The organism is Meiothermus rufus DSM 22234, assembly GCF_000423425.1.
In the GTDB taxonomy this organism is placed as follows: Bacteria; Deinococcota; Deinococci; order Deinococcales; family Thermaceae; genus Meiothermus; species Meiothermus rufus.
Genome location: NZ_AUHY01000020.1, coordinates 1 through 45,166 on the forward strand (window position 1 = coordinate 1; position 45,166 = coordinate 45,166).

General features: G+C 64.3%; 47 protein-coding genes and 1 pseudogene. 27 read left to right on the top strand and 21 right to left on the bottom strand.

Features of this window, described 5'->3' with window-relative positions; translation table 11 throughout:
• The first annotated feature begins 119 nt into the window (after positions 1–119).
• On the top strand, positions 120–896 hold the full coding sequence (locus G552_RS14775) for an HsdR family type I site-specific deoxyribonuclease (RefSeq protein WP_036270296.1): 777 nt from the start codon (positions 120–122) through the stop codon (positions 894–896).
• Entirely contained in the window at positions 893–1,204 is a 312-nt protein-coding gene (locus G552_RS14780; protein WP_036270297.1) for a M48 metallopeptidase family protein, read from the top strand. Before G552_RS14775 ends, G552_RS14780 begins: the two co-directional genes overlap by 4 nt.
• Before the next feature lie 118 nt (positions 1,205–1,322).
• Here the strand turns inward: G552_RS14780 and purF are convergent, their stop codons facing one another.
• The 7 genes from purF to purB are packed head-to-tail and all read right to left on the bottom strand — an operon-like array spanning position 1,323 to position 8,681.
• Positions 1,323–2,720, bottom strand: a complete 1,398-nt coding sequence (gene purF, locus G552_RS0104940) for an amidophosphoribosyltransferase (RefSeq protein ID WP_027882023.1) — start codon at positions 2,718–2,720, stop codon at positions 1,323–1,325.
• Positions 2,720–4,921 carry a phosphoribosylformylglycinamidine synthase subunit PurL gene (purL, locus tag G552_RS0104945; protein WP_027882024.1) on the bottom strand — a complete coding sequence of 734 codons (2,202 nt, stop codon included), beginning with the start codon at positions 4,919–4,921 and terminating at the stop codon, positions 2,720–2,722. The genes purF and purL overlap by 1 nt, the downstream gene beginning before the upstream one ends.
• Positions 4,921–5,670, bottom strand: coding sequence for an HAD family hydrolase (locus tag G552_RS0104950; protein ID WP_027882025.1), 750 nt, complete (start codon positions 5,668–5,670; stop codon positions 4,921–4,923). The genes purL and G552_RS0104950 overlap by 1 nt, the downstream gene beginning before the upstream one ends.
• A 10-nt stretch (positions 5,671–5,680) precedes the next feature.
• Positions 5,681–6,379, bottom strand: a complete 699-nt coding sequence (gene purQ / locus G552_RS0104955) for a phosphoribosylformylglycinamidine synthase subunit PurQ (protein WP_027882026.1) — start codon at positions 6,377–6,379, stop codon at positions 5,681–5,683.
• The gene (purS, locus tag G552_RS0104960) at positions 6,376–6,627 is read right to left on the bottom strand and encodes a phosphoribosylformylglycinamidine synthase subunit PurS (RefSeq protein ID WP_027882027.1); all 252 of its coding nucleotides are present in this window, start codon (positions 6,625–6,627) and stop codon (positions 6,376–6,378) included. The genes purQ and purS overlap by 4 nt, the downstream gene beginning before the upstream one ends.
• Positions 6,624–7,340, bottom strand: coding sequence for a phosphoribosylaminoimidazolesuccinocarboxamide synthase (purC, locus tag G552_RS0104965; RefSeq protein ID WP_027882028.1), 717 nt, complete (start codon positions 7,338–7,340; stop codon positions 6,624–6,626). The genes purS and purC overlap by 4 nt, the downstream gene beginning before the upstream one ends.
• Positions 7,341–7,370: 30 nt before the next feature.
• Positions 7,371–8,681 (bottom strand): adenylosuccinate lyase, encoded by a 1,311-nt coding sequence (gene purB / locus G552_RS0104970; protein WP_027882029.1) that lies wholly within the window; start codon positions 8,679–8,681, stop codon positions 7,371–7,373.
• 531 nt (positions 8,682–9,212) lie between these two features.
• On the opposite strand from purB, the gene G552_RS0104980 reads away from it, so the two are divergent.
• Genes G552_RS0104980 through G552_RS0104990 form a run of 3 tightly spaced genes read left to right on the top strand, consistent with a single transcriptional unit; the run spans position 9,213 to position 11,539 of the window.
• Positions 9,213–10,445: an RNA-guided endonuclease InsQ/TnpB family protein gene (locus G552_RS0104980; protein WP_245575116.1), complete on the top strand. Its 1,233-nt coding sequence runs from the start codon at positions 9,213–9,215 to the stop codon at positions 10,443–10,445.
• A 25-nt stretch (positions 10,446–10,470) separates the two neighbouring features.
• Entirely contained in the window at positions 10,471–11,151 is a 681-nt protein-coding gene (locus G552_RS0104985; protein WP_027882031.1) for an HAD family hydrolase, read from the top strand.
• Positions 11,152–11,182: 31 nt separating this feature from the next.
• Entirely contained in the window at positions 11,183–11,539 is a 357-nt protein-coding gene (locus G552_RS0104990) for a carboxymuconolactone decarboxylase family protein (RefSeq protein ID WP_027882032.1), read from the top strand.
• A gap of 1 nt (position 11,540) precedes the next feature.
• On the opposite strand, the gene hemG is transcribed toward G552_RS0104990, so the two are convergent.
• The 10 genes from hemG to G552_RS0105040 all read right to left on the bottom strand — a co-directional run bounded on the left by hemG (position 11,541) and on the right by G552_RS0105040 (position 21,361).
• Entirely contained in the window at positions 11,541–12,908 is a 1,368-nt protein-coding gene (hemG, locus tag G552_RS0104995) for a protoporphyrinogen oxidase (RefSeq protein WP_027882033.1), read from the bottom strand.
• Positions 12,909–13,004: 96 nt separating this feature from the next.
• Entirely contained in the window at positions 13,005–13,973 is a 969-nt protein-coding gene (hemH, locus tag G552_RS0105000) for a ferrochelatase (RefSeq protein ID WP_027882034.1), read from the bottom strand.
• Entirely contained in the window at positions 13,970–14,743 is a 774-nt protein-coding gene (locus tag G552_RS0105005) for a chlorite dismutase family protein (RefSeq protein ID WP_027882035.1), read from the bottom strand. Before G552_RS0105005 ends, hemH begins: the two co-directional genes overlap by 4 nt.
• The gene (gene hemE, locus G552_RS0105010) at positions 14,730–15,776 is read right to left on the bottom strand and encodes a uroporphyrinogen decarboxylase (protein WP_027882036.1); all 1,047 of its coding nucleotides are present in this window, start codon (positions 15,774–15,776) and stop codon (positions 14,730–14,732) included. Before hemE ends, G552_RS0105005 begins: the two co-directional genes overlap by 14 nt.
• Positions 15,773–16,483, bottom strand: a complete 711-nt coding sequence (locus tag G552_RS0105015; RefSeq protein WP_027882037.1) for a response regulator transcription factor — start codon at positions 16,481–16,483, stop codon at positions 15,773–15,775. Before G552_RS0105015 ends, hemE begins: the two co-directional genes overlap by 4 nt.
• Positions 16,480–17,604, bottom strand: a complete 1,125-nt coding sequence (locus tag G552_RS0105020) for a sensor histidine kinase (RefSeq protein WP_245575117.1) — start codon at positions 17,602–17,604, stop codon at positions 16,480–16,482. The genes G552_RS0105015 and G552_RS0105020 overlap by 4 nt, the downstream gene beginning before the upstream one ends.
• An 11-nt stretch (positions 17,605–17,615) precedes the next feature.
• Positions 17,616–18,650, bottom strand: a complete 1,035-nt coding sequence (gene hemB, locus G552_RS0105025; protein ID WP_051195684.1) for a porphobilinogen synthase — start codon at positions 18,648–18,650, stop codon at positions 17,616–17,618.
• On the bottom strand, positions 18,638–19,321 hold the full coding sequence (locus tag G552_RS0105030) for a uroporphyrinogen-III synthase (RefSeq protein WP_027882040.1): 684 nt from the start codon (positions 19,319–19,321) through the stop codon (positions 18,638–18,640). Before G552_RS0105030 ends, hemB begins: the two co-directional genes overlap by 13 nt.
• Positions 19,306–20,208, bottom strand: a complete 903-nt coding sequence (gene hemC / locus G552_RS0105035; protein WP_027882041.1) for a hydroxymethylbilane synthase — start codon at positions 20,206–20,208, stop codon at positions 19,306–19,308. Before hemC ends, G552_RS0105030 begins: the two co-directional genes overlap by 16 nt.
• Positions 20,201–21,361: a Rossmann-fold NAD(P)-binding domain-containing protein gene (locus G552_RS0105040; RefSeq protein WP_027882042.1), complete on the bottom strand. Its 1,161-nt coding sequence runs from the start codon at positions 21,359–21,361 to the stop codon at positions 20,201–20,203. Before G552_RS0105040 ends, hemC begins: the two co-directional genes overlap by 8 nt.
• Positions 21,362–21,560: 199 nt before the next feature.
• Here G552_RS0105040 and hemL point away from each other — a divergent pair, with 199 nt between their 5' ends.
• The 11 genes from hemL to G552_RS0105095 all read left to right on the top strand — a co-directional run bounded on the left by hemL (position 21,561) and on the right by G552_RS0105095 (position 32,109).
• Positions 21,561–22,859 carry a glutamate-1-semialdehyde 2,1-aminomutase gene (hemL, locus tag G552_RS0105045; protein ID WP_027882043.1) on the top strand — a complete coding sequence of 433 codons (1,299 nt, stop codon included), beginning with the start codon at positions 21,561–21,563 and terminating at the stop codon, positions 22,857–22,859.
• Between the two features lie 198 nt (positions 22,860–23,057).
• Complete coding sequence (locus tag G552_RS0105050; protein ID WP_027882044.1) at positions 23,058–24,077, top strand: ABC transporter substrate-binding protein; 1,020 nt, start codon at positions 23,058–23,060, stop codon at positions 24,075–24,077.
• A 39-nt stretch (positions 24,078–24,116) separates the two neighbouring features.
• Complete coding sequence (locus tag G552_RS0105055) at positions 24,117–24,920, top strand: ABC transporter ATP-binding protein (RefSeq protein ID WP_027882045.1); 804 nt, start codon at positions 24,117–24,119, stop codon at positions 24,918–24,920.
• Complete coding sequence (locus G552_RS0105060; protein ID WP_027882046.1) at positions 24,917–25,669, top strand: ABC transporter permease; 753 nt, start codon at positions 24,917–24,919, stop codon at positions 25,667–25,669. The genes G552_RS0105055 and G552_RS0105060 overlap by 4 nt, the downstream gene beginning before the upstream one ends.
• A 5-nt stretch (positions 25,670–25,674) precedes the next feature.
• Positions 25,675–26,178 (top strand): 2-oxo-4-hydroxy-4-carboxy-5-ureidoimidazoline decarboxylase, encoded by a 504-nt coding sequence (gene uraD / locus G552_RS0105065; RefSeq protein ID WP_036270299.1) that lies wholly within the window; start codon positions 25,675–25,677, stop codon positions 26,176–26,178.
• The gene (locus G552_RS0105070) at positions 26,175–27,482 is read left to right on the top strand and encodes a urate hydroxylase PuuD (protein WP_027882048.1); all 1,308 of its coding nucleotides are present in this window, start codon (positions 26,175–26,177) and stop codon (positions 27,480–27,482) included. The genes uraD and G552_RS0105070 overlap by 4 nt, the downstream gene beginning before the upstream one ends.
• A gap of 11 nt (positions 27,483–27,493) precedes the next feature.
• Entirely contained in the window at positions 27,494–27,850 is a 357-nt protein-coding gene (uraH, locus tag G552_RS0105075) for a hydroxyisourate hydrolase (RefSeq protein WP_027882049.1), read from the top strand.
• A gap of 4 nt (positions 27,851–27,854) precedes the next feature.
• Positions 27,855–29,099: an allantoate amidohydrolase gene (locus G552_RS0105080; RefSeq protein ID WP_156890675.1), complete on the top strand. Its 1,245-nt coding sequence runs from the start codon at positions 27,855–27,857 to the stop codon at positions 29,097–29,099.
• Complete coding sequence (locus tag G552_RS0105085) at positions 29,087–30,430, top strand: allantoinase (protein WP_027882051.1); 1,344 nt, start codon at positions 29,087–29,089, stop codon at positions 30,428–30,430. The genes G552_RS0105080 and G552_RS0105085 overlap by 13 nt, the downstream gene beginning before the upstream one ends.
• Positions 30,427–31,173 carry a (S)-ureidoglycine aminohydrolase gene (allE, locus tag G552_RS0105090; protein WP_027882052.1) on the top strand — a complete coding sequence of 249 codons (747 nt, stop codon included), beginning with the start codon at positions 30,427–30,429 and terminating at the stop codon, positions 31,171–31,173. The genes G552_RS0105085 and allE overlap by 4 nt, the downstream gene beginning before the upstream one ends.
• A gap of 33 nt (positions 31,174–31,206) precedes the next feature.
• Positions 31,207–32,109 carry a cation diffusion facilitator family transporter gene (locus tag G552_RS0105095; RefSeq protein ID WP_027882053.1) on the top strand — a complete coding sequence of 301 codons (903 nt, stop codon included), beginning with the start codon at positions 31,207–31,209 and terminating at the stop codon, positions 32,107–32,109.
• Between the two features lie 12 nt (positions 32,110–32,121).
• On the opposite strand, the gene greA is transcribed toward G552_RS0105095, so the two are convergent.
• Complete coding sequence (greA, locus tag G552_RS0105100) at positions 32,122–32,601, bottom strand: transcription elongation factor GreA (RefSeq protein WP_027882054.1); 480 nt, start codon at positions 32,599–32,601, stop codon at positions 32,122–32,124.
• 89 nt (positions 32,602–32,690) lie between these two features.
• Between greA and G552_RS0105105 the strand changes: the two genes are divergently transcribed.
• The 3 genes and pseudogenes from G552_RS0105105 to G552_RS0105115 all read left to right on the top strand — a co-directional run bounded on the left by G552_RS0105105 (position 32,691) and on the right by G552_RS0105115 (position 36,420).
• A complete protein-coding gene (locus G552_RS0105105) occupies positions 32,691–34,694 on the top strand; it encodes a hypothetical protein (protein WP_027882055.1) in 2,004 nt (667 codons plus the stop codon).
• A 34-nt stretch (positions 34,695–34,728) separates the two neighbouring features.
• Positions 34,729–35,599: pseudogene (locus tag G552_RS14785) on the top strand (dihydrodipicolinate synthase family protein).
• 38 nt (positions 35,600–35,637) lie between these two features.
• A complete protein-coding gene (locus G552_RS0105115; protein ID WP_027882056.1) occupies positions 35,638–36,420 on the top strand; it encodes an LEA/WHy family protein in 783 nt (260 codons plus the stop codon).
• On the opposite strand, the gene G552_RS0105120 is transcribed toward G552_RS0105115, so the two are convergent.
• Positions 36,417–37,367, bottom strand: coding sequence for a tRNA dihydrouridine synthase (locus G552_RS0105120; protein WP_027882057.1), 951 nt, complete (start codon positions 37,365–37,367; stop codon positions 36,417–36,419). The genes G552_RS0105115 and G552_RS0105120 overlap by 4 nt on opposite strands.
• Positions 37,368–37,422: 55 nt before the next feature.
• Here G552_RS0105120 and G552_RS0105125 point away from each other — a divergent pair, with 55 nt between their 5' ends.
• From G552_RS0105125 to G552_RS0105155, 7 genes are all read left to right on the top strand, one after another.
• A complete protein-coding gene (locus tag G552_RS0105125) occupies positions 37,423–38,328 on the top strand; it encodes an ABC transporter ATP-binding protein (RefSeq protein WP_036270300.1) in 906 nt (301 codons plus the stop codon).
• On the top strand, positions 38,321–39,091 hold the full coding sequence (locus G552_RS0105130; protein ID WP_027882059.1) for an ABC transporter permease: 771 nt from the start codon (positions 38,321–38,323) through the stop codon (positions 39,089–39,091). The genes G552_RS0105125 and G552_RS0105130 overlap by 8 nt, the downstream gene beginning before the upstream one ends.
• Before the next feature lie 80 nt (positions 39,092–39,171).
• A complete protein-coding gene (locus G552_RS0105135) occupies positions 39,172–40,293 on the top strand; it encodes an acyl-CoA dehydrogenase family protein (RefSeq protein WP_027882060.1) in 1,122 nt (373 codons plus the stop codon).
• Between the two features lie 127 nt (positions 40,294–40,420).
• A complete protein-coding gene (locus G552_RS0105140) occupies positions 40,421–41,179 on the top strand; it encodes a c-type cytochrome (RefSeq protein WP_027882061.1) in 759 nt (252 codons plus the stop codon).
• Between the two features lie 9 nt (positions 41,180–41,188).
• Positions 41,189–41,671, top strand: coding sequence for a hypothetical protein (locus G552_RS0105145; protein WP_027882062.1), 483 nt, complete (start codon positions 41,189–41,191; stop codon positions 41,669–41,671).
• Between the two features lie 4 nt (positions 41,672–41,675).
• On the top strand, positions 41,676–42,281 hold the full coding sequence (locus G552_RS0105150; RefSeq protein WP_027882063.1) for a QcrA and Rieske domain-containing protein: 606 nt from the start codon (positions 41,676–41,678) through the stop codon (positions 42,279–42,281).
• A gap of 8 nt (positions 42,282–42,289) precedes the next feature.
• Complete coding sequence (locus G552_RS0105155; RefSeq protein ID WP_027882064.1) at positions 42,290–43,573, top strand: cytochrome b; 1,284 nt, start codon at positions 42,290–42,292, stop codon at positions 43,571–43,573.
• 141 nt (positions 43,574–43,714) lie between these two features.
• Here G552_RS0105155 and G552_RS16710 read toward each other — a convergent pair whose 3' ends face one another.
• Together G552_RS16710 and G552_RS16715 are read right to left on the bottom strand one after the other, a co-directional pair.
• Positions 43,715–44,215, bottom strand: a complete 501-nt coding sequence (locus tag G552_RS16710; RefSeq protein WP_281167335.1) for an HD-GYP domain-containing protein — start codon at positions 44,213–44,215, stop codon at positions 43,715–43,717.
• 12 nt (positions 44,216–44,227) lie between these two features.
• Positions 44,228–44,782 (bottom strand): GAF domain-containing protein, encoded by a 555-nt coding sequence (locus G552_RS16715; RefSeq protein ID WP_245575118.1) that lies wholly within the window; start codon positions 44,780–44,782, stop codon positions 44,228–44,230.
• A gap of 106 nt (positions 44,783–44,888) precedes the next feature.
• Here G552_RS16715 and G552_RS0105165 point away from each other — a divergent pair.
• The coding region (locus G552_RS0105165) for an IS5/IS1182 family transposase (protein WP_027882065.1) at positions 44,889–45,166 on the top strand (278 nt) is incomplete at its 3' end.

Genomic DNA, 45,166 nt, shown 5'->3' on the forward strand with positions numbered 1-45,166 from the left:
GAGCTGGTACGAGGCCAAGGCGTCCATTGTTCGCGAGGCAATACGAAGTTATCTCGCCCATCCCCTCCACATCCTTCAGCCAACTGCGTAAGTCCTACCCAGATAAACGGGCTGAAGCGGTGCTGCTCCACTTTCGCCCGCGAGACCTGCGGGAAGAGTTCTACAAATTTTTCCGCGAGGTGGAAGAGGCCTACGAGATTCTTTCCCCCGACCCTTTCCTGCGCCCTTACCTGGAAGACTATCAGCGCTTGGTACAAATCTACCGGCTTCTGCGTGAGGCCTACGAGCCGCATGTGGCGGTGGACAAATCGTTCCTGCGCAAGACGGCGGAGATCGTCCAGCGTCACACACAGACGACGAGGGTCGCCAAGGCGGGCGCGGTCCATGAGATCAGCGGCGGCGCCCTGGCGGCGTTGCTGGCGCAGGAGAAGCCCGATACGGTCAAGGTCTTCAACCTGCTCAAGGCGTTCTACCGTATGGTGAATGGAAAGGGCAAGCAAGCCCCGCACCTCATCCCCATTGGCGAACGGGCCGAGGAGATCCGCCGTCGCTTCGAGGAGCGGCAAATAGAGACCAAGGAAGCCTTAGAGAAGCTGAGCCAATTGGTAGATAGCCTACGCCAGGCCGAGGCGGAGCGGGAGGAAAGCCAACTCTCGGCTGAGGCCTTTGCCGTGGAGTGGTGGCTGCGCACGCGGCAGGTCGAACCCGAGCGCGCCCGGCGCATGGCCGAGCAGATGGAAGCCGCGTTCCGCAAGCATCCGCACTGGTCGAGCAGCATGAGAGACGAACGCGAACTGCGCAAGGGGCTATATAAAGTCCTAGGGGAGCATCAGGTGGAAAACCTGGTTGAATGGGTCGAACATATTCTTAGTCTCCTTCGGAGGGCTGCCGAATGAGCGACTCCCCCTGGCAACCGTTGGAAGAAGTTATCCCTGTTGATCTCTTCCGCGCCGAGGTGCGCTTTTGGGCCGAGCGTATCGGGATTCAACCGAAGCAAGTCGTCTTGCGTCCGATGAGACGCAAATGGGGTAGTTGCTCTTCAAAGGGATGTCTCACCTTTAACCTGGAGCTTCTTTCGCAGCCAGCCAGCTTCCGGCGTGAGGTCATCATCGAGGAATTGCTCCACTTAAAGATACCGAACCACGGAAAACTGTTCCGAGCTTTGAAGATGGCTTACTTGCGAGGTCATACCACCCCATCCTGACGCAGTCAGGGTGGGGGCCCCGGTAATGCCCTTGATGGGGCCATCGAGGCCTGTGTACATCCGGTGAAGTGGCCGAGGGTACGGCAGTGTTTGCAGTTCAACGCTTCTGAGATGCCCGCTAGGCCTGCTCGAGGGCTTCCTTGCGGGTCTCCTGCGGGGGCTTTCCGGCGGGGTACTGCCCGTTGAAGCAGGCTAGGCAGACTGGCCCCCCGATGGCCTGGTAGACCCCGGCCTCGCTCAGGAAGGCCAGGGAGTCGGCCCCGATCAGGCGGCGAATCTCTTCTACCGAGTGGGTGGCCGCCACCAGCTCCTTGCGGGCTGCGGTATCGATGCCGTAGTAACAGGGGTGGCGGATGGGGGGGGCCGAGATGCGCACGTGCACCTCGAGGGCGCCCGCCGCGCGCAAGAGCTGAACGATGCGCCCCGAGGTGGTGCCCCGTACGATGGAGTCGTCCACCAGTACCACCCGCTTGCCCCGTACCACCGGGGTAGCGGTCAGCTTGAGCCGCACCTTCAGGTCGCGCATGGCCTGGGTGGGCTGAATAAAGGTGCGCCCGGCGTAGGGGTTTTTGTGCAGACCGTAGTCGAAGGGAATCCCTGAGGCCCGGCTGTAGCCAATGGCGGCCCCAATGCCCGAGTCGGGTACCGGCACCACCAGGTCGGCCTGGGCCGGGGCCTCCTGGGCCAGCACCGCACCCATGCGGATGCGGGCTGGGTGGGTTTCGATGCCATCGAGCTGGCTGTCGGCCCGGGCGAAGTAGATCCACTCGAACGCGCAGGGGGTGGGCTCGGGGGGAAGCACCTGCCAGGAGCGGAGTTCGCCCTTTTCCACCCAGACCAACTCTCCCGGGCGCACATCCCGCAGGAAACGGGCTTCCATTAGAGCCAAAGCAGGCGGTTCGGAAGCAAAGACAAAACCCCCATTGGCTAGCTGCCCAATGACCAAGGGGCGTACCCCGTGGCCGTCGCGTAGGGCCAGCACGGTCTGGCGGTCCATCAGCACCACGCTAAAGCCCCCCTGTAGCTCGCGCATGGCCCTTGCGGTAGCCTCGACCAGGTTGAGCCGGGCGTAGCGGGCGATGAGGTTGATCATGACCTCGGTGTCGTTGGTGGTTTGGAAGACCGCGCCGTCCTCCAGGAGGGCCTGGCGAATCTCTAGGGCATTGACGAAGTTGCCGTTGTGGGCGATGGCCAGAATACCCTTGGAGCTGCGCACGTTCAGGGGTTGGGCATTGAAGCGCAGGTTGGCCCCGGTGGTGGAGTAGCGAGTGTGACCGATGCCCAGGTTGGCCCCAGGGATGCGTAAGCGCTGCATACGGGCCTCGTCGAAGACCTGGGTGACCAGCCCGAGGTCTTTCTCGATGACCAGGTCTTTGCCGTTGGAAACGCAGATGCCCGCGGCCTCCTGGCCCCGGTGCTGCAGAGCAAAAAGCCCTAGCTGAAGCAGATCAGCCACCGGTAGCGGCTCGGGTGACCACAGGCCTAGCACCCCGCACTCTTCTCGCGGCTTGTCCATCATGGCAATACCTCGCGCAAGGGCTTTTCCCAGGCTGCCCGTAGGGCTTCTAGCGGCCACTCCAGCCGTTCCCTGGGCAAAAGCAGGGTGAGCCGGTCGCCCCCTACCTGGCCCAGCACCCAGTAGGAGAGGCCCCGCTCCTCTAAAGCTTCCGCCACCGCTTGTAGGTGCTCTGGGGCAATGGTAAAGAGGATACGGCTGGGGGCCTCGCCAAAGAGGAGGACTTCCCAGGGGGCCTGGCTGCGCAGTTCTACGGTGGCCCCCAGGCCGTAGGGGAAGGTCATTTCAGCCAAGGCCACCGCCAGCCCGCCTTCGGCTACGTCGTGGGCAGTACGCACCCAGCCCCGCTCGATGAACGCGCGGATGGCTGTCTGGGCCCGGGCCTCTTTGGCCAGGTCAAGCGGTGGGGGGGCGCCGGCCTCGAGGCCATGCACCACCCAAAGGTATTCCGAGCCGCCCAGGTGGCCCTCGAGCCCACCGATGAGCACGATGAGTTCACCGGGTTGGCGGAAGCCCATCTCGGCCCGACGGGCTAGGTCTGGCAGCAGTCCCACCACCCCCACCATGGGGGTAGGGGGGATGCGGTAGTGGGGGCCCTCGTTGTACAGCGAAACGTTGCCTGAGACCACCGGTAGCCCCAAGGCGTGGGAGGCCTGGGCCAGGCCCTGGATGGTCTCGGAGAGTTCAAAGTAGCCCTGGGGGGTCTCGGGGTTTCCACAGTTGAGGCCATCGGTGTAGGCCAAGGGGCGGGCCCCCACCACGCTCACGTTGCGGGTGGCCTCGGCTAGGGCGTGCATGGCTCCTAGGCGGGGGGCCAGCTTGCTGTAGCGGGGGTTGGCGTCCACCTTGACCGCGATGCCCCGCTGGGTGCCTTTGATGCGCAGAATAGCGGCATCGCCCCGGCCTGGCACCAGCACGGTGTTGGTGCCTACCTGATGGTCGTAGCGCTCGTAGATGGGGGCTCGGCTGCACAGGTTGGGGGAGGCCAGCAGGCTAAGGAGCGCCTCCTGGGGGGAGAGGGGCCGGGGTAGCCCTTCCAGAGATTGGTTGCGCCGGGCCTGGGCCTCGGGGCTTTCCGCGGCTTGGCGCAGGTAGGTGGGGGCCTCGGCCAAGGCCTGGGTGGGGACTTCGGCCACCACCTGGCCTTGGAAGCGCACCCGCAGCACCGGTTCGCTCAGGGTGTGGGCTACCGCCACCGCATCCAAGCCCCAGCGGGCAGCCAGCGCCTCGAGGTCCTTTTCCTTGCCAGGGCGGGGTACCAGTACCATCCGCTCCTGTGACTCGGAGAGCATCAGCTCCAAAGGGTTCATGCCGCTCTCGCGCCGGGGTACCCGGTCGAGGTCGAGCTCGAGGCCTAGCCCCGACTTATGGGCCAGCTCGGCCAGCGAGGAGGTGAGCCCCGCGGCCCCCATGTCCTGTACGCCTTCGACCAGGTCCTGCCGGATGGCCTCGAGGGTTAGCTCCAAGGTCAGCTTGCCCAGAAAGGGGTCGCCTACCTGCACACTAGGGCGCTTGGACTGGTTTTCCTCTTCCAGCTCCTCCGAGGCAAAGGCGGCCCCCCCAATGCCGTCGCGTCCGGTTTTGGAGCCCACATAGTACACCGGGCGGGAGAGGGAGGCCCGGCTCCGTTTGAGCTCCTCTACCCGCAGTAGCCCCACGCACATGGCGTTGACCAGGGGATTGTCCTGGTAGTCGGGGTGGAAGTAGACCTCCCCCCCTACCGTGGGCACCCCGATGGCGTTGCCGTAGTGGGCGATGCCCGAGACCACCCCTTGCACCAGGTAGCGGGTGCGGGCCTCTTCCAGTCGGCCAAAGCGCAGCGAGTTGAGCAAGGCAATGGGCCGGGCCCCCATGGCCACGATGTCGCGGATGATACCGCCTACACCGGTGGCTGCGCCCTGGAAGGGTTCCACCGCCGAAGGGTGGTTGTGGCTTTCGATTTTGAAGGCCACGGCCCAACCTTCGCCGACCTCCACCACGCCGGCATTCTCCCCTGGCCCCTGCAACACCGCTGGGCCTTCCTTGGGCAGCAGCTTGAGCAGGGGGCGGGAGTTTTTGTAGCCGCAGTGCTCGCTCCACATGACCTTGAACAGGTAAAGCTCCAGCCGGTTGGGTTCCCGTCCCAGCCGGCGCACAATTTCCCGGTATTCCTCCAGCGGGATGCCGGTCTCTTTGAGGAGGGGATTGAGGGTTTCTTCCATCACAGCGCCTTGGGGGGTTGGCCCACAACCCCCTCGAGGAGAGCCAAGAGTTCTTTGTGGTTGCCAATGCGGGCGGTAGGCTCGGGCTGGCCGTTGCGGTGGGTGTGCCCGGTGTAGAGAACGGCCCAAGGATAGCCAGTGCTAAAGGCCCCGGCGATGTCGGTGCGGGGGATGTCGCCGATATGCAGGGCTTCCTGAGGGCTGGCCCCCATCTCCTCCAGGGCAGCCAGGAAGGCCTCGGCCTTGGGTTTGACCACCCCGGTTTCGTCGGAGAAGGAAAAACCGCTGAAAAGGTCGTGCAGCTTATGACGCTTGAGGTGTTCGCGCAGGACGCGCCCGGTGGAGATGCTGGTGTCGGAGACGATGCCCAGGGTATAGCGCTGGGCCAGCTTGGGTAGGGTCTCCAGCACCCCTGGCAAGGGGATGAGCTGGCCTTCCAGGCTGGCCTCCACGATGCGTTGGGTGGTCAGGGCGATGTGGCCCTCGTCGTAAGGGAGGCCCAGATAGGCGAAGATGCGGGTTACCCGGTCGAAAGGGGTCATGACCTGCTCGGCGTACCAGGCGGTATCGAAATCCAAAGCGGCCTGGCGCCAAGCCTCCATCACCGCGTCGATCTCTACCGCCACCCCCGCCTCAGAGGCCGCGTCCAGCAGAATCTCGGTGCGGCGTTCTTTGATAGGCCCGGCAAACTCCGGGCCTTCGGTGAAGAGGGTGCCCCAGAAATCGAAGGTAATGGCTTTTACTTTCATACGACCTCCTTCACAAACCAACCACGGCCAAGGCCTGTTTCAGGCTTTCAAACAGGCTTCGACCATCGCTGCTGCCCAGGGTTTCCTCTAGGGCGCGCTCGGGGTGGGGCATCATGCCCAGCACGTTGCCCTGCTGGTTGACGATGCCGGCGATGTCGTTTAGAGCGCCGTTAGGATTGTAGCCCTCTTTGGGGCCTTCTGGGGGAGGAGCGTAGCGGAAGACCACCTGGCGGTTTTCCTCTAGCTGCTGCAAGGTTTGGTTGTCGGCGTAGTAGCGTCCCTCGGCGTGGGCGATGGGCAGGCGCAGAAGCTGGCCGGGGGCGTAGCCTTGGGTAAAAGGCAGGTCAGTGCGCTCGAGGCGAACATAGACCTCCTTGCAGGTGAAGTGGAGGTTGGTATTGGCCAGCAAGGCCCCCGGCAGCAAGCCCGCCTCGGTGAGCACTTGGAAGCCATTGCAGATGCCCAGTACCGGGTAGCCTTGCCGGGCCAGTTGGCGCACTGCCCGCATCACTGGGGAGAACTTGGCCAGGGCCCCGGCCCGCAGGTAGTCGCCATAGGAGAACCCCCCCGGCAGCACCACTGCGGCGAAACCCTCCAGGCTATCTTGGCTGTGCCAGACCAGCTCCGCCTTTAGCCCCACCTGCTCCAGGGCCCAAAGGGTGTCCAGGTCGCAATTGGAGCCTGGAAACTGCACCACCGCCACCTTCATGGCTGCTCCTTGAGGCTTTCCACCACGAAGACTTCCATGACCGGGTTGGCCAGGGCATTCCCAATGGCCTGGGCCTGGGCCTGGGCGCTTTGCGCGTCGGGGGCCTCGAGGGTCATCTCCAGCACCCGTCCTACCCGCACGTCCTGCACAGCAAAGCCCTGCCCTTGCAACACCCCCTCTACCGCCCGGCCCTGAGGGTCCAGGATGCCTTCCTTGAGTTCGATCAGAATGGTGGCGTGGTACCTCATGCGGCCTCCACCCGGCGCAGCACCTCGCGATAGGCTTCCTCCACCCCGCCTAGGTCGCGGCGGAAGCGGTCTTTGTCCATTTTTTCCCCGCTTTGCATCTCCCACAGGCGCATGGTATCGGGCGAGAGTTCGTCGGCCAGCACAATCGCGCCGCGTTCGTCGGTGGGATGCAGGAGCTTGCCAAACTCGAGCTTGAAGTCAACAAGCTCGAGGTTGCGCTGGGCAAAATAGTCCTTGAGCAAACGGTTGACCTGCAAAGCCAGCTCCTTAATTCGGGCCAGCTCACTGCCGCTTACCAGCCCCAGCGCCAGCGCAGCATCATCGTAGATGAGCGGATCCCCCAGGGCATCGTTTTTGAGGGAAAACTCTACCAACGGATAGGGCAAGGCCTGCCCCTCTTCCACCCCGTAGCGCCGGGCAAAGCTGCCCGCAGCGCGGTTGCGCACGATGACCTCCAGGGGCACGATTTTTACCTCCCGCACCAGCATCTCCCGCTCGGAAAGCAAACGCAGAAAGTGAGTGGGGATACCCTGGGCCTCGAGGTAGCGGAATAGGGTGGCGGAGATGCGGTTGTTGATGGCGCCTTTGCCCTCGATAACCCCCCGCTTCTGCCCGTTGAAGGCGGTGGCCTCGTCTTTGAAGTAGACCCGCAGGGTGCCGGCCTCAGGGCCGGGGTAGATGACCTTGGCTTTGCCCTCGTAGCGCTTCTCCATGCTTACTCCATAGTACCGCAGCCGAAGGGTTCATAGGCCGAAGCGGGCGTAGATGGCCTCCACGTGCCGTAGGAAGTAGCCGGGGTCGAAGGCTTGGGCCAGGGCCTCTCCCTTGAGGGGACAGGCGGGGTCGGCCTCGAGCAAGTCCTGTAGGCTCGAGCCCTCTTCCCAGGCCCGTAGCGCGTTGCGCTGCACCACCTCATAGGCCGCCTGGCGCTCCAGGCCCGCCTCGATGAGCAGGCCCAGGACCCGCTGGGAGAAGACCAGCCCTCGGGTGAGGTACAGGTTTTGTTGAACGCGGGCCTCGTAGACCACCAACCCCCCTAGCACCCGCTCCAGCCGGCGCAGCATGTAGTGGGCCAGGGTGGTGCTGTCGGGCAGGATGACCCGCTCCACCGAGCTGTGGGAGATGTCGCGCTCGTGCCACAAGGCGATGTTTTCCAAAGCGGCCTGTAGGTTGGCCCGCAGCAGCCGGGCCAGGCCAGAGAGGTTTTCCAGCGCTACCGGGTTTTTCTTGTGCGGCATGGAAGAGGAGCCGGTCTGCTTATAGGCAAAGGGTTCCTGGGTCTCCAGCACCTCGGTGCGCTGGAGGTGGCGCAGCTCCACCGCGATGCGCTCGAGGTTGGCCCCCAGGATGGCCAGGGCCGCCAGAAGCTCGGCGTGGCGGTCGCGCGGCACCACCTGGGTGGAGACCGGCTCCACGCCCAGGCCCAGCCGCTCAGCCACGTAGGCCTCGAGGGCTGGCTCGAGGTGGGCGTAGTTGCCCACCGAGCCGGAGAGCATGGCTACCCCGATGCTCGAGCGGGCCTGGGCCAGCCGCTTTTTGTCCCGCAGCAAGGCAGCGTAAAAGGCCAGAAAGCGCAGACCAAAGCTGGTGGGCTCGGCATGAACGCCGTGGGTGCGCCCCACCGCAGGCAGGTTTCGGTATCGCTGGGCCAGCGCTTTCAAGCGCTCGAGTACCGGCTCTAAGGCAGCCTCGATCAGGCCCATTGCCTCGAAGAGTAGGAGGTTTTGCGCTGTATCCACCACATCGCTGCTGGTCAGGCCCAGATGCAGCCAGCGGGCTAGCTCGGCCTGGCCGGTCCACTCCACCAAAGCCCGGGTAAAGGCCACGATGTCGTGCCGGGTTTCTTCCTCTATCTCTTCCACCCGCCGGGCAAAGCTGGCGTCAATCGGTTTTTGCGCCAGGGCTGCACGCAGCCGCTGGGTGGTTCCGGAGGGCACCTGGCCCAGCTTTTCCCAGCCTTCCAGGGCTAGGGCTTCCACCTCGGCCCAGGCCTGGTACTTGCGGTGCTCGCTCCACAAAGCCTGCATCTCGGGGGTTTGATAGCGGGCAATCATGGGGGTTCTCCTGGGAAGACACAAAAGCGCTCATTTGGGCGATGCTCCAACCGCTACGCAGGAAACGGTGGGCTGCCCCACCTCTATAGGGGCAAGCCTATCATGCCCCCCAAGGGGGGGCAACCCAGCGAACTCGCTTTGTTTTCCCGCGGATCGTTTAGAGAAGAGGGGGTGTGGGGGGCTATACGCCCCCGGTGTTCAAACTGGGCCTTGCGCCGGGCCCGGCGCAATAGACCCCCCTCGTCCACCGCAGGGGGACATAACATGTCGGGCAGCAGATATGCTATCGTATGCATGTGCCCCAGGAGTGCACCACACGCCATTCGCATTACAACCTGAACTACCATCAAGTACCGCAGACACCTTTTTCATGGCGCAGTGCGGGAAAGCATGCCCGACCACGCTCACATCTTCGTGTCTGGGTCCCCTCGGACGTGGCGGAGATTCAGAAGGGCGTATCGGCCCGGCGCATTGTGCAAGAGTTTCCGAAGCTACGGCGGGGCAAGGGTTTTAACAGGCAACAGTCATCTGTTGACGCCCTCCTTCTACGTGGGCAGCGCTGGGAACATCTCGGCTGGGGTGATAGAGCGCTACATCGAGTCCCAGCGCAGCCAGTGGATGACGATGCGTAAAGCCTTCAAGTATCGTCTGTACCCCACCAAACCCCAGGCCCGCGACCTGGAGCGCACCCTCTTTCTGTGCCGCCAGCTGTACAACGCGGCCTTGCAGGAGCGTAGAGATGCCTACCGCAAGGCAGGGGTGAGTCTCACCTACTACCAGCAGAAGCGAAGCTTGCCGGAGATACGCACCGAGTTACTCGAGTACAAAGGGGTGCACTCTCAGGTGTTGCAAAACGTTATCGAGCGGGTAGACCTGGCCTTCCAGGGCTTCTTCCGCCGGGTCAAGCATGGGGAGAACCCAGGCTATCCCCGCTTCAAGGGGCAGGGGCGCTACGACAGCTTCACCTTCCCCCAGGCCGGGACGACCGGGGTCAAGCTCCAGAAAGACGGGAAGCGGGTGCTCCTCTACGGGATTGGCTCGGTGAAGGTCAAACTCCACCGGCCTTTAGAGGGGAGGTTGAAGACTGCCACGGTCAAACGGGAAGCTGAACACTGGTACATCGTCTTCGTTTGCGAGGTCGAGCCCAAACCGCTCCCTCCAAACGAGGAGACCATCGGGATAGACCTGGGCACCAATCCCCACTTCCTGGTTACCTCCGAGGGGGAGATGGTCGAAGCCCCCCGCTATTTTCAGAAGGCGCAGGCCAAGCTCGCCCCCGCCCAACGTTCCCTTTCCAGGAAGAAGCGGAGCAGTAACCGCCGTAAGGAGGCCAGAAAACGGGTGGCTGCCCTCCACCGAAAAATCGCCAACCAACGTAGGGACTTCCACCACAAGCTGGCCCGGAGGCTGGTCAAGCAATATGGCACCATCGTCCACGAGAACCTGAACATCGAGGGCCTGGCTCGCTCTTGCGCTGCCAAAGGTGTACAGGATGCAGGCTGGGCGCAATTTCTTTCAATCCTCGCCTACAAAGCGGCGGAGGCTGGTAGGCGGGTCATCGCCGTAGACCCAAAATATACGAGCCAGGCCTGCCCCACTTGCGGCCACCGGGAGAGACGCCCGCTGTGGGTACGGGTGTATACCTGCCCGGGGTGCGGGGCGCACCTGCACCGGGATGTGGCGGCTGCACAAAACGTCCTGGCTAGGGCCTGGACGGGGCCTTCGGGGGTAGCCATACCATGCCCGAGGAGCCCTGGACTCTAGTCCGGGGAGTCGTCACGATTTTCTTGTGATTCGTGCGGTCTTGTTCGATGTGGGCGACACCCTGATTCTGGGCCACCCGAGGTTCTGGCTTCTACCCCTTTTAGAGGCCCGGGGGCTGATTCACAAAGCCGATTTGAGCCGGCTACCCCAGGCCATGCGCGAGGCCTATGCCCACTATGCCGAGCACCATATGCAAGCTACCGACGAGGCCCGTGCCCTTGCGTTCTGGCGGGGCTTTCACTGGGAGGTTATGAACGGGATTGGCCTGGGGCGTTATGCCGAGGAGGTGGCGGACTACCTAAGCCAGAACTGGCAAAGCCCTGAGGTTTGGCCCCTGGTGCCGGGGGCCAAGGAGGTGCTGGCCGAGCTGCGGGCGCGGGGGTTCAGGCTGGGGGTGGTTTCCAACTGGGACTGGACACTGCCTGGGGTGTTGCGGGCGGTGGGACTGGCTGGGTTTTTCGACTACATCGGGGTTTCTGCCCTGGAAGGGGTAGCCAAACCCGACCCGCGCTTTTTTCATATAGTCCTCGAGGCTTTGGCGGTAGCCCCTTGGGAGGCCATTCACATCGGCGACTCAGAGGACGACCTGGAGGGGGCCAAGGCGGCGGGGGTGAAGCCTATTCTCTTCGATCCCTATCGGCAAAACCCCCAGGCCGTGGGCGAACTGGCCTGGGTGGTGGCCTACCTGGACGGCCACCACTCTTGACGCGCAGTCCCGGAGCCTGCAGACTGCCCATATGAGCCTTCGCAAAGCCATCTGGGGCGACAAGTTTGCGGCCATCGAGCAGAGCCTGCTCGAGGTAGACCCCGACCTATACGCCTATATCCGCGACTTCGCCTACGAGGAGGTGTTGGCCCGCCCCGGCCTCGACCTAAAGACCCGGGAGCTTTTGGCCATCACCAGCCTGATTGCCCTGGGGGCGCCTAAGGAAATCGCCACCCATCTGGAAGGGGCTTTGCGCAACGGGGCTACCGAGCAGGAAATCCGCGAGACCATCCTCCAGTCGGCCCTGTTTGTGGGTTTTCCCAGGGCCCTGGGGGCCATGAAAACCTTCCACAGCCTGCTGCGTAAGCGCCGGGCTTCTGGTGTGTGATTCAGCCTGGGGCGGGGGCCAGCTCGAGGTAGGCCAGGGCCTTTTGAGCCGCACTCCGCCCCGTGCGAATCACCTCCGGCAGCCCCACCCCCTGGTAGGCTGCGCCGGCTAGGTAGAGCCCAGGGAGGTCTTCGGCCTGTAGGGCTGCAGCGACCCGCTCCTGGTGCCCTACGGTGTAGCGCGGCAGCCCCTCTTTCCAGCGGAAGACCCAGGTGCGAACCGGTGAGGGTACCCGGCCCCACAGCCGGCGGAGGTCGGCCAGGGCCATCTCCACTAGCTGGCGTTCGTCGGCCTCTAGGCCGGAGAAGTAGGCCCGTACCAGGGCGTAGCCTTCTGGGGTACGAAGAGGCCACTTCTGGTCGCTCCAGGTGAAGCCGCGCACCCGGAAGCCAGCCCCAGCGGCCATCAGCATGCCGTGGCCTTTGCGGGGGGGGATCTGCTCGCGGGGAAAAGCTAGGTTAACGGTGGCCGAGTCGGCGTAGGGAATCTGCTCCAGGGCAGCGGCAGCGCTGGGGTGAAGGGGCTTTAGCAGCCGGGCGCTGACCTGAGCGGGGGTGGCCAGCACCACGGCATCGGCCTGAAGGGTACCTAGAGGGGTGTGCACCCGCCAGCTTTGGGCTTGCTCGAGGGCTTCTACCGGGCTGGATAGCTGAATGTCTACCCCTTCTAGATGGGCCTCTAGGGCCTCGACCAGCCGGCCCAACCCGCCCAGAAGGGAGGCGAAGAGGCCGCCGGTCTCGCGGCTGTCTCGCTGGCGGCGCTGCTGGATGGCCCCCCGGATCAGGCTGCCGTGGGTTTGCTCCAGGGCCTTGAGCTGGGGAAAAGCAGCCAGGGTGGAAAGCTCATAGGGGTCGCCGCCGTAGATGCCCCCAGTGAGGGGGGCCACCAGCCGTTCCCAGGCCTGTCGGCCCAGCCGCCGCACCATGAAGGCCCCGAAGGCCTCGTCGCCTGGGGGGCCTTTGGGTAGCCAGCACTCAAGGGCCGCCCGGGCCTTACCCAAAGGGCTTAGCAAAGGGCTTTTGGCTAGGGCCCAAAGGTCGCCCGGCACCACCATCTGCAAGCCGGGGGGGATGGGCTGGGCTTGCTGGCCGTCGTGGATGAGGGCTGAGGGGTGGGCGGGCAGGGTGCTGACCACCTCTTTTTCCAGCCCCAGCTCGCGCATGAGTTCCAGGGCCCAGGGTTTGTAGCGCACCACCGCGTCGGGTCCCCCCTCCAGCACGAAGCCCTCCTCCCGCACGGTAGCCACCTTACCTCCCAGCCGCGGGCTGGCCTCGAGCAGAGTAATCCGCAGGGGGGGGGCTAGACGGCGGGCCTGGTAGGCCGCGGCCAGCCCCGCTACCCCTCCGCCCACAATCACCAGATGGGCCACTGGGCCACCTCCCGAGAAAGCCAGGTTTTAGCTGTGGGCCAACCCTTCATAATTTCGCCTCGCCAGATATGGGCCAAGGGTGTTGCTGGGGTGGTATCAAGCAACGGGCTTTTGCGTCCAGGCCGCCCACTCTCTGAGCACCAGATCGCGCAGTACCTCGATGTAGTCCGGCTCGGCGTTGAGGCTGCGGGTACGCAGCAGGCGCAGGCCCAGCCGGGCGGCGGTATTCTGGGCCTCGTAGTCCAGGTCGTAGAAAACCTCGAGGTGATCGGAAGGAAAGCCCACCGCGGTCACCACCACCTCGCCAAACCCCTGGGCCGCGGCGGCCTCCAGTCGCTCGTTCACATCCGGCCCAATCCAGGGCTCCGGAGTGCGGCCAGCCGACTGCCAGGCGGTGTCCCAGTGGGCCAGACCCAAAGTGGCCGCTACCCGGGCCGCGGTCTCCCGCACCTGGGCCTGGTAGCGCCCATCCTGGGCCGAGCGCTCGGGGATGGAGTGGGCGGTGAAAAGGAAAAGGGCCTGGCTGGGTTGGCGCAGCCGCCAGAGCTGCTCGGCCACCCGCTGGGCCAGGGCCTGGATGTAGCTGGGGTGGTCGTGGTAGGCCTCCACCAAGCGGAAGGCAAAGGGATGGCCTAGCTCGGCCAGAGCCGCCTCCACCTTTTCCCTGTACTCGGCGATGCTACGGGCCGAGTAGTGGGGGGCGGCCACGATACCCACGGCCTGTTTGACCCCATCCTCGGCCATGGCCCGCACCGCCTCGGCGATGAAGGGGTGCCAGTGCTTGGTGCCCAGGTAGACCCGGGCCGGGCCCCGTACCCGGGGGCCGGGGGAGGCCTGGAAGGGTTTGGGGTAAAGGGGCAGCGTGGCGTTGAGGGCGGCCTCGAGGCGCACCGCCTGGGCGTAGGTAATCTCGCTCAGGGGGCTCCGCCCGATCAGGTGGTAGCGCTCTTCCAACTCCTGCAGAAGCTCGGGGCTGGGGGGACGGCCCCGGCGGATGTCGGTGTAGTAGGGGGCGATCTCTTCCCGCCGGTAAGGGGTGCCATAAGCCATCAGCAGTACGTTCACGCCAGGTCCTCCAGAATCTCGCGGATGCCCTTTTGGGCACAGGTGAACATGGGGGTATCGCGCAGGGTGTACTGGCTGGCCTCGGTGAAGCGCAGGCGGTGTACCAGGTCCACAAACTCCTGGGGGTAGTTGGAGTCGAAGGCCACCACGAACTCCTGGTCGTCGATGCCATAGGAGTAGGAGGTGTTGAGGGTTACCCCGGTGAACGGGGCCGAGACGTAGATGTGCTCGTCCATCATGCCCTGGCGGGCCTGGGGCGAGAGGTCGTACCAGCTTCGGGTTTTGACAAAGGGGTAGACGAAGAGATACTTCCCCTGCCCCGGCAGAAGCTGAACCCCTTCACCTTCGGGGTTGAAGCGGTCGACGTAGATGGAGCGCTTTTGCATGGAGAGGAAGCTGTAGGGCTGGCGCAGGTAGCCGGCCAGGCGGGTGTGGTTGAGTTCCCGCTGCATGGCCTGGAAGTCCTGCACGTCGAAGCTGATGCGCCACAGCATGAAGTCGGCGTCGGCCCGCAGGCCCACCAGGCTGTAGGTGCGCAGGATAAAGCCCTGACCCCGGCTGGCCCAGGCCTGGCAGACCTGGGCAAACTCCTCTTTGGCTGCTTCTATCTCCTCCCGGGGCAATCGGCGGAATTCCGGCTCGAGCTTGAAGAAAGCGTAGTTCATGAACTGGCGCTTGGCCTGGTCGGGGGCCTTGCGCGAGATCAGGCCAGCGGGGTCGAGGTCCACCATGCGACGGGTTTCCTTTTCCTTATATTCACGGGGTTCCATCTACCAGCTCCTTTCGGGGAAATTGCTGAACGGTCTCTACTAGAAAGGCCACGTGCTCGGGAGGGGTGGTGCGTAGGAGGCCATGGCCCAGGTTGAAGATATGGGCCCCACCCAGGCCGGCCTCCAGCACCCGCCGGGCTTCTCGGGCGATAGTGGCCGGGGGGGCTAGGAGCACGCTGGGGTCGAGGTTCCCCTGCAGGGTGCGGCCAGGGAACAAGGGCCGCAGCCTATTCAGGGGGGTTCGCCAGTCCACGCTCAGCACCTCGCAGGGCAGTTCGGCCATGGCCGGGTAGAGGTGGGCTGCCCCTACTGCCAGGTAGATGCGGGGCAGGCCTAGCCCGGCCAGGCCCTTGAGGATGCGCCGGTTGTAGGGTAGGCCGAAGCGGCGATAGAGGGCTTCATCTAAAAGGCCCGCCCAGGTATCGAACACCTGCAAGGCTTGGGCCCCAGCCTGGGCCTGAAGCCGCAGGTAGCGCAGGGTGAGTTCGCTCAGTTTCTCCAGGAGGTGCTCGGCCAGCCCTGGCTCGCTATGCAAAAAGGCCCGGAAGACCTCGTAGTCCTTTGAACCGGCCCCTTGCACCAGGTAAGCCGCCAAGGTCAAGGGGGCCCCGGCGAAGCCAATCAGGGCTACCTGCGGGGGTAGCTCCCGCCTGACCAGGCGGATGGCCTGGGCCACGAAGGGGGCGATGGCCTCGGCCTCGGGGAGGTGCAAAGCCTCAATCTGGGCCTGGGTGCGCACTGGCTCAGCCACCACCGGGCCGGGGTTGAAGGCCACCTCTAGCCCCATGGCGGGCAGCGGGGTCATGATGTCGCTGAAGAGGATGGCCGCATCCAAAGGGAAGCGGCGCAGCGGCTGGAGGGTGATCTCGGCGGCCAGCTCAGGGGTGCGCACCATCTCCCAGAAGCTGGCCCGGGCTTTAATGGCCCGGTACTCCGGCAGGTAGCGGCCCGCCTGGCGCATCAGCCAGAGGGGGGCCCGAGGGGTGTTCTCGCCCCAGGCCGCACGCAGGAAGAGGGAAGGGTGGGGGTTCATGGCTCCTTGTCCTTGGGTTCAGGGGTGGGGGTGAAGCGGTAGCCTACCCCCCAGACGGTGTGAAAGTGCACTGGGTGTTGCGGGTCGGGCTCGAACAGCCGACGCAGGCGCACCACGAAGTTGTCGATGGTGCGGCTGCTGGGGTAGACCTCCTGGCCCCAGACCCGGTCGAGAATCTCGTCGCGGCTGACCACCTCTCCCGCCCGCTCGATGAACAGCCGCAGGATGGCCAGCTCGCGCTCGCTCAGGGGCTCCTTGCGGCCGTCTTTGAGGTGGGCAGTCCAGCTTGCGAAGTCGATGCGGTGGCCGGCGAAGTGGTAGCTGGGGGCAGTGCGGGTCTGGGCCCGGCGGCGCAGCAGGTTTTGCACCCGCAGCAAGAACTCCGGCAGGTGGAAGGGTTTGCCCAGGTAGTCGTCGCCACCCACCCGCAAGCCCTCCACCCGCTCCTCGGGCTGGCCCCGGGCGGAAAGGAAGAGCACCGGGGTGGTGTAGCCCAAAGCGCGCATCCGGCGGCAGACCTCGAGCCCATCGAGCCGGGGTAGCATCACGTCCAGCACCACCAGGTCGGGCTCCAGGGCCTGCCAGCGCTCCAGGGCTTGGGCCCCATCGCGGGCGATGCTCACCGCCAGCCCCTCGGCCTCGAGGTTGTCGGCCAAGGCCTGGGCCAGCGCGGGCTCGTCTTCCACCACCAGTACCTGGGGCTTCAAGCGGGGCTCCTTTCCGGCTGGGCCTCGGGGAGGGGCTGGGCTAAGGGCAGGCGCAGCACGAAGCGGGCCCCTTGGGGTAGGGCCTGGGCCTCCACGCTTCCCCCCATTAGCTCGCTGATGGCCCGCACCAGGTAGAGGCCCAGGCCCAGGCCGCGGGTGTGGCGGGTTTGCTCCTCGCCTGCCCGGTAGAAGGGCTCAAAAATCTGCTGAATCTGGCCGCGGGGCAGGCCCACCCCCCGGTCTTCTACCTCCAGCCGGGCCCGATGCCCTTCGCTTTTGACCCGTATCCAGATGGGTTTTTCCGCCTGGGGGCTATACTTCACCGCATTGTCCAACAGGTTGGAAAGCACCAAGCCAAAGGCCTCGGGGTCGAGGTCAACCGGTACCGGCTGGGGGCTGGGCTCGAAGTGAAGCCGCGCGCCGCGGGCCTCGAGCACCCCCTTTTGCCGATTCAGACAGTGCTCAACCACCTGGTTCAAATCCTGCCGCTCGGGCCGAACCTGGCCCAAGCCCTGGCTGAGCCTCGAGGTGGCCAGCAACCGCTCCGAGAGCTCCTCCAATCGGTCAATCTCCTGGCTCATGTGCTCCAGGTAGCGGCGCTGTTTTTCCACGGGCAGTTCGCGCAAGAGCAGGGTCTGCACCAGCAGGCGCAGGGTGCTGAGGGGGGTGCGGAACTCATGGCTGGCGGCCAGCAGGAAGTTCTGCTGCCGGCGCTTGTACTCCTGCTCGCGCCGTAGGCTTTGGGCGATGATTAAGAGGCCCAGTAGCATGACCAGCAAAAAGACCGGCACCTCAAAAGCCAGCATGCGCAGGTGCCGCATCTGCTCTGCCCGGTAGGCGGCCAGCCGCTCGGGGCGCACATAGACCCGCTCCCCCTCGACCTCGAGGTGGGGGAAGGCCTGACGCAGCTCCTGGCGCAGCGCCCCTCGCTGCTCGGGCTGGGTGGCCGCCCAAAGCCGCTGCACCAGGGCGGCTTCCTGCAGCCAGGCGGTACCCGCGTACTCCAGGTTCTGCTGGATATACTGCCGCTGGAAGAGCATCCACCAGACCACCTGGGCCACCAGGAAGAGCACCACCAGCCCGAAGGCCAGCCAGACCCAGTTTCGCCGCAACCAGCCCACCTCCACCTCCTTCAAATCCAGCCCTGGGCCAAGGCTTCCTGAGCGTGGTAGCTGATGATTAGGTCGGCCCCTGCCCGCTTGATAGCCAGCAAGGTTTCACGCACCGCCCGGCCCTCGTCCAGAACCCCGGCCCGGGCCGCCGCCTTGAGCATGGCATACTCCCCGCTGACGTTGTAGGCTACCAAGGGAAGCTGGGTGCGGGGGCGCAGCCGGGCCAGGATGTCCAGGTAGGCCAGGGCTGGCTTAACCATCAGCAGGTCGGCCCCCTCGGCCTCATCCAGCTCGGCCTCCCGCAGGGCCTCCCGGGCGTTGCGCACGTCCATCTGGTAGGTGGCACGGTCCCCGAAGCTGGGGGCGCTGTGGGCGGCTTCGCGGAAGGGGCCATAGAAGGCGCTGGCGTACTTGACCGCGTAGGAGAGGATGCCCACCTGGCTGTGGCCGTGCCGGTCTAGGGCCTGGCGCAGATAGCCTACCCGCCCGTCCATCATGTCTGAAGGGGCCACGAAGTCGGCCCCGGCCTCGGCGTGGGCCAAAGCCATGGCCGCCAGGTGGCGCAGCGAGGCGTCGTTGTCGATCTGCACCCCGCGGGGGGTTTCCCTGAGCACCCCGCAGTGGCCATGGGTGGTGTGGCCGCAGAGGCAGACGTCGGTATAGAGCACCACCGCTTCGCCAAAGGCTTCCCGTGCGGCCCGCAGGGCGCTGGGCACCGGCCCTTGGGGGTCGGCGGCGCTCTGGCCTAGGGGGTCTTTGGCGCTTTCCGGTAGCACGCCGAACAGAAGGGCCGAGCGCAGGCCCTGCTCGAGCGCAGCCTCGAGAGCCGGCAGAAAGCGATCCACACTCAAGCGGGCTACACCGGGCAGGGCGGGGATGGGTTCTTCAATCTGGCGCCCAGGCACCACGAAGAAAGGTACGATGAAATCGCTAGGCAAAAGCCGGGTTTCGGCTAGGCTATCGCGCAGGGCCGGGCTGGCCCGCAGACGGCGGGGGCGCTTGGGCAAAACGGGGTCGTCCAGAGGCGGGCTTTGGGAGTTTTTTAGCTCGAGCACGCTTCACCTCGCAGCTGAAGAACTGTCTGCAAAATGCCTTCCGGGCTGGGATGAGCCACCTGGGTGTGGGGCCAGCCTCGTTCCAGGAGGGCTTGGGCGGTGGTGGGACCCAGGGCCAGGGCGTGGCTTTGTCTTCCAATGGATTCAGGCACGGCCTCCACCGCCGAAGGGCTGGCCAGAAGCAGTAGGTCGGGGGCGGGAAGGGTGGCAGGCCAGGGCTGGGGTAGGGTCTCGTAGACCACCACGCTGCGCACCTGGTAGCCGGCCTGGGTCAGGCGCTGGGCCAGGGTGGGCCGGGCCTGGGCCCCCAGGGGCAGCCCCACCCAGCCAAAGGGGCGCCGGGCCAGGAAAGCCTCGGCCAGGCTAAGGGCATGGCCCTCGGGGGCTACCAGCACCACCCGTCCTCCGGCGGCCTCGAGGGCGGCCTGGGTGGCCGGCCCCACGGCCCCTAGCCAGCGCTCGGCCAAGGAGGCCCCCAGCGCCTGTACGGCTTGTACCGCGGCCACGCTGGTGAATAGCCACCAGCGGCAAGGTTCCAAAGGAGAGAGGTCGGCCTGGGGTAGGGGCTGGGTGCGCACCAGGGGGACCCGCCAGACCTCCAAGCCCAAAGCCTCGAGCTGGGCCTCTAGGCCTTCCAGACGGCCTTCGGACTGGGTCAGGGCGATTCGCATGGAGCCACCTCCGGATGGTGTTGGCGTATTTGTTGAAAAACCGCCTCCGCCACGGCCTGGGGGCTGGGGGCCTGGGCCTGGTACTGCTGGCCACCGTACCAGGCCAAAAGCTCCAGGCCCCCGGCCACCCTTCGGGCATAGGCCCCCAGGGCGAGCTGGCACCCTCCAGCCAGCCGGGCCATCAGGCCCCGCTCGGCGGCCACGCAGGCCTGGGTCGGGGGGTCGTTTAGGGGTTGCAGCAGGGTTTGCAGCTGGCGGTCTTCGGCGCGGCACTCCAGGGCTAGGGCCCCTTGGGCCGGAGCCGGCACCAGCTCCTCAGGTTCCAAGAGCCGGGTGTGAAAGGCCGATAGGGCCAGCCCCAGCCGCCGCACCCCCGCATGGGCCAACAGGATGGCCTGGTACTCCCCCCGGGCCAGCTTGTCCACCCGGGTCGGCACGTTGCCCCGCAGCTCGGCTAGCTGCAAATCCGGGCGCATCTGCCGTAGCTGGGCCTGTCGGCGTATGGCGCTGCTACCTAGGCGGGCCCCGGGACATAGCGGCAGGGGTTCCTGGGGGTTCCAGGCCTCGGGGCGGATCAGCAGCAGCTCACGGGGGTCTTCGCGGGGGGGGATGGCCGCCACCACCAGGCCAGGGGGGCTGGCACTGGGCAGGTCTTTGTGGGAGTGCACCGCCAGATCGGCGGCACCCGTCAGCACCGCTTCTTGAATGGCTTTGGTGAAGAAACCCTGGCCCTGCATCTGGGCAAAAGGGCGATGCTCCCGGTCACCCTGGGTTTCCACCACCACCAGCTCCACCCGTGCGCCTTGGGCCTCGAGCTGGCCCTTGACCCACTCTGCCTGCCATAAGGCCAGCCGGCTCCCCCGGGTGGCCAGGCGCACCTTAGGCATGGGGCCCCTCCAGCCCGGCGGCCTGCAGGAAGTCCAGGGCCGCCCCGGCCCCGTGTTTGCGGGCCAGGCCCCGCAGGCCCTTGACCGGGAAATGGGCAAAGCGGTGAGCCAACCGCTCCAACAGCTCGGGCTCGAGCAGCTCGCCCACAGCTTCCTCCAGGGTGCGCCGGTAGGCTGCCCGCAGGCTCTGGATGGCCGGGGCGATGGCCCGTTCGGCCCAGGCAGCTAGGGCCTCTTCCAGCTCTTCAGCGATGATGCGCTCGGCCTGGGCCAGGTGGGCTTGTAGCCGGGCCCGCCGGGCCTCGCCCAGCCGGCGCAGGGCCTCGAGGTTCAGCAGGTGGGCCGGGTGGCCTTCCAAAGGGGCCACATTCTGCGGTAGCCCAAGGTCCACCACTACCCGCAGCCCCGGCTGGCCTTGCAGGAAGGCTGGGCCGATCAGGTGCTCCACCGGGGTAGCCGCCACCAGTCCGTCCAGGGGGGGTGGGGCTTTTAGGAAGGCTTCTAGCCCCATGGCTTCCGCCCCCAGCTCGGCGGCCAGGGCTTGGGCCTTGTCCAGGCTGCGGTTCACCAGAAGCAGGTGAATCTGGGGGTTTTCCGCCAGGCTGATGGCGGCCAGGCGGCCCATCTGACCCACCCCCAGCACCGCCACCCGGGCCGGGGTAGGCAGGTGGGCCTCGAGCGCGGGCCGGGCCAGGCTAAAGAGCGAGGTGTGGGCCGGGGCCAGCGGTACCTCTCGCCGCACCCGCTTGGCTGTGCGCAAAGCTTGCTGGAAGGCGAAGCTGGTCAGCGGCCCCACCGTGCCCTGTTGGCGGGCCTCCTCGAAGGCCTGGCGTACCTGTTGCATGATCTGATCCTCGCCGGGGTTGAGCGAGTCCAGCGAGGCCGCTACCCGGCAGAGGTGTTCCAGGGCCGCCTCGCCGACGAAAGCGTAGCCCCGGGGAAGCCCAGGGGGCAGGAGCTCCTGCCGCAGGGTCTCCAGGCTCAGGCCAGGGGGCAAGGCCAGCACCAGTTCGGCCCGGTTGCAGGTCAGCAGGGGTACCCCCTCGGGTACCCGCGGGGAGGGCCAGGCCTGCTGCAGCCAGGCTGTCCAGGCCTCGAGGGCCTGGGTGCCCTGGCGTCGTTGTGAGGTTCCGATTAGCGCCAACCGCTCCATTCGCTAACCATAATCAATAACGAAAAACCGCTGATGAGTGTCACAAATCTGTCAGAGTCAGGGCGGGCTTCCCTGCGAGATCAAGTCTGTCCCAAGCCTGGAGTACGTTTATCCTTGGCTCCGGGGTGGCCTGCTGGTAGGCTTTCGTTTTTTGCAAGATCCCTTGCGGCTCCCGGGACACAGTGCTAAGGTGGCCCCCATGAAAACCCAACGCTCAGAGGAGCTTTTCGCCCGGGCCCAGCAGCTCATCCCTGGGGGGGTCAACTCGCCGGTACGGGCTTTTCGCGCTGTGGGAGGTACTCCCCGCTTTATGGCCCGGGCCCAGGGGGCCTACCTGTGGGATGCCGATGGCAGCCGGCTGCTGGACTACGTGGGTTCCTGGGGGCCGATGATTCTGGGGCACAACCATCCCCAGGTGCTGGCCGCCATCCAGGAGGCTGTGCAGGAAGGCCTGAGCTACGGGGCCCCTACCGAACGCGAGGTACGGCTGGCCGAGCGAATTCTGGCCGCCTACCCCAGTTGCCAGAGGGTGCGCCTGGTCTCCAGCGGCACTGAAGCCACCATGAGTGCCTTGCGTCTGGCCCGTGGCTATACCGGGCGCGAGCTTATCGTCAAGTTTCGTGGCAACTACCACGGCCACGCTGACAGCCTGCTGGTGCAGGCCGGTTCGGGCCTGCTTACCGCAGGTGGAGGAACGGCCCAGAGCGCTCCTTCCAGTGCGGGGGTACCTCCGGCTTTTGCTGAGCGTACCCTGGTGGCCGACTACAACGACCCTGAGGGCCTCGAGGCCCTCTTTGCTGCTCGGGGGGAGGAGATTGCTGCGGTCATCTTCGAGCCAGTGGTGGGCAACGCCGGGGTGTTGGTGCCCACACCGGCTTTCCTGGAGGCGCTCCACCGCCTGACCCGGCAGTACGGGGCCCTGCTGATTGCCGACGAGGTAATGACCGGTTTCCGCTTAGCCCCGGGTGGGGCGGTGGAATTGCTGGACCTGAAGCCCGACCTGGTTTGCTGGGGTAAGGTAATTGGCGGAGGTCTGCCGGTGGGCGCTTATGGCGGACGGGCCGAGATCATGGAGATGGTGGCCCCCAGCGGCCCGGTCTACCAGGCCGGCACCCTGAGCGGCAACCCGGTGGCTATGGCCGCGGGGCTGGCTACCCTGGAGGCTCTGGCCCAGGACCCGCCCTACGCCCGGCTCGAGGCCTACGGTGCGGCTTTGGAGCAGGGTCTTAGGGAAATCTTTACCCAGGCTGGGGTGCCAGTGGCCATCAACCGGGTAGGCTCGATGATTACGGTCTTTTTCCGCCCAGGGCCGGTGCACACCTATGCCGAGGCGGTGGCCTCCGATACCGAGGCCTTCAAGCGCTTCTTCCACGGCCTGCTAGAGCGCGGGGTCTACTGGCCCCCCAGCCAGTTCGAAGCGGCCTTCATCTCGGCTGCCCACGGGCCAAGGGAACTCGAGCGTACCCTAGAAGCCGTGCGCGATGTATATTTGGGCTAAAAAGAAACCAACTGGGCTGAAGCCACGCTGCCTGTGCAGGTTGTGCAGTAAAAATGGTGCATACGTCATCAGTATGGCCGTTATATGCCCGGTTAGTCCTTGCTTTGTGTAAGGTGAGCAGGGAAAGCCGTACATTTGTCGAAAAAATGTATGACGCTTATACTATGCCCCAGGCGCACAGCGCCTTTGGAGGTTCGCATGAGAGCAAAAGCCCTTTTTTTCATCGGTCTGCTGCTGGCCGGATTAGCCCTGGCCCAGCCGCGCACCAACCTGCGCTTTACCCTGGACTTTGCCTTCCAGGGGCCTCAGGCTCCCTTCCTCTTGGCCTTGGATAAGGGCTACTACGCCGCCGAGGGGCTCAACGTGACCATTGACCGGGGCTTTGGCTCAGCCGACGCGATTAGCCGTATTGCTGCTGGTAACTATGAGATGGGCTTTGCCGACATCAACTCCCTCATCGAGTTCAATGTGCGTAACCCCAGCAACCAACTGCTAGCGGTGTTCATGGTTTACAACACCACCCCAGCGGCGGTCTTCGCCCTCAAGGGTAGGGGCATCAGCCGGCCTGCTGATCTAGTGGGCAAGACCCTAGCCGCACCAGCGGGCGACGCGGGGCGGCGGCTTTTCCCGGTTTTTGCCGAGGCCACCGGGATAGATGCCAGCCGGGTCAACTTTATCAACGTGGACGTTCCCCTGCGGGAGCCTACCCTAGTACGGGGCCAGGCCGATGCCATCACCGGTTTTTACTTTACCTCGCTGCTCAATCTTAAGAATCTGGGGGTCAAACCGGAGGACCTGGTGGTTCTGAAGTACGCTGATTTTACCCAGGACCTCTACGGTAACGCCGTGGTGGTGCGGCGCGACTTTGCCCAGGCCAACCCGCAGGCGGTTGCAGCTTTCCTGCGGGCGCTGGTGCGGGGTTTCAAGGACGTCATTGCCAACCCAGACGAGGGTATCGCTGCGGTCAAGCGCCGCGATGGCCTGATTAACGAAGCCCTCGAGCGCGAACGCCTGGTGTTGGCCTTCAACTCCCACGTGCTGACCGCCGATAGCCGGGCTTTTGGGCTGGGCTCGGTACGGCGCGAGCGGATGGAGCGCAATATCCAGGCGGTAAGCAAGGCTTTTGGCCTGCCCGCTACCCTGCGGCTTGAGCAGCTTTGGACCGACCGCTTTTTGCCACCCATTGCCGAACGCCGGGTGACCGGCTCACTGCGCTAGGTAGGTGTGCTAAGCTAGGGGACACCGGCTAGGGGAGGCATGGCGTTCATTCAGCTCAGCAACGTTAGCCTGCGCTACGAAAACGGCTACCTGGCGGTGGAGGGGGTCAGCCTCTCCATCGCCCAGGGGGAGTTTGTGGGCCTGGTGGGCCCTTCGGGCTGCGGCAAGTCCACCCTGCTACGGGTGATCTCGGGGCTGCGTCCGCCCAGCAGCGGGGAGGCCACCGTACACGGCCAGCCGGTGCGTGGCCCCATCGCCAGCATCGGGATGGCTTTCCAAAACCCCACCCTGATGCCCTGGCGCACGGTTTTGCAGAACATTTTGTTGCCCCTCGAGGTCTCTCCCCAGCACAAGTGGGCCTTCCGCCGGAACCCCCAGCCTTACCTCGAGGCAGCCCGCGAGCTGATGGCCTCAGTGGGGCTTTCCGGCTTTGAAAACGCCCGGGTGTGGGAGCTTTCCGGGGGGATGCAGCAGCGGGCTAGCTTGTGTCGGGCTTTGATTCACCAACCGGAAATCCTTTTACTCGACGAGCCTTTTTCCGCTCTGGACGCTTTTACCCGCGAGGAGCTGTGGCAGGCCATGCAGGTGCTCTATCTACAGCGCCGCCCCACCGTGGTGCTGGTTACCCACGACCTGCGCGAGGCGGTTTACCTGTGCGATACCATCCACACCATGAGCAGCCGCCCGGGCCGCATCGCCTATACCCGCCGGGTAGAGTTTCCCCGTCCTAGGCCGCTCGAGCTTACCTACCAGGACGACTTCGCCCACATCGTGCGGGAGTTGCGCGAGCAAATTGGTGGAATGCGCACCCAGATTAGCACCCTGCGGGGGGTGGGCCCATGAGGCGGACCCAGGACACCTTGGCGGCGGTGGGGGCCACGCTGGGGTTGTTTGTGCTTTGGGAACTGGCGGTGCGGCTTTTCAAAATTCCCCCCTTCGTGCTACCGGCCCCCTCCCAAGCCCTAGAGGCCCTGCGCCCGGTCTGGGGGGCGGTGCTGGGCCACGCCTGGCAGACCCTCTGGACCACTCTGGTGGGGTTCGCCCTGGCGGTGGGGGCTGGGGTGCTGCTGGGCGCGGCGGTGGGCACCTCGAGGCCCCTCAATCTGGCCCTTTACCCGCTCTTGGTGGGTTTCAACAGCGTGCCCAAGGCAGCTTTGGTGCCGGTGCTGGTGCTGTGGTTTGGGATTGGTACGGTGCCGGCCATCCTGACCGCTTTCCTCATCTCCTTCTTTCCTATTGTGGTCAACGTGGCTACCGGCTTAGCCTCGGTGCCTCCCGAGCTGCGGGAGGTGCTAAAGGTGTTGGGCTCGAGCCGCTTCGAGGCCTTTACCCGGGTTTCGGTACCCTTCTCCTTGCCCTATTTCTTTGCTTCGCTCAAGGTAGCCATCACCCTGGCCTTCGTGGGCACGGTGATCTCCGAGATCGCCGCCTCGCAGAAGGGGATCGGCTACATGATGACTTCAGCCAGCTCCCAGTTCAACGTGCCCTTGGTATTCGGTGGCCTTTTGGTGATTGCCGCCATGGGCATCGCCTTGTATGGGGTGTTCGCCCTGCTCGAGCGCCGACTGGTGGGCTGGGCCTACCGTAGCTGAGCGCGATGATCAACCTAGCCACCCTCAACCAGCTTTCCCGCGAAGCCTTTGTGAACGCCATCGGCTGGGTTTTCGAGCACTCTCCCTGGGTGGCCGAGCAAGCCTGGGCCCAGCGCCCCTGGTCTAGCCCCCTGGCCCTCTACCAAAGCCTGGTGGCGGTGGTGCAGGCCGCCCCCCGGGAGGCCCAGCTTGCCCTGATCCGGGCCCACCCCGACCTAGGTAGCAAAGCCCGCATGGCCCCGGCCTCGGCCCAGGAGCAGCAGGGGGCTGGCCTGGATGCCTTGAGCCCGGAGGAGTACGCCGATCTTCTTGCCCTCAACCAGCGCTACCGTGAGCGCTTCGGCTTCCCCTTCATCCTGGCGGTGCGGGGTAAGGGCAAGGCCGAGGTCTTTCAGGCCCTGCGCGACCGGCTGCACAACGACCTCGAGGCCGAGTTCCACACGGCATTGGAACAGATCTACCAGATTGCCCGCTTTCGTCTAGCCGACATTCTACAAGAGGCTATATGAACCCCCTACACCAAGACCGACTGCGCCTGGTGAAATGGCCCTGGATTCTGGCCATTTTAGCCGTTTTCGCTCTGGGCCTCTACCTGACGCTGGCCAATGGCTGGCAGGCCCACGCCCGGGAGTGGCTGGGCCTGGTGGTGCGCTGGCTGCACATCATCTACGGCATCGCCTGGATTGGGGCTAGTTTCTACTTCATCTTTTTAGAGAACAGCCTCGAGCGCCAAGGGGTGCGGCCCGAGCTTTCGGGCAACCTATGGGCCATTCACGGCGGGGGCATCTACTACCTGGAAAAGTACAAGACCGCTCCGGCCCAGCTACCCCGCACCCTGCACTGGTTCAAGTGGGATGCCTACCTGACCTGGGTCACCGGGTTTTTGCTTTTGGTGATTGTCTACTACGCCGATCCCCGGGCCATTCTGCTCCCGCCCGGCAGCCCTTTGCCTGCCGGGGTGGCCATCGCCATCGCGGTAGGAAGCCTGGTGCTGGCCTGGTTGGTCTACGCGGGCCTTTCCCGCACCGAGCTGCTCTACCGTCCGGGGCTATTCTTGTTGGTGGGGGGGCTACTGGTGGCCCTGGCGGCCTGGGGGCTGGGCCAGGTGTTCAGCGGGCGGGGTACCTTTATGCACATCGGGGCCATGCTGGGCACCATCATGGCGGCCAATGTCTTTTTTGTCATCATTCCTTCGCAGAAGAAGCTGGTGCAGGCGGCGCAAAAAGGGGAGGCTCTCGACCCCGGCTTTGTGAACTGGGTGCAGCTTCGTTCCCGCCACAACAACTACCTAACCCTGCCGGTGCTCTTCACCATGATCGCCCACCACTTCCCCACCACCTATAGCCACGGGGCCCAGTGGCTGATTCTGATACTGCTTTTTGCCGCGGGGGTGGCGGTGCGGCACTTTATCAACGTGACCGAGAAGGCCCACCAAAAAACCTTGGTGGAGGGTGGGGCCATGCCTTACCTGCTGGTGCTGGCGGCGGCATTACTCCTGGTGGCCTTCTACCTGACCGCCCCTAAAAAGGCTCCCGTGGCCACCGAGCCGGTGCCCTTCGCCGAGGTCGAAGCCATCATCCAGGCCCACTGCCAGATGTGTCACGCAACCCGGCCCACCCAGCCCGGCTTCGCCTCGGCCCCAGGGGGGGTGGTGCTGGAGACCCCGGAGCAGATTGTGGCCTTGGCCCAGAAAATCAAACAGGTGTCGGTGGACAGCCAGTACATGCCCCTGTTGCTGCCAGGGGTTCCGCCCCTGAGTGAGGCCCAGCGGGCCCGGCTGGGGGCCTGGGTGGCCCAGGGGGCTCCGCGGTAGGATACTGGCGTATGGCCCGGCTTACGACCCACGTCCTCGATACGGCCCACGGGCATCCGGCCACGGGCCTCGAGCTCGAGCTGTACCGCATCGGCCCTGCGGGCCAGCGCACCCTCGTGGCCCAGGCCCGCACCAACGCCGATGGCCGCACCGAGGCCCCTTTGCTTTCCGGCGAGACCCTGCCTACTGGGGTCTACGAACTGGTTTTTTATGTGGCGGCCTACTTCCGTGCCCAGGGGGTTCACCTCCCCGACCCCCCTTTTCTGGATGAGGTGGTGGTGCGCTTTGGTCTGGCCGAGGCCAAGGGCCACTACCATGTGCCCCTCTTAGTCTCCCCCTACGGCTACAGCACCTACCGTGGGAGTTAGCCCTATGGACCTCGAGGTGCTGGCTCAGGAAGTTCTCGAGCGCTGCCAGAGGCTTGGGCGCTACTCCGAGGAGCCAGGCCGGCTAACCCGCACCTTTCTTTCGCCCCCCATGCGCCAGGTGCACGCCGAGCTGGCCGGCTGGATGGAGGAGCTGGGTATGACGGTGCGCCTGGACGCGGTGGGCAACCTGATTGGCCACTACCCCGGCCAGGCCCCCGGGGCCCCCTTGTTTTTGCTGGGTTCACACGTGGACACCGTGCGCGACGCGGGCTGCTACGACGGGGTGTTGGGGGTGGTGTTGGGGCTGGCCCTGGTGAAAGCCTTGGAGGGGAAGCGCCTGCCAGTGGCCTTAGAGGTTATCGCCTTTTCCGAGGAGGAAGGGGTGCGCTATGGGGTGCCTTTTTTGGGCAGCAAGGCGGTAGCAGGCCGGTTTGAAGCCGAGTACCTGGATTTGCAGGACGCCCAAGGCCAGCGGGTGCTCGAGGCCCTCCGGGAATTTGGCCTCGAGCCGGCCCGTCTGCCCCAGGCTGCCTATGACCCGGCCCACGTGCGGGGCTACCTGGAGTTCCACATCGAGCAGGGGCCAGTGCTGGAGGCTTTGGGGGCCCCGCTGGGTCTGGTAGAGGCTATCGTGGGGCAGAGCCGGCTGGAAGTGGTTTTCCGCGGCCAGGCTGGCCATGCCGGCACCACCCCCATGGCCCTGCGGCGGGACGCTCTGGCCGGGGCGGCCGAGTGGATGACCCTGGTGGAGCGCGAGGCCCGGGCCGAGCCAGGACTGGTGGCCACGGTGGGGATGATTACCGCCCGACCCGGGGCGGCCAATGTGATTCCGGGAGAGGTGCAGCTTAGCCTGGATGTGCGCCATGCCGACGACGAGGTGCGCAGCCGTTCTGTGGCCCACCTGGTGGCTCGAGCCCAGCAGGTGGCCCAGCGCCGGGGCCTCGAGCTGGCCTTCCAGACCCTCTACGAGCAGGCCGCGGTGCCCTGCGATGCCGGGCTAAACAGCCTGCTGGAGCGGGCCTTGCAGGCCGAGGGTCTGCCGCTGCACCGGCTGGTCTCGGGAGCCGGCCACGATGCTATGATTATGGCTTCCATTTGCCCGGCTACCCTGCTTTTCATCCGCAGCCCAGGTGGGCTTTCCCACCACCCCCAGGAGTCGGTCTGGCTGCAGGATGTAGCCGCTGCACTGCGGGTGGGACGGACTTTTTTGCGGATGCTGGCTCAGGAGGAACACCCATGCTCGACCTGATCGTCCGCGGAGGGCACCTGGTTACCCAAAGCAAGGTGGTGCAGGCCGACTTAGGGGTGCTGGAGGGGCGGATTGTCCAGATAGCCCCGGCCATTGACCAGCCCGCACGCCGGGAGGTTATGGCCCAGGGGCTTTACGTTTTTCCCGGCTTGATCGACGTGCATGTGCATTTCAACGAACCTGGCCGGGTCCACTGGGAGGGGATAGAAACCGGCAGCGCCGCTTTGGCTGCGGGGGGCGGTACGGCTTTTTTTGATATGCCCCTCAACTCGCTGCCCTGTACCCTCGAGGCCAGAGCCTTCGCGGCCAAGCTGGCGGCCATGCGAGCTTCGTCCTACACCGATTTTGCCCTGTGGGGTGGCCTGACCCCGGGTAACCTGGAGCACCTGCCCGAGCTGGCTGAGTGCGGGGCGATTGGCTTCAAGGCCTTTATGTGCCACTCTGGCCTTCCAGAGTTTCCCCCCTGCGACGACGGCACGCTCTACGAAGGCATGCGTATCGCGGCTCAGCTGGGGCTGCCGGTGGCGGTGCACGCCGAGTCGGAGGCCCTGACCGCCCATCTTGCCCGTCTGCGGGCGACCGGGGCCACCACCTGGCGCGACTACTTGGCCTCGAGGCCACTCTTCACCGAGCTCGAGGCTATTCAGCGGGCTCTTTTGCTGGCCCAGGAGACCGGTTGCAAACTGCACATCGTGCACATCAGCGCAGGGGCCGGGGTAGTGCTGGCTGCCGAGGCCAAAGCCCGGGGGGTGGATGTAAGCCTCGAGACCTGCCCTCACTACCTGGCCTTTACCGAGGAAGACCTGGAGCGGCTGGGGGCCTTGGCCAAGTGTGCGCCCCCGCTGCGCTCCCAGAGGGAGCAGGAAGGGCTTTGGGCGGCGGTGCTGGAGGGTACGGTAGACCTGGTGGCCTCCGACCACTCCCCCAGCCCACCCGAAAGTAAGCAGGGCCCCGATTTTTTGGCCCTGTGGGGGGGGATCGCTGGGGTGCAATCCACCCTGGGGGTGATGCTTACCGAAGGCTGGCAACGACGGGGGCTGGCCCTAGAGCACCTGGCTGCCCTCGTGGCCCTGAACCCTGCCAAGCGCTTTGGCCTGCGGCAAAAAGGGCAGCTTGCGCTGGGCTACGAGGCCGATTTCACCTTGGTGGATCTCTCGCAAAGCTATACCCTCACTCCCCAGCACCTGCGCTACCGCCACCCCCAGTCGCCCTACCTGGGCCGGAGGTTTCAAGGAGTGGTGCAAAGCACCTGGCTTAGAGGTGAGCCCATCTACTGGGAGGGTAAAATAACCCGGCCTAGCGAGGTTCGCCTGCTGACGAGGAACCCATGAGCCTGAGCGGATTCACCCGTACCCACGTGGCCCCCGACCACGCCCTTCTGACCCCAGACACCTTTGTGCGGGCTTTTCTGCCCGGTTGGCACCAGACCGCTTGCATCGTGCATATCTCCCCCGAGCTAGGGGCTCGTTTTCAGATGTATACCGTGGAGATGCAGCCCGGGGGCAGCGGTGAGTTGAGCCTTTTGGATATCCAGCGCTTCGCCTACGTGCTCGAGGGGGAGGTGAGCCTCGAGGTGGGGGAGGTGCGGCACACCCTCAGGCCGCATGGCTTTGCCTACCTACCGGCCAACACCCCGCACCGCTTCAGCAGCCAGGGCCCAAGCCGCATGGTGGTCTTCGACAAGCCCTACCAGTCCTTGGCCGGCGCCGAGGCCCCTTCACCGGTGCTGGGCTACGAGCCCGAGGTGCCCAGCAACCCTTTGCTGGGCGACGAGGCCCTGCAGGTGCGCCTACTGTTGCCCGATACCCCTTCCTTCGACCTGGCGGTCAACACCATGACCTTTGCCCCCGGGGCCCACCTGCCCTTTGTGGAGACCCATGTGATGGAGCACGGCCTGTTGTTTTTGCAGGGGGGTGGGGTGTACCGCCTGGGCGAGCGCTGGTATACCGTACAGGCCGGGGATGTCATCTGGATGGCCTCGTACTGCCCCCAGTGGTTTGGGGCTTTGGGCAAGACCCAGAGCAAGTACCTTCTGTATAAGGACGTGAACCGCTACTCGCTGGAATCGGTGTAGTTTTGATAGGCCTCGAGGCGATCCACCCTCTGTATGACCCCGGTACAAGCCCTTAGCCTGAGCCTGGTGGTGGCGGGCCTGGTGTTTGCCCTAAAGTGGCTGGCCTATGTGTTTACCGGCTCGGTGGCCCTTTACTCCGACGCTTTGGAGTCGGTGGTCAACATTGTGGCGGCAGGGGCGGCCCTGGTGGCGGTGCTGGTCTCGCGCCGTCCGGCGGACCACAACCACCCCTACGGACACACCAAAGCTGAGTATTTTTCGGCTGTGCTGGAAGGGGTGCTGATCGTATTGGCGGCCCTGGCCATCGTGCGCGAGGCCTGGCCCAGGCTGGTGAGCCCTGCGCCAGTGCAAGAGCTGGGCCTGGGGCTGTTGTTTTCGCTGGCCGCCTCGAGCCTGAACGCGGCTTTGGGCTGGTTCTTGCTGGTTCGGGGACGCAAAGCCCGCTCTCCTGCGGTTATTGCCGATGGCAAACACATCCTGACCGATGTGCTGACCTCGCTGGGGGTGCTGGTAGGGGTTGGGCTGGCCTGGCTCAGCGGTTGGTGGATTCTCGATCCCCTGTTGGCCATTGGGGTGGCGGGCAACATCCTGTGGGTGGGCTGGCGTTTGGTGCGGGACTCGGTGGGAGGGCTGATGGACGAGGCCCTTCCTGCACAGGAGCTGGCCGATATACGCCTGGCTCTCAACCGCGCCCTTCAGGGCCTAGCCTCCGAGGGAAAGGTATTGGAGGTGCACGACCTGCGCACGCGGCGGGCTGGTCCCCGCACCTTTGTGGAGTTTCACCTGGTGGTTCCTGGGGCTACCTCGGTAGAACAGGCCCACCAGATCTGCGACCGCCTCGAGATGGCCCTTCAGGCCCAGCTAGACCAGGTCCACACCACCATTCATGTAGAGCCCGACCACAAGGCCAAGCACACCACCTTCCGCATAGGCTGAGCCCGCGAGGCCCTAGGCGTACATCAACTCGACGATGACATAGGTCTGGCTGCCCTTAGGGCCTTTGACCTGCACCTCGTCGCCCACCCGCTTGCCCATCAGGGCTTGGCCCAAGGGAGATTCGTTGGAAATTTTGCCGCTGAACACATCGGCCTCGTGGCTGCCCACCATGGTGATGCTCATCCGCTGGCCGCTGGGGGTTTCAAGCTCCACGGTGACCCCCAGCTGAACCTCGCTGGGCACCCCGTTGCCGGATTCCACCACCTGCACCCGGCTGAGGATATCTTCCAGTTCGGCGATCCGGCTGTTGTTCTGCCACATGGCCCGCCGGGCTTCATCGTAGCCTGCGTTTTCCCGCAGGTCGCCCTCGGCGATGGCCCGGCCCATCTCCTCGGCGATTTGCTGCATCTTCTCGGTTTTTAGATACGCCAGCTCCTGCTCGAGCCGCGCTTTGCCCTCGGCGGTGAGGTATACCGGCTTTTTCTCTGCCATTTGACAAAACCTCCACAGGCCTACCCATGGCAGACCCAGAGGCCAGTATACCGCCAGAGACTGGGGGAAGGGTGCAATAGAATGGGGCCATGCGTTGGATCGCGGCGGTTGTATGGCTGGGTATGGCCCTGGCGCAAAGCCTAAGCCTCCCCCCTGAGGCCCTGGTGGGGCAGCCTTTGGAGGTCCGGGGGGAGGGCTTTCCTCCCGGTCGCTATACCCTTCAGATCTCTTCCCAGGCCGCTAGCTTTGCCGTGGACCTGCAAAGCCTAGAGGGCCGTATCGCCGCTACCTGGACACCGCCCAGCCCTGGACTGTATACCCTGCGCATCCAGGTGGGTGCACAGGTGGTGCAGGCCCAGACCCAGGTGCGCTCCCTTCCGCAACCGGTGGCTACGCTGACCCCCGAAGGGCTAGTCTTGGGCTCTTGGAAGCTCCCTCTTCCGGGTACTTGGGTTGGCCCCAAACAAGTAGGCTCGCGAATTTTCATCGCTCGAGGCCCCCTGGTTTTGGAGATAGACGCCCAAAACCCCCGGGTGGTTGCCCAACACTACCCTCCAGGGGAGGTGCGGGCCTTGGAGGCTGACGCCGGGCTGAGCGTGCTGCTCGAGGACGGGCGGCGGCTGGCTTTGGCCGATTTTGATCGTAAGCCTTACGAGGGTTCCTGGGAGGGCCTGGGGGTTTTTCCCGCCTACCAGGAGGCCTTAGGGGCGGAGGCCTCCACCCTGGATCAAAGCCCCCCCAGTCCAAGGCCCTACTGGTACTACTTCAGCCAGGAGCCGGCCCGCTTGCGCCCAGAAGACCTCGAGGCTGCCGGGCGGGATCTGTTGCAGCGGGGCCACCGGCCCGAGCTGGCCTGGGGTTCGGGGGTTTTGCGCTGGCTGGCCCCCTGGCTGGAACAGATTCGCATAGCGCGTAGCCAGGGGTTGGAGAAAAGCCTAGCCTGGTCCGATTTCTTCCTAAAATACCTGCCCCAGGTGCCCGGGGCTGTAGCCCTGCTGGAAGAGCAGGCGGACTGGCTCGAGGCCCAGGGAAGACCCGACCTAAGCCAGCGTTATCGCGAGGCGCTGCGCCAGGTAGCCAGCTGGCAAAACCCTTTCAGCTCAGGCAGTTTGGCCATCGCGACCTGGGTACTGCTGGGCCTTTATGCCTGGATGCTTCTATACCTAAACCTCATTTACCTGCCAGCCCAGCTTCGCGGGGTGCGCCAGAGCGGGGGTTGGCTGGCCGGTTGGCTGGGCCACCCGTTGTTGCGCCTGCGGCACAGCATGCTGGCCTACACCACCGGGGGGGAGCGCACCTTGCTGTTGCTGCTGCTCTTGCTGGTGATCTTGGCGTTGCTGGGCTGGGGCTTTCTGCTCCGGGCCGAGGCCCTTTTGCAGCAGGACAGCCTGGCCCGGGGAACCCTGCGCTCGAGCGCGGCTCAGGAAACCTTGCGCAGCCTGGCCAATACCCCAGCCCTGCGGGGTCTTCTGGCCTATGCCCAGGCCCAGGAGAACCCCGGCGAGGCCCAGCGGCTTTATGCGGAAGCCCCACCCTGGACCTATGTGTTGGTAGGCCGGGGTACCCCCGAGGCCCTGGCCCAGGCCTACCAGCAGGCCCCTTCCTCCGCGGCGGTGCGGGAGGCTCTGGGGCTGGGCGGCGATCTCTGGACGCCAGTCTACCAGGCGGCTGGATTGGCACGGGAGGCTGTGCCCACTCCCAGAGACCTCACCGCTGCCCTCATGCTGGACAGCCTGCGTGAGCTAGGGGCCGATTTCCTAGAGCAGTGGCGTAGCCTGCCTATCTGGCCCAGTTCGTGGTGGGCCTGGCTGAGCCTGGCCCTGCTTTTGCTGCTGGCCCTGTACCACCTGCTGTGCTTTTTTCTGCCCCGTCCCAAGGACGGGCATACCCACCGTGCCTGGCGACGCTGGGTGCAGCTTTTCTTTCCCGGAAGCCCCACCTATAGCCAGGGCTGGGGTCTGCTGGTTTTGCTGGCCCTGGGGGTGGGGGGGTGGTTGGGGTGGCAGGGCAGTGGCTGGGGCCTCCCCCTGGTTGGGCTGGCCCTGGCTGTTCATCTGGGGTTGTGGTTTATGCTGGTTTACCGGGGGCGCTAAAGCTTTGGCCCATAACCACCCCAGGAGCTGACCCATGATCATCCCTCCCTTGCCCACGCCCTTCGACACCCAAGGCCACCTCGATACCGAGGCTTTCCGCGCGCTGGCCCAGGCCCTCGAGCCCCAGGTAGACGGGCTGCTTTTCTATGGTTCCAACGGTGAAGGCGTACACCTCACCCGCGAGGAGCGGGCCGCCGGCCTAGCCGTGCAAAGCCCCAAAAAGCCGGCTATGGTAGGTCTGATGGAAGAGACCTTGGCCCAGGCTACCCAGGCCCTGGAGGAGGCCGCTCAGGTGGGGGGGCGGGTGCTGGTCACACCGCCGCGCTACTACGAGGCCAACCTGGGCCACGATGGTCTGCTGCGCTATTTCACCGAACTGGCCGACCAGGGTTTAGCTGAGGTCTGGCTATACCACGTGCCAGCCAATACCAAGACCCAGCTTCCCCTGACGGTGGTGGCGGAGCTGGCCAAGCACCCCAGGATTGGTGGCCTCAAAGACTCTAGCGGGGAGCTGGCCCGCATGGCTTTTTACACCGCGCAAAAGCTCGACCTGAAGCTCTACACCGGGCACGCCCCCACCTTTTTAGGGGCCCTGGCCTTGGGGGCGAAGGGGGGTATCTTGGCCGTGGCCAACCTGGCCCCCCGGCCCTATAAAAAAGTTGCTGGAGCTGTGGCAGGCTGGCCGAGCCCAAGAGGCCCAGGCTCTGCAGGCTGAGCTCGAGCCCTTTGGCCGGGTGCTGGCCCAGGGAGGCTTCATCCTGCTCAAGCAGGCCCTGCGTCACCTGGGGTTGCCTGGAGGTTACCCGCGACCTCCCTATCCCCAGGAAAGCCCTTTTTGGCCAGCCTTCAAGCCCCTTCTGGAGGACTTCCGGGCCCGGGGCTGGACGGCAGACTGCGGCATCTGAGCCGTTGTAGTAACAGCGATGGAGTAAGCTTGGGAACGATGAAGCGAAGCTTGCCTTTACTGCTTATATTGGCCCTAGTGCTTGGGGCTTGTGTGCCCCAGGTGGTTCGGCCTCAGGCCCCTCAGGTGGAGCTCTTGCAGTTCAACCTGATCTCGCTGGACCCTTTTAGTGGTCGGGGGGAGTTCGATCTTCGCCTGCGCCTGACCAATCCTAACGGCTTTAGCCTGCCCTTGCTGGACAGTACCCTCACCGCGGAGCTGGGCGGTACGGCTTTCCGCCTTACCTTGCCAGCCTTGGAGATTCCGGCAGGGGCTAGCCGCGAGGCCCAGACCCGGCTGGTGGTGCCGTTGGTGGAGGGTACCCGGGTTTTGGCAGGCCTTTTGGCAGGGCAGAGCACCCGCTTCCGCTTGCTGGGGGAGCTTAGGGCCCAGCTTGGCCCGGCCGTAGTGCCCATTGGGCCCCTGACCTTGCTCGACCGCGAGGTGCGGGTGCAGTTCGCCTTCCAGCTACCCCGTATCCGCCTGCTCGAGATTCGTCTGGATGGCCTGGCCATCCGCCTGGTGCTCGAGGTGGAAAACCCCAACCCCGTCGGGTTCACCCTAGAAGGCCCGCTGCGTTTGTTGATTGGGGGTCGGGGCGTGGCCGAGACGGCCTTCAACATGCGGCTATCGCCCAATGAGCGGAGGCCCAATGAGGTGCGCTTGGGTCTGTCGGGTTTCCCTGGGGCAGGTGGATTAAGCGTGGAGCTGGGGCTCAGGGCCTATATTCCCGGCATCCTCGAGCGCTTGGTAGCCCAGGTGCTTCAGGGTATTCTGCGCTAGGGCCTAGCCAGCCGGGAAAGGAGGCTTTGCAGCTCCTCTAAGGAGGCCACCTGCTTGAGGGCGGGGTGCAGCGCAGGGTGATGGGGGAAGTAGCGGTAGAGCACCTTTCGCAACTGGCGCAGGCCCTGGGCCTCGCCATACCACTGGGCATTGAGAAAAGCGTGGCGTAGAGCGGTCTGGATGCGCTCAGAGAGGGAGGGGGGATCGGTACGGCCCTGAGTAATCTGGCGGAAAATCCAGGGGTTGCCCACTGCCCCGCGCCCGATCATTACCCCTGCGACGCCGGTCTGTAGGCGCTCAAAGTACTCCTCAGGGCGGGTGACATCCCCGCTGCCGATGACCGGTACCCGCAGCGCCTGGGCCACCCGGCCAATGGCCTCCCAGTCGGCCTGGCCTTGGTAGCGCTGCTGGCTGGTGCGCCCATGGACAGTGATCAGGGCCACTCCAGCGGCCTCCAAGCCCTGGGCGATCTCCAGGCTTTGGTCTTTGTCCCAACCTAGGCGTATCTTGGCGCTGACCGGTAGCCGGGTGCCCTGGCGCATAGCCCGCACCAGCGCATAGGCCCGCTCAGGGGTTTGCAGCAGGCAAGCACCCCCACGTCCCGCCAGCTTGGGGGCTGGGCAGCCCATGTTCAGGTCTATGGCCACGGGCTTGAACAGGCGCTCCACCTGGGCTGCGGCCTCGCTTAGCACCTCGGGGTCGTCGCCGAATAACTGGACGACCAGCCGCTCTTCACCAGGGAAAGGGGCCCCCAGCGCTACCGAGCGGCGCTCCCCGGCCAGAAGGCCCCGAGCCAGAAGCATCTCACTAACCGTCCAGGCAGCCCCATGTTCCAGAGCCAGCCGGCGGAAGGGGGCGTCGGTATAACCGGCCATGGGGGCCAGCACGGCCTGGGGCTGGCGGAGTACCTGGGCGTAAAAGTCGTTTTGGGTACGCTCAGCTACCACAGCCTTACCAGTCTACCCATGCTTACGACGCTTCAGAGTGGGTATACTTCACCCAGTGATCCCCGCAGCAGAAGCGACCCAACTGCAAAAACGCTTTGGTTCATTGAGGGCAGTGGACGGGGTCAACCTGCATCTTTACCCCGGTGAGGTGCTGGCCTTTTTGGGGCCCAATGGGGCAGGGAAGACCACCACGGTTAAGATGATGGCCGGTCTGCTTTACCCCGATGGGGGTCAGGTGCGGCTTCTCGGAAAAAACCCCCACCAGGACCCCTGGGCCCTGAGGCACCTGGGGGCGATGCTCGAGGGTAACCGCAACGTCTACTGGCGCATGACCCCCTTGGAGAACCTGGTCTACTTTGGGGTGGCCCGGGGTCTTAGGCTAAGGGAGGCCCAGCGGCGGGCCCTCGAGCTACTGGAGAAACTGGAGCTCAAGGAAAAAACCCATACCGAGGTGCGCCACCTTTCCCGGGGCATGCAGCAGAAACTCTCCTTGGGGGTGGCGCTGATGCACGATCCCGAGGTGTTGCTTTTGGACGAACCCACCTTAGGCCTGGACGTGGAAAGCGCCCTGAGGGTGGAGGAGATGATCCGGGAGATGACCCAGTCCGGTAAGGCTATCCTGCTTACCACCCACCAGCTCGAGGTAGCCCAGCGCCTGGCCCAGCGGGTGGCCATCATCCAGCGGGGCCGCATTGTGCTGGAAGGGCGCACCGCCGAGGTCTTGGCCCGCTTTGCCGGAGAGCACTACCTGATCGAGCTGGACACCCCTCTTTCGCCACAACAACTAGCCGCCCTCCGCTCTTTGGGCCTCGAGGGCCAAGGGCCTACCTACGTCTATCAGGGCGACAACGAAGGGCTTTGGCGCCTTTTGGAGGCTTTGAAGCCCCTGCCCATCAAGAAGGTGGCCCGGGCTGAGGCCGACCTACTGGAGGTGTTTTTGAAGGTGGTGAACCATGTTTGACCTGCTTTGGGTGGAGTTCAAGCGAAGCTGGATAAACCTGCGCCGCTACCCCAGCGAGTTTGTGGGTGGGGTGATTACCCTGAGCCTATTTTTTCTGCTGCTTTACCTGGGGGCCAGATACCTGGCCGGCCCTGGGGCCAATTTCGGCGAGCGCACCGAGGCCATTCTGGCGGGCTTTTTGCTCTGGACCCTGACCCTTTTTGCCTACAACTCCCTCTCTTTTGGGCTTTCCGAAGAGGCCCAGACCGGTACCCTGGAGCAGGTATTCCTCACCCCCTATGGCCCAATACCGCTGTTGCTGCTACGCAACCTGGCTGGCCTAGGCACCCAGCTCCTGCTCATCGGCAGCGTTGGTCTGGTGCTGATGTGGTTTACCGGGGCGCGCCTATCCTTGCCGCCTTTGGTTTTCCTGCCCATTCTCACCGTGCTTATCGGGGGGTATGGTCTGGGTTTTGCCATGGCTAGCCTGGCGTTGCTCTTCAAGCGGGTGCAGCAGCTTCTGGGGATCAGCCAATTCCTGTTGATTTTTCTCCTGCAGTACCCCTTGGAAAGCGAGGGTTGGCTGCGCACCTTGGGCTACTTCCTTCCCCTGGTACCGGGCGCTGGTCTGGCTCGAGGGATGATGTCCAGCAGCGCAGGGCTGGACTGGGGTGCTTTGGCCCTGGCCTTTCTTAACGGCCTGGCCTATCTGGCCTTAGGCATTGCCCTGTTCAGCCGGGCTGTGCACACCGCTAAGCGGCGGGGTTTGTTGTTTGGCTACTAGCTCTCCCATTTGGCTAGGTAGTATGGGGTTTGTCTTTCTATAACGTTTTTTCCTCACTGGCCTCGTGATACGATATATTCATGGCTATTCTAACCACCGACCAAAAACTGGTACTGGACATGGTGCGGATGGTTTCCCGCGAGGTCTTGTGGGCGATGGCCCCAGCCTACGACCAAAGCGGCGAGTATCCTTGGCCGCAGCTCAGACAGTTAGGCCAACTAGGCCTCTTGGGCATGACCACCCCGGAGGCTTGGGGAGGGGCTGGCCTGGACTCGGTGACCTGGGCGCTGGCCTTAGAGGAAATCGCTGCGGCTGACCCCAGTGTGGCAGTAATTCTCTCGGTGACCTCTGGGCTGCCCCAGTACATGCTGAACCGTTTTGGTACCGAGGCCCAGAAAAAGAAGTATCTGGTGCCCTTGGCCAAAGGCGAATGGATCGGAGCTTTTTGCCTGACCGAACCCCATGCCGGTTCCGACCCAGCCTCGCTCAGGCTGATGGCCCGCAAGGTACCGGGGGGGTGGGTGCTCGAGGGCCAGAAAAGCTGGGTGACCTCTGGGGGACAGGCCCAGGTCTACGTGGTGATGGCCCGTGGCGAGAGCGGTATCAGCAGCTTTATTGTGGAAAAAGACTGGCCTGGCCTGAGCTTTGGCCCCCCTGAGCACAAGATGGGGCTCCATGCGGCCCACACCTGCGAGGTGCGCTTTGATGGGGTTTTTGTCCCCCAAGAGAACCTGCTGGGCCAGGAGGGGCGAGGGTTGGCCCAGGCCTTGGCTGGGTTGGACTCAGGGCGCATCGGCATTGCGGCCCAAGCCGTGGGTATGGCCCGGGCTGCTTTTGAGATTGCTAAGGCTTATGCCGATACCCGCTTCCAGTTCGGGCAGAAAATCCGGGAGTTCCAGGGGGTAAGCTTCAAGCTGGCCGAGATGCACACCCAAATTGCTGCAGCCCGCGCCTTAGTCCTCGAGGCGGCTAACAAAAAAGACCGGGGAGAGCGCTATACCCTCGAGGCTTCTACCGCCAAGCTTTTCGCCTCCGATACCGCTGTGCGCGTGACCCGCGAGGCAGTGCAGGTGCTGGGTGGGTACGGTTACCACCGGGAGTATCGGGTGGAGCGCTATTACCGCGATGCCAAAATCACGGAGATTTACGAGGGTACCAGTGAAATTCAAAAGCTGGTCATTGCCCGAGAACTCTACCGTTGAACCAGATGCTTGTATTGATTCCAGGACATTTGCCCCTATGCCCCAACCTATAGTTGTTCCAGGGGGTTTCTGTTAGTCTTTATACAGCGTCCAGACCCCAGGGTCTGGCTTTTAGGAAGGAGCCAAAATGCCGATTGAACGAATCGAAGTTTACCTCGACGACCAGCCCGAGCCCATCCAGGTCATCCGGCAGCCCCCCTTCAAACTAAAGCTAGATACACGGCAGATACCGGATGGCGAACACCTATTTCGGGTAGAGACCTACTTCAAAGGGGGTGGCCGGGAGATCCGAGAAATCCCCTTCAAGGTCAACAACCTACCCGATGTGCTGGTGCAGGGTCTGGAGGAGGGCATGGAGGTCCAGGGGGAGCTCGAGGTGGCCCTGAAGGTGGGCGACCCCGATGTACCGGTGCAGCCCGAGCGCTTTCCTAGCTGGGTTTTGGCCCTAGCCGCGGTAGTGGTGTTGGGAGGGGTGTGGGGCTTTTTTGCCCTGACCCCGGCCTCGCAGAAGATCATCAGCGAGGTAGCCCCTCCCGCCAGCGAAGCCAGCGCCCATGGCGGGCATGGCGAGGGAGCTCAGGCCGCGGCCCCTGCCGATGCTGCAGCCTTGGCTAAGGAAGGCGAAGGTATCTACGCGCAAAACTGCGCCGGTTGCCATCAGGCTACGGGGCAGGGCCTGCCCGGGGTTTTCCCTGCGCTGGCTGGTAACCCCAAGGTAGGGGATAAGAACCACGTTATCAACACTGTCCTAAAGGGCAGAAATGCCATGCCAGCCTTTGCTCAGCTTTCGGACCAGCAGGTGGCTGCGGTTCTCACCTACGTGCGCTCGTCCTGGGGCAATAGCTTCGGCGCCATCGCCGAGGCCGAAGTGAAGGCTGCCCGCTAAGGAGGCCTCATGTACCGTAACGACACCATCATTCCCTTTTTTGCCCTGCTCTTCTCGGCGGCTTTGTTTCTGATGAGCTACCTCAACGGCCAGCGCATTGCGGTTCTAACGGGTCATAAGCCAGAAGAGCTCTCGGTCGGCCAGATTGGTCTGATGGCCTTTGCCGCGGTGCTTTTCATCTACGGAGCCATCGGCTATATCTCGGCCTGGCTGGAGGGGCAGGAGCTTCGCCCAGGGCGGCATTTTCCCGAGCCCAGCACCTCGCCTTTGGTGGCAGGTATCGTGTTGGTGCTTTTGCTGACCGCCATGGGTGGATTTTTCGTGCAGCTTCTGGTGTACAGTGCCCAAAGCGGTCAAAACCCCACCTGGCTGCAAGGAGGGTTCTTTGCCGCCATGGCGCTGATCATCGCTGCTTTGTTGGCCATCTACAAGAAGTTTTATCAGCGTGAGGAAGTGGTCACGGAGGACGAGCACTCGGAAGTGCCCTGGTGAGCTTATGAACGAACGTGAAGCCAGACTGCGTTCCTCCCGCCGACGGGCCGTACTCAAAGCGGCCATCGGTACGGGAATTGGCCTTTCTTTGGTCTCCGCTTTCTATGTGGGTAGTTCCCTGCGCCCCAGGCAGGTGGTTACCCCTGACAAAGAGCCACTTAAGCCTGGAGACATACTGGTCTTTGCCCAGGGCAGCGGCCAGGGCAAACCCATTACACCCGACGACATAAAGCCCGGCGATCCCCTGATCCTGGCCCACCCCATGGATCCGCAGAGCAAGGTGGTGAAGAGTGGGGATGCCAAAAACACGGTGCTTCTGGTGCGCTACAGCCCCGAGGAGCTCGACGAGGAGACGCGAAAAAACGCGGTGGAGGGGATTGTAGCCTACTCCGCTGTGTGCACTCATCTAGGCTGCATCGTGAGCCAGTGGCTGCCCGACCGTAAGGTGGGGCTTTGCCCCTGCCACGGGGGTATGTACGACTTTGCCCATGGAGCTAAGGTGGTCTCGGGTCCTCCGCCCCGCCCTGTACCGGCCCTGCCTATCCGCCTCGAGGGTGGTCAGATTGTGGCCGCAGGTGAGTTCACCGGCCCGGTAGGTGTGGAAACCTGAGGTGAGTTATGTACCAATGGCTCGACGAACGACTGGAAATCTCTCGTCTATACCACAAGTTCCTGCGGAAGGCTTTTCCGGTACACCATTCGTTTTTTCTAGGGGAAATAACCCTCTTTGCCTTCATCACCCTGGTTCTTACCGGCATCTTTCTCACCCTAAACTACGAGCCCTCCATCCGCCCCACCGAGCTACCCGATGGGCGTACCGTGCCTGCAGCCTACGCCAGCGTGCTGTACATCGACTCCCTGCCTTTTGGCGCGGTTATTCGTAGCATTCACCACTGGTCGGCCCATATCATGATTGCTGCGGCCTTCTTGCACATGCTGCGGGTGCTCCTAAGTGGGGCCTACAAGAAACCCCGCGAGCTTAACTGGTTGGTGGGCCTGGGGCTTTTGGGTCTGGCAGTGGTGACGGCCTTTACCGGCTATGCTCTGCCTTACGACAACTACGCCGTGACTGCCACCCGCATTGGCTACGGCATCGGGGCCTCCATTCCTTGGGTGGGCCCTACTGTGGCCCAGATTATGTTCGGTGGGGAGTTCCCTGGCTCAGAGATGGCCATTCCGCGGCTTTACAGCCTGCATGTGCTCTGGTTGCCCCTGACGCTGATTGCTTTGATTAGCCTACACATGGTCATCATGATCAAGCAGAAGCACACCCAGCCCAAGTATGCCGAGCGAATCGCCCCAGGCAAAATTCTGGGTGTGCCCATGTACCCCCAACAGTTGGTCATGATGAGCATCGTCTTCCTGCTGTACCTAGCGGTGGTCTCCTTCATTGGTGGGGTCTTCATTGCTCACCCTATCGAGGCTTTCGGCCCCCCCACCCCGCAGACCCCTGCGGTTAAACCGGACTGGTACTTCCTCTGGATTTACGGGATTCTGCAGGTGATCCCTTCGGAGTGGCAGTTCCGCCTCTTTGGTGCCCTGATCAGCCCGGAGTTCTTAGGTGGGGTGGTGGTACCGGGGATTCTCATCCTGGCGGCGGTGCTGCTTCCCTTTGTGGATACCCGTTCCGACAAGCAGCGCTACCTTGAGCTGCCTAGCCAGCATCCCCTACGTACCAGCGTAACCTTGGGGGTACTGGTCTTCTTCATCATGGCTACCCTGGCTGGCTACAAGATTGACTTCCAGCAGGCGGGCTCACCCTTGGGTGACAACCGGGTGCTGTGGGTGCTGTTGCTGGTGGTGCCTGCCGTGACCACTTTGGTCAGCTTTGTCCTGATTAAGAATCTTTACGGGGCCAAGAACGAGGCATCTGGGCAGCTCGAGCCCAAGGCTGGCGACTAAGTTCCAGCTCCCTAACCCCGCCGCAGCCTAGTTTGTGGCGGGGTTGTCTTTTCACTGGCTAGGGTGTTCGGCAGCCCTTTTGGCTAGCTGTCTTGGAGATGCCGACCTGTCGCACCCCCAGTTAGCCCCTTTGCGTGTGTGCTAGACCCTAGGGTTGGGTTTACTGGGGTTGGCTGCGGCCATAGCGGCTTTGCCAGAGGGGGAGGTGATGCGCTCTAGGAAGATATCAACCAGCTTGGGGTCTAGCTTTTTCCCCTTTAGGCGGTTTAGCTCCTCGATGATTTCGGCTGGCTGCCAGGCCCGCTTGTAGGGCCGGGGGCTATAGAGGGCATCAAAGGTATCCACCACCGCAAAGATACGCGCCAGTAGGGGAATGTCCTGTCCTTTCAAGCCATCGGGGTAGCCGCTGCCATCCCAGTTCTCGTGGTGATGGCGCACCACCTCCAGGGTTTCCTGAGGCAGGAAGGGAACTCGCGAGAGCATTTCCCAACCTCGGACTACGTGGCTTTTCATGATTTCCCACTCTTCTGGGTCAAGCTTATCGGGCTTGCGCAGGATGTGGTCGGGGATGGAAAGCTTGCCGATATCGTGTAGATAAGCGCCCCAGCGCAGGAACTTACGGGTGGTCGGGTCTAGATTCAGGTCTTGGGCGAGCTAGTCGGACCAGGCTACCACCCGCTTGGCGTGGCCCTGCGTCTCGTGATCGCGAAACTCCAGAGCCAGACCCAAGGCCCGTAAGGTGCCGTCGTAGGCATCCTCGAGGTGTTTGAGGGCCTCCATCTGGCCAAGCTGCGCTCCCATGACCCGGGCCAGCGAGTTGGCCATGGCTTTTTCGTCGGATTGAAAAGGTTTGTTGCCCTCCCGGGCTAGAATGACCACCCCCAAGGGTCGTTTTTGCCGAGCCGAGACGGGTACGGCCGCGGTAGACCAGCCCGCGCTTTCCGGGATACCCTCGAGGTAGTTGCCCACGACCAGGGTGTCGGTGAGGCTGGCGTGGGTGCTGAGCTTTTGTTGGGGTAGGTGCCGCCCCCTATAGCGCTCGAGGGCCCCCCGCGCGCTGACCACTACGGGCTTGCCCTCGCGAAAACGGATAAAGGCCAAGTGAGGGGCGATTTTGAGGTTATGCAAGGAGTCCATAGCGCTTTCAGTGAGTTCCAGGGGGTCCACAGCCGAGCTGATATTCAGGCTGCCTTCTTCCAAAAGCCGCATCAGGCGCAGGGACTCCTCGAGTTCCTTTTGCGATTGCCGTTCACGTTGGCGCAGCCAGGCGACTAGGCCTAGAGGGTGTTATGAACTTTAGGGCTAAGCTGGAGGGATGAGCCGAAAGCGGTATCCGAGCGACGTGAGCGACGAGGAGTGGCTGTTCGTGGCCCCCTACCTGACCCTGATGCGCGAGGACGCACCCCAAAGGGAATATGCCCTGCGGGACGTGTTCGACGGTTTGCGCTGGATAGTCCGTGCCGGAGCCGCGTGGAGGATGATGCCGGGGGATTTACCGCCCTGGGAAGTGGTTTATCAGCAAACCCAGCGCTGGCTGGCAGCGGGGGTGTTCGAGGCCATCGTGCAGGACCTGAGGGTGTTGTTGCGGTTGGC

What these genes read in the sequence shown, in the direction of transcription:
- G552_RS0105130 (WP_027882059.1), top strand. Translation starts at nt 38,321, where the DNA reads ATGTTTGACCTGCTTTGGGTGGAGTTCAAGCGAAGCTGGATAAACCTG.
- purB (WP_027882029.1), bottom strand. Translation starts at nt 8,681, where the DNA reads ATGATTGCCCGCTATCAAACCCCCGAGATGCAGGCTTTGTGGAGCGAG.
- hemC (WP_027882041.1), bottom strand. Translation starts at nt 20,208, where the DNA reads ATGCCTAAGGTGCGCCTGGCCACCCGGGGGAGCCGGCTGGCCTTATGG.
- uraH (WP_027882049.1), top strand. Translation starts at nt 27,494, where the DNA reads ATGGCCCGGCTTACGACCCACGTCCTCGATACGGCCCACGGGCATCCG.
- G552_RS0105060 (WP_027882046.1), top strand. Translation starts at nt 24,917, where the DNA reads ATGAGGCGGACCCAGGACACCTTGGCGGCGGTGGGGGCCACGCTGGGG.
- G552_RS0105030 (WP_027882040.1), bottom strand. Translation starts at nt 19,321, where the DNA reads ATGCGAATCGCCCTGACCCAGTCCGAAGGCCGTCTGGAAGGCCTAGAG.
- greA (WP_027882054.1), bottom strand. Translation starts at nt 32,601, where the DNA reads ATGGCAGAGAAAAAGCCGGTATACCTCACCGCCGAGGGCAAAGCGCGG.
- G552_RS0105040 (WP_027882042.1), bottom strand. Translation starts at nt 21,361, where the DNA reads ATGGAGCGGTTGGCGCTAATCGGAACCTCACAACGACGCCAGGGCACC.
- purQ (WP_027882026.1), bottom strand. Translation starts at nt 6,379, where the DNA reads ATGAAGGTGGCGGTGGTGCAGTTTCCAGGCTCCAATTGCGACCTGGAC.
- uraD (WP_036270299.1), top strand. Translation starts at nt 25,675, where the DNA reads ATGATCAACCTAGCCACCCTCAACCAGCTTTCCCGCGAAGCCTTTGTG.
- hemE (WP_027882036.1), bottom strand. Translation starts at nt 15,776, where the DNA reads ATGAACCCCCACCCTTCCCTCTTCCTGCGTGCGGCCTGGGGCGAGAAC.
- G552_RS0105150 (WP_027882063.1), top strand. Translation starts at nt 41,676, where the DNA reads ATGAACGAACGTGAAGCCAGACTGCGTTCCTCCCGCCGACGGGCCGTA.
- G552_RS0105070 (WP_027882048.1), top strand. Translation starts at nt 26,175, where the DNA reads ATGAACCCCCTACACCAAGACCGACTGCGCCTGGTGAAATGGCCCTGG.
- G552_RS0105095 (WP_027882053.1), top strand. Translation starts at nt 31,207, where the DNA reads ATGACCCCGGTACAAGCCCTTAGCCTGAGCCTGGTGGTGGCGGGCCTG.
- G552_RS0104990 (WP_027882032.1), top strand. Translation starts at nt 11,183, where the DNA reads ATGAGCCTTCGCAAAGCCATCTGGGGCGACAAGTTTGCGGCCATCGAG.
- G552_RS0104950 (WP_027882025.1), bottom strand. Translation starts at nt 5,670, where the DNA reads ATGAAAGTAAAAGCCATTACCTTCGATTTCTGGGGCACCCTCTTCACC.
- allE (WP_027882052.1), top strand. Translation starts at nt 30,427, where the DNA reads ATGAGCCTGAGCGGATTCACCCGTACCCACGTGGCCCCCGACCACGCC.
- G552_RS0105155 (WP_027882064.1), top strand. Translation starts at nt 42,290, where the DNA reads ATGTACCAATGGCTCGACGAACGACTGGAAATCTCTCGTCTATACCAC.
- G552_RS0105005 (WP_027882035.1), bottom strand. Translation starts at nt 14,743, where the DNA reads ATGGAACCCCGTGAATATAAGGAAAAGGAAACCCGTCGCATGGTGGAC.
- G552_RS0105145 (WP_027882062.1), top strand. Translation starts at nt 41,189, where the DNA reads ATGTACCGTAACGACACCATCATTCCCTTTTTTGCCCTGCTCTTCTCG.
- G552_RS0105115 (WP_027882056.1), top strand. Translation starts at nt 35,638, where the DNA reads ATGAAGCGAAGCTTGCCTTTACTGCTTATATTGGCCCTAGTGCTTGGG.
- hemL (WP_027882043.1), top strand. Translation starts at nt 21,561, where the DNA reads ATGAAAACCCAACGCTCAGAGGAGCTTTTCGCCCGGGCCCAGCAGCTC.
- purF (WP_027882023.1), bottom strand. Translation starts at nt 2,720, where the DNA reads ATGGACAAGCCGCGAGAAGAGTGCGGGGTGCTAGGCCTGTGGTCACCC.
- G552_RS0105055 (WP_027882045.1), top strand. Translation starts at nt 24,117, where the DNA reads ATGGCGTTCATTCAGCTCAGCAACGTTAGCCTGCGCTACGAAAACGGC.
- G552_RS0105105 (WP_027882055.1), top strand. Translation starts at nt 32,691, where the DNA reads ATGCGTTGGATCGCGGCGGTTGTATGGCTGGGTATGGCCCTGGCGCAA.
- purC (WP_027882028.1), bottom strand. Translation starts at nt 7,340, where the DNA reads ATGGAGAAGCGCTACGAGGGCAAAGCCAAGGTCATCTACCCCGGCCCT.
- G552_RS0105135 (WP_027882060.1), top strand. Translation starts at nt 39,172, where the DNA reads ATGGCTATTCTAACCACCGACCAAAAACTGGTACTGGACATGGTGCGG.
- G552_RS0105085 (WP_027882051.1), top strand. Translation starts at nt 29,087, where the DNA reads ATGCTCGACCTGATCGTCCGCGGAGGGCACCTGGTTACCCAAAGCAAG.
- G552_RS16715 (WP_245575118.1), bottom strand. Translation starts at nt 44,782, where the DNA reads ATGCGGCTTTTGGAAGAAGGCAGCCTGAATATCAGCTCGGCTGTGGAC.
- G552_RS0105050 (WP_027882044.1), top strand. Translation starts at nt 23,058, where the DNA reads ATGAGAGCAAAAGCCCTTTTTTTCATCGGTCTGCTGCTGGCCGGATTA.
- purL (WP_027882024.1), bottom strand. Translation starts at nt 4,921, where the DNA reads ATGGAAGAAACCCTCAATCCCCTCCTCAAAGAGACCGGCATCCCGCTG.
- G552_RS14780 (WP_036270297.1), top strand. Translation starts at nt 893, where the DNA reads ATGAGCGACTCCCCCTGGCAACCGTTGGAAGAAGTTATCCCTGTTGAT.
- purS (WP_027882027.1), bottom strand. Translation starts at nt 6,627, where the DNA reads ATGAGGTACCACGCCACCATTCTGATCGAACTCAAGGAAGGCATCCTG.
- G552_RS0105140 (WP_027882061.1), top strand. Translation starts at nt 40,421, where the DNA reads ATGCCGATTGAACGAATCGAAGTTTACCTCGACGACCAGCCCGAGCCC.
- G552_RS0105080 (WP_156890675.1), top strand. Translation starts at nt 27,855, where the DNA reads ATGGACCTCGAGGTGCTGGCTCAGGAAGTTCTCGAGCGCTGCCAGAGG.